This window comes from Pareuzebyella sediminis (assembly GCF_008367235.1).
In the GTDB taxonomy this organism is placed as follows: Bacteria; Bacteroidota; Bacteroidia; order Flavobacteriales; family Flavobacteriaceae; genus Pareuzebyella; species Pareuzebyella sediminis.
On sequence record NZ_VTZS01000001.1, the window covers coordinates 1,499,151 to 1,556,821 of the forward strand.

Here is a 57,671-nt window from a genome sequence, read left to right on the forward strand (position 1 = left end):
CGTTACGGAAGCAGCTCGGGCCATCAACGACGACTGGTCTATCGAAGAGGGACTACCCGCTTTGGCAGAAATACTTACCGTAGATAAATACAATACTTCCGAACCCTTGTTACGTAGGGCCATAAACGCAGCCCTTCGGGTCGGAGGAGATAAAGAACTCGAGAACCTGATCGCCTTTGCCAAAAGAAAAGATGTCTCTAACGTCCTTCGTGGCGAAGCCTTGGCAGCTATCGGAACTTGGGCCGAACCCTCCGTTCTTGATAGGGTCGATGGTCGTTTTCGCGGCGAAATAAAACGTGATCCGCTTAAGGTTAAAGAAAAACTAGAAATGGATATACCCGTCTTTCTCGGGGATTCCAACCCTGAGATTTTGATAGGTATTACAAAAGCTTTGACCAACCTTAACATTGAGAGCCACAATCAGGCACTGTTCAATATCATGCAACGCAGCAAATCACCTGAAGTACGTTCCGAAATTCTGAAAGCGTTGGGCGAATTGCATTATAAAGACATTGAAACGGCCATGCAGCTCGGTATGCAAGACAAAGATCCTGAAGTGCGCACTACCGCAGTGGGGTTGATTCCAAATTTAAATCTATCAAAAGAAAGACTTCCTGCTATTGTCAATCCTATTTTCGATAGGGGTTCGCTCCGTGAACAGCAGGGCTTAATGCACGTACTCGGAGAACTTCCCTTACAGAAGAGCGATGATGTACTTGAGCGGTTGTTGCAGAAGGCAAAGGCAAATCAATTGAACCCGGGAATCATACTCGATCTCACCGAGGCTATAGAGGCCACTGGCTCAGAAACACTCATAGCACAATTGGAGGCGATTAAAGGAAGTGGAGATTCACTTGAAGAGTACCGTGAGACTTTGGTCGGTGGTTCGTTCTGGGCCGGAAGAAACGTCTTTAATAGGAATCCCACAGCGCAGTGCACCCGTTGTCACGCTATTAACGGTGGAGGAGGAACTGTAGGTCCTCCCTTAGAGAATATCGGAAATATACTGACCCGAGAGCAAATTTTAGAATCCCTCATAGAACCTAGTGCAAGGATAGCTCCAGGATACGGAAGCGTTTCGCTTACTGTGAAAGACGGGCAGAAGGTCAATGGTATTCTAGAAGAGGAGACGGAAAACGAATTGACTTTGCGAACTTCGGATGCGGAGCCCTTGGAAATCGCCACCTCACGTATCGCAAGGCGCGAAAACCAACCTTCGGCTATGCCTGCCATGGGCCGTTTGGTTTCAAAAAGAGAATTAAGAGACTTAATAGAGTATTTGGCCTCCTTAAAGAAGGACCCGGATTCATAGCCCGGTCAGTTCCGACTTTAGTTGAGCGAATTCCGACATCATGCTCGCCACAATTTCACTCGCGGGCAAAATGTCGTGTATTAGGGCTGAAACCTGGCCTATTTCTAATTCTCCCTCTTCCATGTCACCTTCGAACATGCCTCTCTTGGCACGCCCCCGACCTAAAAGGGATTGTAGTTGCTCTTTGTTCGTGCCTTTGGCATAGGCTCTTTGTACGTCGTCGTAAAATTTGTTTTTAAGTAGCCGTACTGGTGCTAATTCTTTCAATGTCAAATGGGTATCGCCTTCACTGGCTTCAACGACCTTCTGTTTAAATAAGGGATGGGAAGAAGCCTCATGGCTCGCTACAAAACGGCTACCTACCTGTACCCCATCAGCTCCCAGAACCATAGCGGCCAGCATAGAGCGACCAGAAGCAATGCCCCCAGCAGCAATGATGGGAACTTCGATTGGTTCACGAACCGCCGGAATTAAGGTAAAAGTCGTCGTTTCGTCCCTTCCATTGTGTCCACCGGCCTCAAAACCTTCGACAACTACGGCATCCACACCTGCTTCCTGAGCCTTAAGGGCAAACTTGACACTACTAACTACGTGTACTACCGTAATACCTTTTTCCTTTAAGTAAGATGTCCATGTTTTTGGGTTCCCTGCCGAAGTAAACACGATTTTCACTCCTAGCTTAACGATAATGTCCATCAATTCTTGAATATCCGGATAGAGCATCGGTACATTGACCCCGAAGGGTTTGTCCGTAGCTTGCTGACATTTTTGAATATGCTCTCGCAACACTTCGGGGCGCATACTGCCTGATCCTAGAAGACCCAATGCTCCGGCTTTCGATACGGCGGAGGCCAAACGCCATCCACTGGCCCAGACCATACCGGCTTGAACTATAGGATATTGCACTCCGAATAGTTGGGTGATCTTATTGTTCGTCATCACATAGACACTTATAATTTGAAGGATTATCTTTTGAAAAATCCATTTAGAGGTAGTTAAGAAATTACCCCAGAGCCTATAAGCTCATCGGCGACATACCATGCCACGAACTGGCCTTCGGTAATGGCGGATTGCTTTTCCTCAAAATCAACATATAGTCCACCCTCTATTTTGTAAAGAGTAGCCTGTTGCAATGGCTGTCGGTATCGTATACGGGCCATAACGGACATCTTCCCGTCAGTTTGTAGTGCCAAATCGGTCCGCACCCAATGAAGTTCCTCATCGGTCACGAACAAGGTTCTCCGATAGAGTCCAGGATGGCTCTTGCCTTGCCCTGTGTAAATCACATTTTCGTCGACATCGGTGTCGATTACGAACAAAGGCTCTTTGGTACCGCCGACATGAAGGCCCTTTCTTTGACCCTTCGTAAAATAGTGTGCCCCTTGATGCTCCCCGACAATTTTACCATCATCAATATGGTATATTGGCTTTTTGGAATTATAGTCCAATTCCTCCCGAATCGATTCAAAAGCCGGCTCTACTTCCCGATATTGGGAAATGGTGGAAGGCACCTCAACGATTACCCCTGTTTTCGGTTTTAATTTTTGTTGTAAAAAGTCGGGAAGCCTTACTTTTCCAATAAAACAAAGGCCTTGCGAATCTTTCTTATCGGCAGTAATCAATCCTTTTTCGGCTGCTATTCTGCGCACCTCGGGTTTCGTCAATTCACCAATAGGAAATAAGGTTCTGGATAACTGTGACTGACTTAATTGGCATAAAAAATACGATTGGTCCTTATTGCCATCCATACCTGCCAAAAGACGGTAGGTTTCAGTTCCGTCATTGTTCTTTATAATTCCTTTACGGCAATAATGTCCTGTAGCTACATAATCCGCTCCCAATTGTAAGGCAATATTCAGAAATACATCGAACTTGATCTCCCGGTTGCAGAGTACATCAGGGTTTGGGGTTCTGCCCCGCTCGTATTCAGCGAACATATAATCTACAATACGCTCTTTGTACTGCTCGCTCAAATCGATAGTCTGAAACGGAATCCCCAATTTTTCGGCCACGATAAGGGCATCGTTGCTGTCTTCGAGCCACGGGCATTCTTCTGAAATGGTCACCGAATCATCGTGCCAATTCTTCATGAACAAACCAATCACCTCATAGCCCTGGGCCTTCAACAAATAGGCCGCGACACTAGAGTCGACTCCCCCAGAAAGGCCGACGATTACTTTTTTCATCACGAATCAAATTTGGTACAAAAATACAAAATCTAATCGCTGTATCCGTACTTCAAAAAAATCGTTGAACGGTCAAATTCTAACGATAAACGAAAGATTGGTATTAAATGTCGCAAATACGTTAAACATCCTTTCAAAAATAAGCTATATTGTGAAATAATCTAAAAAAATACACTTATGAAAAAGAAATACGCCTCAAAAAGCAAGGCCTTTGGATTGGGCCTATGTTCCGCCCTGCTGTTTTTCACCTCTTGCGAAAAGAGCGAGGTTAAAGAGACACCGGCACCGATAACAGGAAAGATGGTCGAGGAGGTCGACCAAACCGACCTTTATGGACTGATTTCCCAGAGGGAAGATGCCACCGGATTTAAAACCCTGCTGGACTATGCGAGCCCCGAGGTACAGGCCCTGTTCAGTGGCGATACCGAATATACCGTGTTTGTGCCTACCGATGCGGCCTGGGACACCTTTTTCCTTAATTATTTAAATTACAACTCCATTTCCGATTTGACCATTGACAAGCGAAAAGATTTAGTAGATCTAATTTTATCCTATAGCATGGTCAGTGGCACTATCCCGGCCAGTTCACTCGAAAACGGACAGGTTCTTGAGAGCTTGGCCGAACAGCCCTTCACTATTTATAAATATAATGAAGACCCCATACGGATTGAAGATAATCTTGTAACGGAATTCAATGACGGGGATGAAAGCGCCAAAATAATAGAATCTGATGTAGAGGCTACAAACGGCATCGTGCATATGTTAGATCGTTTGATCCTTCCAAAAGGATTTATTCAGACTTTGGCCAGACTAATTATAGAACGTGATGATACCACAATTTTTGAGGAAGCATTAAGAAAGCTTGATTTACTTGAATTTTATCGCGATGTTACAAGAGCCCATGCTTTCGTACCCAACGATGCAACATGGCATACTTATTTTAATCTTTTAGGAGACGACTATAACAGTATAGATGATTTCGATACAGAAGAAGAGCTTGCTATATTGAGGGAGATCATTGAAGAGCATCTTACGAAAAAAATAGGTTCAGACGGATTCTCAGCCTTTAGCGAACTAGAGGGAGATACACAATTGGTTATGCGGGATTATTTTGAAAATGGCCCCTTTGGTCTCAAAGATGCCACAGGTCTTATAACCCAGTTCACCGAACTAGACATCAGCGCAGAGAATAGATCATATCTTTATATTATTGACCGCGTACTGTTACCTAAAGTAGCAGTAGACTTCTTTTTGGAGCACTATAAGAATTCCGTTCTTGATTTTATCATGAACATTGAAGACCTGGAACATATTTCGGAGGATATCACCTGTGCCCTAACCGACGGACTTCCCTCCTTTCTGACCGATGGTACGCCATTTACCCTATTCCTCCCCAACAAGGAGGCCTTAAAAGAACTATCGGATACCTACGGAGACCTCGACACACAGGAAGACAGGGAAATATTGGCCAATATCATCGCTTACCATCTATTCCTGAACGAAAAATTGGAAATGGCCGATATCGAGTTCGGCAAATCTTACAGGACATTCCAGAACGAGACGATTAGCTTTGAGACAGACGGTAGCGACATCACCATTTTAAACGCAAAAGGGGAAGCCAATGCAAATGTAGTCTCTGAGGACCATAATATCTCCGGGGGAACCATTCACATTATTGACGGATTACTTATCCCCAACGAATTGAGTTTTTATGAGTAAAATTTTCCAAATGTTACGGTAGAAAAGCGAACGTAAAAATTATTAAAGAGCTTTCAAGTAGCGGTCAAACCTACATGAAAGCTTTTTTTGCTTCCAAAGATTTAAGGTTTCCTTGTTTCCTTAACCGGTCTGTTCACTAGGCACTAAAGGGAATCGAAAGCAAAATATAAACCTTCTTCAAAACACCTTCAGTTTTAAAGCGACAACGAAAAAATAGACCTGGTTCTTCTTAAACTTTTCACAAAACTAAAGGCGTTATTTTGTATTTTATTTTTTTTGTTTAATCTTTAATTGAAATAATTAAACAATAAATAAAATAAGCTTATGAAAAGAATTATGAATTTTAAGACTGTCTTTGCTGCAGCATTTACTCTATTTTTACTGGTATCTTGTAGTGACGACGATAACGGACCTGGTGTTATTATTGAGCCAGACCCAACGATTGTAGATCTCGCCATAGCGACACCGGATCTTTCGAACTTAGTAGCCGCACTTCAAGAAGCTGGCTTGGTCTCTACTCTTGAAGGCGCTGGGCCATATACGGTTTTTGCGCCTACCAACGACGCCTTTGCCGCTTTTTTGAACGAAAACGGTTTTGCTTCTGTTGCTGATATACCCGATGATGTGCTTACCCAAGTACTTCTAAATCATGTGGTTTCAGGTACGAATCTATCATCCTCGCTCTCAACGACCTATATTTCTTCATCTTCTACAGCAGGAGTCGATGGAAAACCGTTGAGCCTTTTTGTTGATACCTCTGATGGAGTAAAAATAAATGGTGCCTCCGTTGTCACTCCCGATATCGAGGCGTCCAATGGTGTAGTTCATATTGTAGATCAGGTTATAGGTTTACCAAATATCGTTGATCATGCGCTCAACAATGGTGCACTTACTGAATTGGTAGGGGCACTCACCGCAGATGGCAACACAACTTTTACCGATCTTTTGAGCTCGACCGATGAAGTATTTACGGTTTTTGCACCGGTTAATGATGGCTTTACGGCATTCGATAATCCTGCCGGTAACGATATTAACAATATATTATCCAATCATGTGATTGTTGGCAGTGCCCTTGCGGCAGCTGACCTTTCAAACTCATATGCCAACACGGCCGCCACAAATGAAGATGGTGATTTTTTAAGTATATACGTGAACACAGATGATGGAGTCACCCTAAACGGTACGAGTTCGGTAGCTATCGCAGATATCGTAGCCACCAATGGTATCATACATGCGGTCGATATGGTAATTGATCTACCAACTGTAGTCACTTTTGCCACTGCTGACAGTGAGAATTTTTCCACTTTAGCAGCAGCATTGACCGCTGACGGACAGCCAGATTTTGTAGCTACCTTAAGTACGCCATGGGGTACAGCTCCGGCACCTTTTACCGTTTTTGCACCTGTTGACGGTGCCTTTGCCGAATTAGCTTCAATACCCGAGGGCGATGCCCTAACTGCCGTCTTACAACATCACGTGATCGCTGGGGCGAACATAGTTTCAGGAGATTTAAGCGATGGCTTGACTTCTCCGGCAACTCTAGAAGGAGATGCCCTAACTTTTACGGAAGCCGGTGACAGTTTTACCATTACCGATGGTGCAGGAAACAGTGGAATCAATATTGCTGTTGCTAATGTTCAAGCCATTAATGGTGTAGTTCATGCTATCGACAAAGTTTTAATACCGGACACGAGTAATTAATACTATTTTACTATTCATAATGTGATGTGAAAGAGATCATTGGTAATTCAATGGTCTCTTTTTTTTGCAGAACTTATCAATCTTTCATTTTTGAACAAAACGATAGACCTTTTTGTAAGAGCAAACATCACTTCAGGTGGTATTAGCATCTAAATTTGAGCTCTTGACAACTCTATTTTTTTTTTTAAACGGTAAAGATGCATCTTCACAGTCCCAAATCTTACCAAACCAACCTAACTTAGGCAAGAAACCCTGACAGCGATGTCAGGGTTTCTTAATATTCTAATGATAACCGTCGAATAATCTGATTCTTATTTTCTGCCTACTTTCTTCTGTTGCTCGGCTTGTTCCATCATTTCACGCATCTTACGCTGAAACTTGTTTTCTTTTTTAGGTTTTTTCTTATTTTCCTGAATTTGGGCATGTATCTTGTCATTGTCCAAAATGAAGTTTTTAATAACCAACATAATCCCTATGGTAATCAGATTCGAAATGAAATAGTACAAGCTCAAACCACTGGCGTAATTATTAAAAAAGAACAACATCATCAAGGGCATCAAATACATGATGAACTTCATATTAGGCATACCAGGTTGCTGTGGCATATTCTGGCCTGTAGTCATCATCATGTAAAAGAAAATCGCTACAGAGGCAAGAATGGGAAAGAGGCTTACATGGTCACCATAGAAAGGAATATTAAATGGCAATTCGGCCACCACATCGTAAGAGGAGAGGTCATCGGCCCACAAAAAAGATTTTTGGCGCAATGCGAATGAGGTAGGGAAAAACATAAAGAGCGCATAGAAAATAGGCATCTGCAAGAATGCCGGCACGCAACCGCTCATCGGACTCACGCCCGCTTTACCGTAAAGCTTCATTGTTTCTTGTTGCTTCTTCATGGCGTTGTCTTTATACTTCTCGTTCAACTCGGTAATTTCAGGTTTCAAGACCTTCATTTTAGCCTGTGACAAATACGATTTATAGGTTACCGGCGACATGGCCAAACGTACCAAGATCGTCATTACCACAATGGCAATACCAAAGGGTAAAAATGAACTCAAAAAGGTATAAAACGGTGTAAAGATATAGCGGTTGATCCATCCGAATATACCCCATCCAAAAGGTATCGAATCGGCAAGCCCCAACTCTTTATAAGCACCCAATACTTCTGCATCAGTTGGGCCATAATACCAGTACATGTTTTGTGATAGTTCACCACCTTCCATCGCTAAAGGAATTGTTGAACTATACTCTTTGGTAAACTGTTCGGTTTTGCTTTCTTCTTCGACCAAATTCTTCGAAGTAAGGTCAACCGTTTCAAAGTTATCTTTAGTGCCCAATATGGAACTGAAAAAATGCTGGCGATATGACAACCACTTCACATCTTGCTCGGTCTCTTCATCATCGCCTCCTGCTGAAAGCTTGCTAATTTTTCCATCATCATGGCTGTAGGTAAGCCGAGTATATCGATTTTCATATTCGACACTTTTCGAATGTCGAATACCCTTGAGTTTCCAATCTAATTTTAGAGGCTGAGAGCCGTTGATTACACCGTTCAACCCTTGGGAGCGCACCGTGAAATCTACCAGATAATCATCTTTTTTCATCTCATAGCGATACTCCAAAAACTTGTCCGGCCCGGCCTTGGCTTTCATTGAAAGCACCTTGTTACCATTATTTTCGCTTAATGTGGGCACAAAATAAAGATCTCTCGTATTCAATACACGATTGTCAGTAGTCGTAAAATTAATGCCAAAAGAAGCATTACCCTCATGCACCAAATACACAGGTATCGAATCATAGGTATGGTATTGTTTCATTCTGGCCTCAACAATCTGCCCCCCTTTGTTACTTATTTCAAGAGCGACCAACTCATTTTCGAGTTTGATGGTATCGTCATTAGGTTCGGTAAATCCAAATGCCCCTAAGCTACTTTTATAGGCCGCCACAACGCTTGAATCCTGCATATTTATGGGTAAGGCAGAATCGTTGCTTTGTTCTTCCGATATCGATTGATCTTCAGACCGCTCTACCTGCTCTTGCTCTGCCTTCTGGGCTTCAAGCTCTTGAGGCGTGGGTCTGTTCTGATAAAACATAAAAATGAGGATCACGAAAATCAGTACAAAACCGATTATCGAGTTTATATCTATCTTCTTTTCTTCCATTGAATTTTAATTGCTCAGACTTACAAGGTTTTAAGACCTGACGTATCTATTGTTTGGTATGAGGCTGTCAAGCTGCAAATATAAGCCCAAATACCCGGTTCATGCCATAGTGGCATTCGTTTCTTGCTTTTTTTTGTGAATGAGGGCAGCTTTAACAAAACCGACAAAAAGCGGATGCGGATTGGCCACCGTACTTCGGTATTCCGGATGATATTGTACACCGATAAACCAAGGATGTCCTGGAATCTCTACAACTTCGACCAGCCCGGTTTCCTTATTGACCCCTGCTGTTTTCAGTCCAGCACCTTCAAGACGTTTCTTATAGCGGTTGTTGTACTCATAGCGATGGCGGTGCCGTTCCATAATGTGTCCGGCCCCATTATATACCTTTTTAACCAAACTATCGTCAACAAGCTCACAACCCCAGGCTCCCAATCGCATGGTTCCTCCTTTGTTCGTAATGTTTTTTTGTTCCTCCATCAAATCAATAACGGGATCGGGGGTGTCCGCACACATTTCGGTCGAATTGGCATCTTTTAGGCCTAAAACATTGCGCGAATATTCGATAACTGCCATTTGCATTCCGAGGCAAATGCCTAAAAAGGGAATTTCATTTTCCCGTGCATGGCGAACGGCTTTTATTTTACCTTCTATTCCGCGTTCCCCAAAACCGGGAGCCACCAAAATACCGTCGAGCCCTTGCAATTTTTTTTCCAAGCTTTTTTCCGAAAGATATTCCGAATGTATCGATTGCACATTTACCTGTACTTCATTGGCCGCTCCTGCATGTATAAAAGATTCCAATATTGACTTGTAGGAGTCTTGCAATTCGACATACTTGCCGATCAAACCAACGGTCACTTCGTTTTTCGGATTTTTATGGCGCTCCAAAAATTGATTCCATTGGGTCAAGTCTGGATCTCTCTTCTCTTCAAGATCCAGTTTTTTTAGAACTACGGTATCGAGACCTTCCTGTTGCATAAGCACCGGAACATCGTAAATGGTAGATGCATCTATAGACTGAATGACCGCTTCTCTTCTCACATTGCAGAAAAGGGCGAGCTTCTCCCGAATTTCATCGGAAAGCTGATGTTCTGTTCTGCATACCAGCACATCGGCCTTGATACCGCTTTCCATCAGGGTCTTTACCGAGTGTTGGGTAGGCTTGGTTTTCAGTTCGCCAGCAGCTGATAAAAAAGGGACCAGTGTAAGGTGGATTACGATACCGTTGTGTTCTCCCAGTTCCCATAAGAGCTGACGCACGGCCTCGATATACGGCAAAGATTCGATGTCGCCGACCGTTCCCCCTATTTCAGTAATAACAATATCGTATTCCCCACTGTTGCCCAGTAACTGGACGCGCTCTTTTATTTCGTTCGTAATATGTGGCACCACCTGAACGGTCTTGCCCAAGAATTCACCCCGCCGCTCCTTTTCGATGACACTTTGATAAATGCGCCCTGTAGTTACATTATTCGCCTGTGAGGTTCGCACATTTAAAAACCGCTCATAATGTCCTAAATCCAAATCGGTTTCCGCGCCATCATCGGTAACGTAACATTCTCCGTGCTCGTATGGATTCAGCGTACCTGGATCTACATTGATATAGGGGTCTAATTTTTGAATGGTAGTTTCGTAGCCCCTGGCTTGGAGCAATTTGGCGAGCGATGCGGCTATGATGCCTTTTCCTAGAGAAGAAGTAACACCTCCCGTAACGAAAATATACTTTGTCTGCGACATATGGGTCTTCTTTGTTACGGGGCATAAAGATACAAATTGCCCCAACAAATTAAACCTTATGGTCAGGAAAATCTTTTTGAACCTTCCTGATCAACGGCTCCAGACCATTTTTTTTTATTTCAAGCATAGCGTTCAAAAGACTTCCGAGCTTTCCCTGGGGAAAGCCCTTTCGTTTGAACCAAATGAGATAGGCCTCGGGAAGGTCGACCAAATACCGCCCCTTGAACTTCCCAAAAGGAATACGATAGTGCGCGAGTTCAATCAGTTTTTCTTTGTCGGGATACAACTTCATATTTTAAATCTAAATAAATTATCTTTAATGCTGGCAAAACGAAAACGAAATGAAACGAAGAACTTTTATCGGTACCTCGGCCGCTGCATCAGTGGGCTTGATGGCCTCGCAAACGACCCATGCTATGTCTAATACCCAGTCCTCTGAATTGAAAGGAAATATCAACCATAGCGTATGTAGGTGGTGCTATAACAAAATTCCTATGGAAGACTTTTTGAAAAGTTTGAACGATTTGGGAATCAAGGCCATGGATCTTACAGGACCTGAAGATTGGCCCTTAATGAAGAAATACGGTATACACTCCTCTATGTGTTGGGGAGCAGGTTTTGGTATCGAAAAGGGTTGGAACGACCTTTCGCTGCATGAAGAATTGATTGAAGACTACACTCAAATGATACCCAAAGTCGCAGAAGCCGGTTATACCAATCTTATCTGTTTCAGTGGCAATAGAAATGGTATGGATGATACCGTTGGTTTGAAGAACTGTGCGGAGGGGTTAAAAAAAATCATGCCGGTCGCCGAAAAACATGGAGTCATCGTACAAATGGAACTCTTGAACTCAAAGGTCAACCATCCCGACTATATGTGCGATAAAAGTGCTTGGGGGGTTGAACTCTGCCAACAGATAGATTCGGAGAATTTCAAGCTTTTATATGATATCTACCATATGCAGATCATGGAAGGTGACATCATCAGGAACATTCAAGATTACCACCAGTATTTCGGCCATTATCATACGGGAGGCAATCCGGGAAGACATGAGATCAACGACTCCCAAGAACTCTTTTATCCTGCCATTATGAAGGCCATTTTAGATACTGGGTTTACAGGGTATGTGGCGCAAGAATTCATCCCGACCTGGGAAGATCAAATTGCGGCATTAAAAGAAGGGGTCACTATATGTGATGTGTAACTATCTATTTCAGTTAACATTATAGCCGGAGTCGGTTTCCAAAAGTGCTTTCGCAATTCTTTTGTTCCATTCATTTTGTTTTTCAGCGTTTCTTGAAAAATTGGTCTCGTGGTCATACTTGTTTTGAAAATAGCTAAGTTCTTTCAGCACCTCTTTATAGATGCTCCTCACCTCGGCTTTGACGTTTTTAGTGAATTTACTTTTGGACAATCGTTGACGCATTTTGCGGGCAAAAAATTCGGAAATATCAAAATGCAATTGCTCATGGCCAAGAATTGCCGAGTCGCAAAGTTCGGGTTGATACCATGATTTGTCGGGATAGAACTCGCAAGTAACCAAAAGATCCAGGTACCATTGCCCTTCTTTCTCGTATGAAGAAAACGAATAGCTAATACCACTGGCCGTAGTGGCCGCTGCCCATTCCGTCTTAAAGTGAGTTCCTTTAAAATCAGACCATTGCAATTTTCTATCGGGACTCCATGGAATTGGTTCTTCCTGTGCCACTACACTAGTAACCACACAAAAAGAAAAGACAAGAGACCATAAATTACTTAAAGAACCCAATGAAACACTATTACTTTTTCAATATCAGGGTGAAGACTATAAAGAACGGGGCATGTCTTGGCCGTATGTTCTAATATTTTCCTGTCCTTGTCAGATATTCTAGCCGGCATGTGCAAGGTAGTCTCAATCTTAATTATTCTGCGAGGGTCTGATGCCATATACTTCGTCACCTCTACATCGGAATCTTTAAGGTCGATACCGAGACCATTGGCCTTAATGCCCATAACCGTCAACATACAACTAGCCAAAGCTGTAGCTACCGTATCGGTCGGTGAAAAAGCCTGTCCGAAACCATGGTTATCTATCGGAGCGTCGGTAATGAAGGTATTGCCCGAACTTCTATGCTCACATTCGGTGCGTAAATCTCCGGTATAGGTCACTTTTGATGTTATCATTTCTTTCGGATTAAAAAATGTGTGTAATACTTGGTTAGTTCACCCGCTCGTTGACCAGCGAACTTACTTATTCAAGTTGATTGACTTGTAAATCTTCAAATGATAATATATAAGAAGCCTGATTGAAATAACCCGAATCATCTCTCTCATAATTAAATTTATTTCCGGTGTATTCGGTTTCGCCGATAAACCTAGATACTTCTTGCAGGTCATTCTTATAGGCCAACTTTAATAAAAGGTCGTAAGCAATATCAAAGCCTCTAACGGCGTATCGATCCGGAGCGCTACCGAACCGTTTTTCATAACGACGTGCAAAACCATTATCGCTAGGCATACGGTACACGGACGGATAGGTGAACTGGAGATTCGATAAATGTACATTCGAAACGACGTCTTTTTCGAAAGCCGTATTCTTGTTGGTAGTAATCATTCTTAATTTCACCTTTTCCCGCTCGGGTTTTTCTATATCGAGCAGGGCATTATGAAACGAATTCAGAATAGAACTCACACTAGATACCAACGTGAAATTCTTGGTTTCAACAAAAACCCAGTTCTCTACTTCGTCGGACAACAATGACCTTAATTTCTCTATATCGATACCAATATTTTTCTCTTCCTCTTGTACTTCAGTAATCTTAGCCATAGGGAATTGAGCCAAAATGTCATTACGTACTGAAGCATGTGCAGAGTCGGCAATAATGATTACATTCTGATCCAAGTACTTCTTTTTCATATATTCCAACAAATGCTTGCGAAGCAATCCTTCCGAAGTATAGGTAAAGTAAACATTCGATAGGCTCAAATCACTTTCAACCGGAATCGGCTCTATGATAGGCACCTGGTTTCCCTTGGCACGCAGGGCGGTTTCCTTTAAGGAAGCAAGATCCAACGGCCCGATAATTGCACTATACGTGCCTAAATTCTCACTTTGCAAAATTTCCTTCGTCCTTGACAGGTTCAATTGGTTATCAAAGGTTTTCACGTCAACGGAAACTCCAAGGTCAGCTATGGAATCAAGCGCTATCAATGCTCCGGAATAGAGGCCCAGGCTATATTTCAAATCATTTCTTTTATCAATGATATTGGCTACTTCCGCTTTATCGCTTAGATCAAGTTTATCCAATCGGAAGGGCAGAAGAAACATGAGCTTTGGCCTATTGGAAAAAGTAATACTGTCTTTCAGATTTATCTTATCAAGTACTAAAGCGTTACGGACCTCAAAATCACCATCTTGATCTTTTGGTAATTTCAAGACCATACCTGCTTTCAATCCATCACGCACCTCCGGATTTAGAGCGACCAAATCTTCGTACGAAAGACCCAACTTTCGGGTCAGTGAAAAAATGGTCTGTTTCGGTTTCACCTCATAAAAATTAAAATTGTCGGTATTTACCTCGCCGACATCGAGCTTTGTTTGCGGAATACGAATGACCATGCCCTCTTTCAATCCTCCTCGTTCGGTAATCTCCGGATTTAAACGAACAATTTCATCAGGCTCTACCCCGAACTTTTGTTTCAACTGAAAAAAGTTCATTTTCGGAGGAACGGTATAAGACATGTAAAGCTCGGTTTCTTGATCTTCAACCGTGCTTCCCGGTAATTTGGGCATTTTTAATTCTTCGCCTACGGCCAAATACTCACTCGTCTCCGATAACTTCGGATTCAGGGCCAGCATGCTATCTATAGTGATACCATATTTATGGGCGATACTCCACCTGGTTTCCTTCGGAGCTACGGTGTAGGTTTCGAAATCCTCTTCGTTCAAGGCAGATTCACCACCCCTTGTTCTCCTGTACTGGGGAATTTTCAGAGTCATCCTTCGGTCTAATTGTGAAGAGTAGAGTTCAGGATTATATTTCTTAATGTCATCTTCCGAAATGCCAAACCGCCGCGCAATACCATATAAGGTTTCCTTCTTCCTCACGCGATGCGAGGTAAAACTGATCGGTTCGCCCTCAGTTTGCCCCCTTGTGTTCGAGGTAGGCGCTTTGGTTCCGGTAGTAGATCTGGAAGGGGCCGATGTCTTTGGCAGCACCAAAATAGTATTAGGCCGTAGCGCTACGCCCTTTTTGATCTCCCTATTAAGCTGGTACACGTCATAAGGCGTGGTGTTGTACTTCTTTGCGATACTCTCCACCGTTTCGCCACGTTGTACAGCGTGTGTGGTAAATTTTTGTGCTTTACAACTTGACATGGAAACCAATAACCCAATCAAAGTCAAGGTATATTTTAAAAATCTTCTCATTATTACTCCCATTCTATAGTTGCCGGGGGTTTGGAACTTATGTCATAGACCACCCTGTTGACACCCGGTACTTTATTGATAATGTCGTTCGATGTTTTCTGTAAAAATTCGTAAGGTAAATTCACCCAATCTGCCGTCATACCATCGGTACTTTCCACGGCACGTAAAGCTACACATTTTTCATAAGTACGTTCATCACCCATAACTCCTACGCTATTTACGGGCAAAAGCATCGCTCCGGCCTGCCAAACTTCATCATAAAGCCCCCAATCTTTTAAACCCTTTATGAAAATGTGGTCTACCTCTTGCAAAATAGCCACCTTTTCAGGGGTAATATCGCCCAGTATACGAATGGCCAGGCCAGGGCCCGGAAAGGGGTGTCGCCCCAACCGTTCGTCACCAATAGCCATACTTTTACCTACCCTTCGCACCTCATCTTTAAAAAGCATTTTAAGTGGTTCGACCACTTTAAGTTTCATAAAGTCGGGCAATCCGCCCACATTATGATGGCTTTTAATGGTAGCCGACGGTCCGCCTGTTGCAGAAACGGATTCGATAACATCGGGATAAATCGTACCCTGCGCCAACCACTTGGCATCTTCGACAGTATGTGCCTCATCATCGAACACTTCGATAAATACCCGACCAATTATTTTACGTTTCTTTTCAGGGTCACTTTCTCCTTTTAGAGCATCCAAAAAGCGTGCCGAAGCATCCACGCCTTTCACGTTAAGCCCCATGTGTTCATATTGATCGAGCACGTCCTGAAACTCATTTTTTCTGAGCAGACCGTTATTGACAAAAATACAATGCAGGTGCTTTCCTATAGCTTTATGCAAAAGTACCGCAGCAACCGTTGAATCGACACCGCCAGATAGCCCGAGAATCACCTTATCGTTGCCAATTTTCCTTTTGAGCTCGGCTACGGTTATATCGACGAATGCATCCGGGGTCCATGTTTGTTCGAGACCGGCTATATCTACCAAAAAGTTTTCCAATAACTTTTTACCATCGACCGTATGGTACACCTCAGGATGAAATTGAATGGCATAAGTGTCCTCATTTTCAATTTTATAGGCAGCATGTTGCACATCATGCGTACTCGCCAATACCACCGCATTTTCGGGCAACTTCTGAATGGTATCGCTATGGCTCATCCATACTTGGCTCCCCTCGGCAATGCCCAAGAAAAAAGGTTCCTCTTCCCTAATATAAGAAAGCTTGGCTCGACCATATTCCCTAGTATTCGACGGGGCAACGTTGCCCCCGTTAAAATGGGCAAGATATTGAGCACCGTAACAAACGGCCAACAACGGCTTTTTACCTTTGATCTCAGATAAATCAGGATGTGGGGCGTCGTCCGACCTGACAGAAAAAGGAGACCCCGAAAGAATGACCGCTTTATAACTTGAAAGGTCTTCGGGAAGTTTATTATAAGGTTTAATTTCACAGAAAATATTCAGCTCGCGCACCCGTCTGGCAATAAGTTGTGTGTATTGCGAACCGAAATCTAGAATAAGGACGTTGTTTTGCATGGGCAAAAATAGGAAATTCCCAATTTAAGGAAAGACTCTTATTGGATATTTATAATTGGGTTTTTAACATTTTTTGGAATATGTAATAGAAGACCAAAAAATAGAATAATAACAAGCAACAAAAGCGATCATTCCACCGATTCGATAATTCTACCAAAAAATAAAAATAAAATATTTTCTCCGCTTTACCTCTTGAAATAGCGACCTAAAATTCTTGAAAAACTCCATTACAAACGTTAAAAAGGAAAATATAAAATACTGTAATTAAGACTTTATATAAATTATATTATATGTCTGGAAATTAATTTTTTAAATCAATTCCTACAAATATAAAAATGGATGTAAAAGTGCTTTTGTCCCTAATAAAGTCTCGCAAAATCGCGGTCTATTATAAACATGAAAAATAAGGAGGTTTTGCAGCGCTTACTGCAACAAATAATTACTCTGACGAACATGACCGATATTGTCCAACCCATGCGATTATTCCCTTGTAGTATGGTTTTTGACTACACTTTTTCAGTTTTATCTATACCCCCCAATCAAAACGCATTCCATTTTTATGCTAACTAGCCGGGAGGAAAAAGAGAATGATGGGCTCGATATCTTTGGAGGGTTGCGGTAGTAATAATCGCTCGGTTCGGAACCAGTAACGGGAAGGTTCGGAGTCACTAAAAAATCATAGAAAAATTCGGAATAGTTCAACGTTCCAAAAAAAGAGACATAAAAAAACCCGGGTTACCACACCCGGGCTTCACATCAAAATCAAAAAACCAACCTAAACACATGAACTCTTTAAAAAATTCTTTTCATAGCGATTTTGATATATAACAACAGCCTTTGAAAATACCCTACCCGAAATCCCTATTTTTTTTCTAATTTTAATAAAAAGCAGGAAAGATGACCGAAATATTCTGGGCTGAATTGAAAGAAAAGTTGCAAAGCATGCCCACCGAAAAAGACCATCCTTTTCGGTACGCCACCTTGGGTACCGTTGGCCTAGAAACCATGCCTCGACTTCGAACCATAGTGATACGAGAGGTTTCGAAAGACCTCACGCTGACGTTTTATACCGATAAGCGTTCCAAAAAAATCATGCACATCAAAGAAAACAATAGGGTAAGTTTATTGTTTTACGATCATAAAAACCTACTTCAGCTTAAGGTAGAAGGCATAGCAAATATAGTTAGTGACGAAGCCCTTTTACGGGAGTACTGGAAAAACATACACCCAAAGAGCCAAAAAGACTATACCACCCGCTCCGCTCCGGGAAGCGATATTTCGAATCCGGACAACGTTGAATATTTACAGGAAGGGAACCATTTCTGCATGGTTCGTGTGGTACCTTATAAAATCGAGTACCTCAAACTGAAGCGCCCTAATCATTTGCGCATCAGCTTTTCGAGAGAGGAAGGAGATTGGTACGGGGAATTCCTTGTGCCTTGAGCACCTTACGACATAAAACCTCAAACTATTAAGTAATACGATCAGTATTGTAGAATCAAAAATTCGAGCTGTAAAGGGTTAAGGCTCTCCTTTAAAAAGGGTATCAGCTGGCTGCCGAGCTCTAGGTACAGTTCCGAAAAATTGACGTTACGCTCCTGTAACGAACGGTCGGGGAAAAGTTCTTCCTGAATTTCGGTCATACGGCCTACGTGATCTTCCAATTTTCGCTTTTGAGCTTTAAGCAGTCGTTTTTCGAGCTTGTCAAGGCCTTTTTTTTGCTTAACCTCTTGCGCCTTTACCGCTCCTAAAAATGATTTGTCAGTTTGCTCGGCCAGCTTGTAAAGGGCTTCGAACTGCTCCTCCAACAAACGTTTCTGGGGTGAAAAATCAATATCAATGTTAGAAATTTCTCGTATTTTCTTGTTAATAAAACGACTGCGCTTCATAAAAAGATCGGAAACACCAAGGTCGAGCTTTTTTAACTTTTTCTGCTGTTTTTCGCTGATGACCAATACGGAATTACGTAAAAGCAACACGGGAAATGGCACTTGCATCGCCTCGAACATCGATTTCAGTTCAAGCCAATAGGCCAGCTCTCCTCCTCCCCCTATGTAGCACAAATTAGGAAGAATTACTTCTTGGTAAAGCGGTCGTGCGATAACATTGGGCGAAAAACGTTCTGGAAAATCCTTAAGCTCCTTTAGCAATTCTTCCTTTGAAAATACGATCTGGGTATCCAATACAAAATAAGAGCCCTCTTTCTCTACAATGCGTTCCCGCAAGCCATCCTTCAGATAAAAATAATTGATTTCTCGAGGATTGACTTGTATCCCGTAGTCTTTTGAGAGTCCTTCCATTTCGGTAATGGTTTCCGAAACCTTTTCGAACGCCGTTCCTTCAATAATATCTTTTTCGGCGTACGGGCGCAACAAACTTTTTAATCGTTTGTCATCGCCATCGACGATGACCAGGCCATAGGCTCCGAAAAGGGCATTGGCCAAATAGCGGGTAGCCCCGGCCAATGTTTCATGCTTGAGGTAGGCATCGTGAAACAGTTTTTTCAGTTCCTCGGCATTATTCGAAGTCCCCAACTGATCGGCAAAGGCCTCAAAAACCTCATCGAGACCTTTCGTTTTCAAATGCCCCACCGCCCCACTTGGCCGATTTTCCGGACTCCATTGTATTTTCTTTCCCTTAAAATTGAAATAGTTGATTTCGTCAAAATCATGGTCTTCTGTTGCCATCCAATAGATAGGTACAAAATTGTATTTCGGGTAGGCCGTTTTAAGGGCTTCGGTAAGGTTTATCGTTGAAATAATCTTGTACAAAAAGTACAGAGGCCCCGTAAAAAGATTCAACTGATGACCAGTAACCACCGTGAAGGTAATAGGCTCCTTTAGCTTTTTAAGATGCGTTTTGGTCAAATCGGTAATGGAAAGCTTCGTATATTGATCTTGAAGTGCCTCGTAGAGTACCTCACGATGTTCCTCTGGAAAGTGCTTGGCCTTACGCGCTATCTGCACCCCGAAATTATCAAGGTTCGGAAACTCCCCATAAAATGGCTTTAAGTCCTTGCTTTCCGCGATATAATCACAGATAAGCTTGGAAAAATAGTCGGTTTGGTCAAAAGGTATGCAGTCGGTATCCATAAGGGGAGTAAATATATAACTCTTCGATCTTCCCAATTACTAAAAATACGTTAATTACTTTGACCTATGTTTAGTGCAAGTGGTAGAATATTGAGGTTCGCTGTGGCTAATATTTTTTAGCTTTACGGAAAGGAAGAATTTAGAACACAGATGCGAAACACATCGATCTCCCTTAAATCACTAAAAATCAAAATGTTAAAAACATCCTTGCTTTGTTTGGCTTTTGCTGTTTCGTTCTTTCTGAACGCACAGGACCCGCAATCCCCTACTGAATTTTTGGGCTATGAACTGGGAACACGGTTTACCCCACACCACCGAATGGTCGACTATTTTCAATATTTGAACCAAAAACGGCCACAACTGATCAAATTAGAAGAATATGGGAGAACTTATGAGGAGCGCCCCCTGATCATGGCCTTTGTATCTTCGGAAGAAAACATGGCCGATCTTGAAAAAATTCGTCGTGAACATATTCAAAGTACGGAAGGACTCGGCAACCCGAACAAGGCCATCGTTTGGATGAGCTACAATGCCCATGGCAATGAAAGTGCTAGCACCGAAGCGGCAATGCAGACGGTTTATGAGCTCATGACCGAAAAAAAGGGCTACTTGGAAAATACTGTAGTTCTCATGGATCCCTGTATAAATCCCGATGGGCGCGATCGCTATGTGAACTGGTATAATCAATTCGGCAATAACGAAACTACCATCGACCCCAATAGTAAGGAACACCACGAGCCCTGGCTCAACGGGCGGCCGAACCACTATATGTTCGACCTCAATCGTGATTGGGCCTGGCTCACACAACAAGAAAGCCAACAGCGCATTGTACTTTATAATAAATGGCTGCCCCATGTACACGTAGATTTCCATGAGCAGGGGGTGAACAGTCCATATTACTTCGCACCCGCCGCAGAACCGTTTCATGAGGTTATCACTGATTTTCAACGCGATTTTCAGATGACCGTGGGGAAAAACCACGCCAAATATTTTGATTCAAACGGCTGGTTTTATTTTACCAAAGAGATCTACGACCTACTCTATCCAAGCTATGGGGATACGTTTCCCACCTATAATGGGGCCATCGGCATGACGTATGAACAAGGAGGAAGTGGCCGGGCCGGTCTGGGGATTACGACCAATAATGGCGACACTCTTACCTTAAAAGATCGGGTGACCCACCATATCGCCACCGGCCTATCGACCTTGGAAGTCTGTGCCAATAATGTGGAGCGGTTGAACTCGGAATTCAAGAAATACTACAAAAACAAAGACTACCTCTATAAAAGCTATGTACTGAAAGGTAAGCGGGATTATCTCGAGCGGCTTGCCGAATTACTACAGCAGCATGAAATCGAGTTTGGAATCGGTAAGAATACAACCGTTAAGGGATACGATTATGGTAAAGGAACGAGTGGTAGTATTCGTGCCAACGACAACAGTTTAGTCGTCTCGACCCAGCAAAAAAAAGGCACTTTGGTCAAAGTGCTATTCGAACCCAATGCGAAATTAACCGATTCGTTGACCTATGATATTACGGCCTGGTCGTTGCCTTATGCATATGGTCTAGAGGCCATAGCCTCTGAAACTCCGGTAGCCAATACCCGAACATCGGCACAAGAATTTATTCGTTCCAGACAGGAAAGAATGCCAGAAACTTCTAACGATAATGCTGCCTATGCTTTTCTTTCGGACTGGGACAGTATGAAAGACGCCCAATTTTTGGCCGACCTTTTACAATCGGAAATACAAGTGCGTTTTGCTAAAAAACCCTTTTCGATGGACGGGAAGCAATATAACCGGGGTAGCCTTATCATCGCCCGTGCCGACAATAAGAACAATGTAGAATTCATAAAGCAACTACGGGCAGTGGCCAAGAAGCACGGTAAGCATATTACGCCCACCGCTACGGGCTTCGTCGAGGGCGGTAAGGACTTCGGTTCTGCTTCGGTACAGTTTATCAATAAGGTAAAGGTGGCCGTTTTATCGGGTGTCCCTACCTCTACCCTACACTTCGGGGAAATTTGGCATTTTTTCGAGCAGCAGCTACATTATCCACTGACCATCATCGATTCGGACTATTGGGAGGAGATCGACCTTTCAGACTACGATGTGTTGATCTTGCCCGACGGCGACAAGTACACCCAATTTTTGGATGAAACTGCTTTAAGAGCACTAAAAACCTGGGTCGAAGATGGCGGTAAACTAATCGCTATGGGCGGGGCTCTAAAAGGACTCATACAAGAGGAAGGCTTTGGGTTGACCGCTAAAATTTCGGAGACAGATAGTTCTACAATGGTCCCCGTTTATGATGAAACGGTACGTCAACAGATCAATAAGGCGATTACCGGAGCTATCTTTCGAACAAAGGTTGATACTACGCACCCCTTGGCTTTTGGCTATAAGGACACCTATTACAGTTTAAAATTGGGACATACAGCCTACAATTATCTCGATGAGGGTACGGTAGTATACTTGGAAAAGGAAAATACCAAGCCTGTGGCTGGTTTTGCAGGCACTACGGCCCGAAAACGTATCGCAGACACCCTGATATTCGGGGTAGAAGCCCACGGCAAGGGTCATGTAGTCTATATGGTCGACAACCCCTTGTTCAGGGGTTTTTGGGAAAATGGAAAGCTCTTCTTTGCCAACGCTCTTTTTCTAGTGGATTGAAAATGCCTATCGAAAGCGCTATTGTAAACCTTGTTTACAAGTTCAAAAAAGCAAGAATATTATATTTAAAGTGACGTAAAAAGTTGTCATCAAACGCCCATGAAAACTATAACGAAAAGGGGAAAGCTGAAATTCGAACAAACTAAGTTGCATCATGAACATGATTATGGAAAAATAACCCATCGACCGACTTTTATCGCGGTACTTCTTGCGATAACCTTTACTCTTCAAAGTTGTAATCAAAAGGTAAAGGAATCAACCAAAGAAATTGAAGAAGAAGTAGTTTTTCAATTAGAAAAAAGTGAGTTGGAAGAACAGGTAATGGCGTATTACAACGGCTTTAAAAATTCCGATTACCGTCAGATTAGGAAACAGGTCTCCGACAGTCTCACCATTACCGAGGGTGACTACACCATGACCTTCAACCCCGAGCTTTTCCAAGAACATTTTAAATGGGATTCCATTTTTCAACCTGTTTACGAAGTGGTTGAATTAGAAAATAAGGACGAACAAGTGGTGGCCACAGTTGCGGTAAAATCGTTGCGATTTGAGTTTTTGAAAAATAATCCTTTGACATGCAGACACCAATTCCACTTTAAGGCAGGAAAAATAGCCAAGATTGAAAATTTGGAATGTCCCGATGCTAATTGGGAACTATGGCAAATAGAAAGAGACGCTCTAGTGAATTGGGTTAAGATAAACCATCCAGAACTCGACGGGTTTATTAACGACTTAAGTAGGCAAGGTGCCCTTGATTATGTCAAGGCCATTGACCTCTATCAAAAACGTCAGGTCAATTGATTGGGTAAACCAGTGAACAAGTCCCGTTAATTCACTATTTTTCATCACTAATACGATTCAAAAAACCCTAAAACCTTAAAATGAAAATTGATGTCCTGAAAGGCGATATCACCACACTTGAAGTCGACGCCATTGTCAATGCGGCGAACTCTTCGCTCTTAGGAGGGGGAGGTGTCGATGGGGCAATCCATAAGGCCGGGGGAAAACAAATTCTTGAGGAATGCATGCACATCCGTAACCAACAGGGAGGATGTAAGGTCGGTGAAGCTGTAATAACCAATGCAGGGAAGCTTAAGGCCAAAAAGGTAATCCATACTGTCGGGCCAAAATGGAGTGGGGGAAACGCCGGAGAGTCTGAAAAGCTACGTACATGCTATCAAAACTCGCTGCGGCTTGCCGAACAGGCCGATTTGCAATCCATCGCCTTTCCGAACATTAGCACCGGTGTCTACGGGTACCCCAAAACGGGAGCGGCCGAAGTAGCTCTCAAAGCCGTTAAAGACTATCCATACGAAAAGGTGCAACACGTCATTTTTGTCTGTTTTGACGACGAAAATTACCGGTTGTATTCTAACCGATTAAACGACCCACAATGATTCAGACCATGCACTGTTTCATCGACCAACCAGCACGATAGGTAGATCGCAGCATTTCGTTGATACTTAAGAATATGCCCTACAAAACTTTTGAAACGGAAAGACTAATCATCCGGCCCACGACGGAAGACGATGCAGACCTGCTTTTTGAGCTTCTTAACAGCCCAAAGTGGCTTCAATATATCGGGGACCGAAAAGTAAAAAGCTTGGCAAGTGCAAAAGAGTACGTAAAGACGAGAATTTATCCACAATTAGAAAGACTGGGATACTCTGGCTACACATTAATCAGCAAAATGGATCATCAAAAAATAGGAAGTTGTGGCCTTTATGACCGAGAGGGGTTGGACGGCATCGATATCGGCTTTGCCCTGCTGCCGAAGTACGAACAACAAGGCTTTGCCTTTGAAGCCTCACATAGACTGTTACATGCCGCATTCCATGAATTTGGGATTCACTCCATCAGTGCTATAACCAAAAGAGAAAATATCGCTTCCCGAAAACTTTTAGAAAAATTGGGGCTTCAGCTTTCTGGAACGATATCTTTACCGAATGACGTTGATGAATTATTGGTATACAAAATAGAAAGGTAAAAGGGTAAGCAAATGTTTCGCCAAGGTTCATCGCTATGGACCATACCAGACGAAAAATTATTCCGAACCAAAGCCAACCTTCACCGTCATACCTTAAATTTGTTTTATGAAAGCGGCCACCCGAACAGCGTATGGTTCTCCCAAGGTATTAAAGCTCCGTACCATCGATAGGCCTCAACCCGATGACAACGAGCTATTGATCAGGGTATACGCCACTACCGTAAACCGTACGGATTGTGGAATATTAACAGGCAAACCCTATGCTATACGTTTGTTTACCGGGCTTTTCAAACCTAGTTCTGAAGTGCCGGGTACGGACTTTGCCGGTCAAGTAGAGGCCATCGGTGCCAAAGTTACTTCCTTTCAAGTCGGGGACCGTGTGTGGGGCCTTCACGATGAAGGGCTGGCCTCACAAGCGGAATATATGGTCGTTCGTGCGGACAACGGGGTCGTTCCCATACCCGAAAACATCACCTATCAAGAAGCTGCAGCATCTGCCGAAGGGGCGCATTACGCGTATAATTTTATAAACAAGGTGACCCTAAGCAAAGGCGATAAAGTATTGGTCAACGGCGCTACCGGAGCCATTGGTTCCGCAGCCGTTCAACTGCTCAAGTACTTCGGCGCTGTCGTTACCGCCGTAGGAAACACCCCAAATATGGCCCTACTCGATTCCCTTGGGGCTTTCAAGACCTTCGATTACCTTAAAGAAGACTTCACAAAAGACACCGACAATTACAAGTTTATTTTTGATACGGTAGGAAAAAGCAGTTTTCATAAATGCAAACATTTATTGGTACCGGGGGGAGTCTACATTTCCTCTGAGCTGGGGCCTATGGCAGAAAACCTTTATTTGCCAATTTTGACCAGATTCAAGAACAAAAGGGTCATCTTTCCCGTGCCCATGAACTGCAAACGTACTTTAGTGTTCATGAACGAGCTTCTTGCAAAAGGAGAGTTCAAACCGGTCATCGACCGAATTTACCGATTGGAAGAAATAGAGGAAGCTTATAGCTACGTAATGCGCGGTGAGAAAACCGGTAATGTGCTGATCTCGTATTACAACGAGCCCTCTTAGAACAGATGTACAGGCAACGTGTGCATTTCTCTTGTCTTATTTCAAGGGAAGTTTTAGCACATAATCATCGGCAGTCATGAACAGGTTTTTTTCTTTGGTATCAAATGCACAATTTGCCGTAGCTTGACCCGTTCGGATCCGTGCTAAAGGACGCGCCTCCAAATTGAATACCCAAACGCCACCGGGTCCCGTAGCAAAGAGATATCCCTTGCTATGCATTTTCATTCCGTCGGGCAGGCCTTGTTGGCCTTCTTGACCGATCAATTGGGTTACATCATAAAAAGACTGCTTATTTTCCACTTTTCCCGGGGCTACAATGTTATACCGATACCAAACGGCATGCTCCGGGTCTGAAACCGCGACATACAAAGTAGTGTTATCAGGGGACAATGCAATACCGTTAGGGCGTGATAAGGTATCTACCAAAATCAACTCTCCCGAAGGGGTCAAACAATAGACTCCTTGAAAATCAAGTTCTTTATTCGGATCGTCCATCTTTTTTGGCAAACCATAAGGCGGATCCGTAAAATAGAGATTGCCTTTCCGGTCGAAAACTCCGTCATTAGGGCTATTGAAACGTTTCCCATCATACGTACTCACCAAGGCTTCATATTTAGGCTTCGGTTTTTTTAAAGTACCCTGCATTTTGGCCACCCGTCGTTCGCCGTGCTGCATCAATACCAATGCACCATCCGGACTAAGGAGCAGTCCGTTCGAACCAGGTTCGTCGCCATAAGTACCCTCCCCTAAATAGCCCGATGGTTTTAAATATTCCGTTAGTTTTCCCTTTTTATCAATCTTATAGACCGTATTGTTGGGAATGTCGGAGAATAGCAAATATTTTCCTTTTGAAACATACAAAGGGCCTTCCGTCCACTGAAAACCACTGCCTATGACCTCGATTTTCGCTTCGGGATCAAGAAGGTTCAAGGCTTCATCATGTAGAATTTCAATGGAAAATTCATGTTCCTTTTCCTGACTGTTGATAGTGAAAGCCACAAGGACTAACATAATAAGAAAATAAGCTTTTTTCATAAATACGAAGGTTGATTGCCAAAACCTAAAAAGACCCTGAAGCTTATGAAGATATGAAAAAAAAATTTCCTTAAGACAAAATTTTATGTTCAGGCGAAGTGTTCTAAAAAAGTTAAGCCGGTTCGCCGTATAAGTCAAAATCGGCCGCATCGGTAATACGTAAGGTGACGAATTCGCCCTGTTTTAAATAGTGTTTAGAAGCATCGACCAAAACTTCATTATCGACATCGGGTGAGTCGAACTCGGTACGGCCTACAAAATAGTTGCCTTCTTTTCTGTCAATGATACAGCGATACGACTTTCCGATCTTGTCTTGGTTCAGTTCCCAAGAAATCTGAGCTTGGATTTCCATAATCTCATTGGCCCTTTCCTGTTTAATCGTTTCAGGCACATCATCATTCAAGCTATAGGCATGGGTATCCTCTTCGTGACTATAGGTAAAACATCCTAAGCGTTCGAAGCGCATGTCTTTCACCCAGTTCTTTAGCGTTTCAAAATCTGCCTCTGTCTCACCAGGATACCCGACAATCAAGGTAGTACGAATAGCCATTTCAGGAACGGCCTTTCTAAATTCCCGTAACAATTGTGTCGTTTTGGCCTGGGTGGTACCTCTCCGCATGCTTTTTAAGATATCATCTGAAATATGTTGTAAGGGAATATCGATATAGTTACAAACCTTAGGTTCGGTAAGCATGACCTCCAAAACATCCATTGGGAAACCGGTCGGAAAAGCATAATGCAAACGGATCCATTCTATGCCGGTTACCGTGACCAAACGCCTCAAGAGCTCGGCCAGATTACGCTTCTTATAAAGGTCTAGGCCATAGTAGGTAAGATCTTGGGCAATCAATATGAGTTCTTTTACCCCTGTAGCGGCCAATTTTTCGGCTTCTGCCACCAACGTTTCAATAGGTGTACTACGATGTTTTCCGCGCATGATAGGAATGGCACAGAAAGAGCAAGGGCGATCACAACCTTCGGCAATCTTGAGATACGCGTAGTTTTTTGGAGTAGTTGTAAGGCGCTCCCCTATAAGTTCGTGCTTATAATCAGCTCCCAAGGCCTTTAATAAGCTGGGTAGCTCACTAGTACCGAAATATTGATCAACATTTGGTATTTCCTTTTGTAAATCGGGTTTATAGCGCTCACTGAGGCAACCCGTAACAAAAACCTTATCGACCTGGCCTGCTTCCTTTTTCTGAACGTATTCCAAGATCGTATTTACACTTTCTTCCTTCGCATTGGCAATAAACCCACACGTATTGATCACCACCACATTGCCTTCCTCTTCATGCACTACGTCTTTCGAACTGGCCCGCAATTGGCCCATGAGTACCTCGGAATCGTAGACGTTTTTGGAGCAGCCCAAGGTGACTACATTGATTCTATTCTTTTTCAGGGTTTTTGTACGCATATTTTTTTAATGGGATGCAAAAGTACGACAAGTAATGTAACAAAACCCATATTACACGAATTCTTGCTTTTTTACGTTAAGACCCTACAGCATTCCAACTTACTATGAAAACAATGTCGGCACATAAACTTATTTGGGCCTTACCGCTAGTGGCAGCTATTTTTATAGGGTGTTCCAAGGATTCTGGGGCATCCGATGAAATAGAAATGCCCACCGAAAATGATGCACTCTATTTTCCGCCCATAAGTACGGATATTTGGGAGAAAATCGCTCTTCAGGACTTGAACTGGGACGAAACGGCCGAAAAGCCACTTTACGACTTTTTAGAAGCACATGATACCGATGCTTTTATCATCTTAAAAAATGGAAAAATCGTAATTGAAAAATATTTTGGAGGGTTCACCAAAGACCAAAATCATGCTTGGAACTCAGCCGGCAAAACACTAACGGCCTTTACATTGGGCATTGCCCAAGAAGAGGGACACTTGTCCATCGAAGATAGTTCGCAAGAATATCTAGGGGAAGGCTGGTCAAGCCTCACTAGCCAGCAAGAAGAACAAATTTCCATATGGAACCATTTGACAATGACAACTGGTGTTGATTACGGCGTAGACAATAATTTCTGTACAGACCCGGAATGTCTTTTGTACAAGAACGATGCTGGTACATTTTGGTTCTATCACAATGCTACATACACTCTTTTGGACGAAATTTTGACTAACGCGCTAAACCAAGATTTCAGGGACTACTTTAACGCAAAGATCAGGGACAAAATTGGCATGCAGGGCCTTTGGGTCTCGTTATCATATAATAATGTCTACTTCAGCACAGCTCGAAGCATGGCACGCTTCGGTCTCTTGAACCTGAACAATGGAATTTGGGAGTCGGAGGCCCTTCTTTCCGATACCGTCTACTTAGACGCCATGCTGAATACTTCACAACAGCTAAATCCCGCGTACGGATATCTATGGTGGCTCAACGGAAAAAGTTCGTTCAGGATGCCCGGATCTGAAGAGAGCTATCCAGGGACCCTCATGGCCAACGCACCAGAAGATTTGGTCGCTGGGTTGGGCAAAAATGACCAAAAACTATATATCGTACCCAGTCAAAAACTGGTTATCGTTCGTATGGGCGGTGATGCCGGACAGTTACAACTTGGACCATCGAGCTTTGATAATGAACTTTGGTCAAAAATCAACGCACTCATCAAATGAAATATTTAAACGATGCTCTATCGCCAAAAAAGGTTGTCTAAAAGTGCGAAAAAAGCATAGAGCAAAAAAATATTGCGATACCCTAGTTTCAAATTACGATAGGTAATCGGACACAAAACGAACCCCATATACAATAGCGTGGCTGCAAATTCATATTCCGATACGACGAGTCCGATAGAGGCTACGAAAAGCAATAAAAAACCAAGAACAATCTTCGAACGGTCTAAAAAAACGAACCCCAAGGCCAATAAGAGTTCCATACCAATGATCGAATAGACAAAAGGTTGTCGTAATCCTTCATAGGGCAAAGTGCCAATATTCAAAATAATGGTTTTCCCTAAAACTGGATCGGTGCGAACGAACGTACGGATATTCTCAACATTCTGTGCAATTACTTCCTTTATTTCAGGCATTAGTCCACTGTTTATAAGCGGCCTGAAGAAGTCACCGGAGGCCATTCTAAATGCAATGAAATCACCACTCATAAAATTGGGATTGAAAACCTTGTGCATCGTTGCAAATCCCATCACCACAATAAGTATCCAGCGTAGGTTATCTGTGAAGTATTCCTCATCCTCAGCGTAAAAAAGCAAAAGAGATAAAAAAAATAGGGTAAACAAATGGTTCGGTGCATTGTACCACCTGTAAACAATTCCCAAGAGAAGACTCAAAGAGAATACTACCTTGATAACGCGGTCGTACCGTCGGATTGCCGGTAAGTCGAAAACGTTTAGTAGCTTTGGGAGACAGACCCCCAACCCTAGAAGTAGTTGAACGACCCCAAGAAGAATACCCGAGCGCAATTCGATTACGTTAATAATCAATAGCAGCAAGTAGCCCCCAAAAATGCTTTTTTTAAAACTAGCCCTCATAACTGTTCACCAATACCCGTTTTAATATCCGAGAATCGGCCTTAAAATCAAAACGCCATACCTCGACCTTAAAACTATCGCTGCGATTCTGTCTTAAAAACTCATAAACCTTTCGAAGATGGTCTGAACTAGGGTAGGTTCTACATTCGAGAATCAGTTTTTGAAAGGTCGCATTTGAAGTAAAAAGTTTACTTCTACGCGCCATAGTCCGTTGGCCTTCACTTTCAATCCAAACAAAGTAGGAAAGGTTCGGGTGATACTCGGAATACATCCCATAGCCACCCATTTTCCAGGGATTTAAGGAACTGTACTTCGTTAGCCCCATTTGAAAAAAGGCCCACAATATGATACTTATAGGTATCCAATACCTTTGAAGCAACTTCCACAAATTCATCCGTTCTGTTTTAGCCAACAACTATAAAATTGTAGGCTAATATAATCAAACCTGTAAGATTTTTATATAAAAACAGGAAACCCCAAAAGATATTCAGTTTTCGCCCGATGGCACACATCTTATTTTAGAGAAAAACGAATGTTCCACTTCGCCAAATGCAAAAAAGTAATGGTCGGTAAGAAGTACTTAGTTTTTGCTCCCGAAAAATGAATCGACGAATTCGTGTTTATTGAAAACTTGTAGGTCTTCTAGGCCTTCGCCCACTCCAATGTATTTAACTGGAATTTGAAATTGGTCGGAAATACCGATGACTACACCACCTTTTGCCGTGCCATCTAGTTTGGTAACAGCCAATGACGAGACTTCGGTGGCCTTTGTAAACTGTTTTGCCTGTTCAAAAGCATTTTGACCAGTTGATCCGTCCAATACTAAAAGAACTTCATGTGGGGTTTCAGGTACTACTTTTTGCATCACCCGCTTTACTTTGGTCAGTTCGTTCATAAGATTAACCTTATTATGAAGTCTGCCTGCGGTATCTATAATGACTACATCGGCGGACTGTTTTACGGCCGAACTAAGGGTATCGAACGCCACGGAAGCAGGATCACTTCCCATTTTTTGTTTGACAATCGGAACCTCCACACGATCGGCCCAAACCTGTAACTGGTCAATAGCGGCAGCTCTAAATGTGTCGGCTGCCCCCAAAACGACTTTCAGGCCCTGCTTTTTGAATTGGAAGGCCAATTTACCAATAGTGGTGGTCTTGCCCACTCCATTGACTCCGACGACCATGATTACATAGGGCCTTTTTTCCTTTGGAATAACGAATTCGGTCAGATTTTCGGCATGGGTCTCTGATAATAGCCCTGCAATCTCTTCACGTAGAATGGTATTGAGTTCATCGGTGCCGACATATTTGTCCCTAGCGACCCGAGCTTCGATTCTTTCGATAATCTTAAGGGTGGTGTTCACACCAACATCGGAGGTAACAAGAACTTCCTCTAAATCATCTAATACATCATCATCAACTTTTGATTTGCCAGCAACGGCCTTACCTAGCTTGGAAAAAAACGATGTTTTTGACTTCTCCAAGCCCTTGTCCAGGGTTTCTTTTTTCTTTGAGGAAAATATATTTTTAAAAAGACTCATAAGATTGAATGTATTGATGGCTTCAAAGATAAGAAAGTAAGTTTCAAACCATGAAAAAGAGTATCTTATGTCGATTCAAATTTCCATTTCTTTACGTTTGGACCAAAAAAAAAAGCCTCTTTAAAAAGAGGCTCACTTTCGTTTCTTATAACGCAATTATTTTTTTAACCAGTCATTCACCATTTCTGGAGGCATAACCGATTCGACAAAAGTATACGACCCACTTTTCGGGGACTTTACCATTTTAATGGCTTTTGTCAATCTTTTTGAACTTGTTTGTAAACTCGCAACCGTTTTCTTTGCCATGACTATTTACTTTTAAAGGATTTTATAGACAAAAATCCGATCTACTTGATTTCTTTATGAACCGTCATCCTTTTTAAGATAGGATTGAATTTTTTGATTTCCATCCGTTCCGGCGTGTTCTTTTTATTTTTAGTGGTAATGTACCTTGAAGTTCCTGGCATTCCAGAATCTTTATGCTCGGTACACTCTAAAATAACCTGTATTCTATTTCCTTTCTTTGCCATCGTAAACTAGCTTATTTGACCAATCCTTGTGCTCTTGCTTCCTTAAGAACCGCAGAAATACCTCTCTTATTGATGATTTTCAACGCTTTTGCCGAGACCTTCAGCGTAATCCAACGATCCTCTTCAGGAAGATAAAAACGCTTTTTGGAAAGGTTAACATCAAACCTTCTTTTGGTCTTGTTTATAGAGAACGAAACGTTGTTTCCCGTCATTGCTCTCTTTCCCGTAATTTCACAAACTTTTGACATTGCGCTGATTTTTCTTTAAACAGGGTGCAAATTTATATCATTTTTATGGGACGGACAAAAGAATATTCAGATTTTTAAAATTTCTTTTTGAAGCAGTTCAAATGCCTTGTTTACCGTTTTTTGCACAATGCGTTCCCTGTGGTTTCCCATATTGAATTTTTCTGCAAAAACGCCTCTTGGAGAGGCAATCGCTATAAATACCGTACCTACCTCTGCATCGGAGTCTCCTTTACTAGGACCTGCGTTTCCAGTGGTAGCTATTGCGAAATCGCTTTTCATCATTTTTTTGACGTTTTGGGCCATTTGAACAGCCACTTCCCCACTTACAACCGAATGGGCGTCGATGCTATCTTTTCGAACGTTCAAAACTTCGATCTTAACTTCGGTGGCATAACTTACCACCGTTCCCTTAAAATATGCCGAAGCCCCTGCCATTGCCGTCAGTTGCTCGGCAATTCGTCCCCCGGTACAACTTTCGGCCGTTGCAAGCGTCATCTTTTTCTTGGTCAACAACTTCGCCACCACCTGCTCCAAAACCTCATCGTCTTCGAGGCCATAAATAATATCCCCAATCAAGGGGTAAACTTCCCTCACGGCCTTTCCGATACCATCTTGAAGTTCTTTTTCCTCGGCGCCTTTGGCCGTCAAACGCAATCTCACCCTACCTAAGCTCGGTAAATAAGCCAGTTTTATAAATGGGGGCAACCGATTCTCCCAATCTTCAATTTTATCGGCGATAGCACTTTCACCCAACCCATACGTAATAATTGTCTTATGCAGAATATAGGGTCTCCGATATTCTTTACTGATTTTTGGGATGACCACATCGACCATCAGATGCTTCATCTCGAAGGGTACCCCGGGCATTGAAACAAAGGTGACATTATTTGATTGCATCCATAAACCCGGTGCGGTACCATACGCGTTGTGTAAAACCGTAGCCCTTGAGGGCACCAGGGCCTGTTTTCTATTAATATCGGATATCGGGGTGGAGGTAATGTATTTTTTAAAGAGTTCTTCAACATGGTCTAGCACACTTTTATCTTCAACCAACCTATCGTCTAAAAACTCACATAGCGTATGTTTGGTAATATCGTCTTTGGTAGGCCCTAACCCACCGGTGATCAGCACTAGCTGCACCCGGTTACGAGCCTCCTCCAAGGCTGAAAGAATGTGCTCCCTTTCATCTTGCACCGATGTGATTTGATAGACGGAAACGCCTATTTTATTAAGTTCCTTAGCTATAAAAGCGGAATTGGTATCTACAATCTGACCTATGAGAATCTCATCGCCAATCGTAATAATTTCTGCGAGCATTACAGTTGAAAATCTTTTTTTAGCTCTGCCACGACTTGATTGATATCTTTTTTGAGGGTCGGAAAAATCTCTTGAATTTCCGCCATGTTCGCCTCGTTCTTACCCAAAGTTTCTATCTGAAGTGCTCTTTCCCGAGTTTGTTCCATGCCCAATAGATCGACATTAGGCTTTATCTTATGGGCAAGTTTATATACTTGTTCATGATTTTTTTGCGCCAGGGCCTGTTCAAGTTCTTTGAGATCCTCCGGTACTTCATCTAAGAAAACTGAAATTACAGAATTGATGAAATCTTCATCTCCATCAGCCATCTCATTGATTTTATCAAGATTGTATATCATTATTTTACTTTTAAAGTGAAAATTGTTTTACCCTCCAATATACCCGAAAGATAGTCATTTGCGGCTATTCTTCCAACCCCGGAAGGTGTACCTGTAAAAATAATATCCCCCTTCTTCAGTGTAAAGAATCGTGACACATACGACACAAGTTCATCTATCTTCCACAGCATCAGTCGCGTGTTCCCGACCTGTACCGTTTCGTTATTCTTCAAAAGCGAAAAATCGAGGTCGTTTACATCCTTAAAATCAGTTTTAAGATACCATGCCCCGATTACCGCCGCACCATCAAAACCCTTAGCTTTTTCCCAAGGAAGACCCTTTTCTTTTAGCTTAGATTGTACATCTCGGGCCGTAAAATCTATACCAAGACCTATCTCGTCGTAGTAGGTGTGCGCAAATTTTTCGGCAATATGCTTCCCCACCTTTTTAATCTTCACCAATACTTCGACCTCGTAGTGAACATTATCGGAGAAATCGGGGATGTAAAAATCCTGTCCCTTGGGTAAAATGGCTGAATCAGGTTTGATAAAAACCACAGGTTCTTCTGGGCGTTCATTGGCCAACTCTGTAATATGGTCGGCATAATTTCGGCCTATGCAAATAAGTTTCATCTAGTATAGATTATGGAATTCTTTTGAATAATGGAATTTCATCGTAAGAGCAATCCTATTAGCGGTTCCAAAAAAACTGAGTAAGTTTTAAAATCCGTTTAGCACCTAAAAACGTATCCGCTCTTTGAACAAAGATACAACCACGTATATACTTACGCTTTTTTGCATCGAAACAACCCTTCAAATTGCTATCCGAGTTTGCTGTTCAACTGATTTAATTTGATTTTTGTAAGTACTTTCTTCGTATATAATGGAAAATCGGCATTTAAAATCCAACCAAAATAGCCAGGTTCCTTCTCTAGCACCTCCAATACTCGTTTTCCCTTATGTTTTCCAAAGGCAAAAATTTCCACTCCCTCTTCATCATAGCCCAAGAAGCCAGCAAAATCAGCAAATGGCCGATGGGTTGAAAATTCAGCGAGTTTTTTAATATCGTTCTCAAGGTCAGGATAGCGATCCAACTGGGATAACAACACCTCGTACGTGGCCAAGGTATCAGCCTCGGCACTATGTGCATCGGTCAAATCTTTATCGCAGTAGAATTTGTAAGCGGCTTCCAAAGTTCGCTTTTCCATTTTATGAAAAATGGTCTGTACGTCTACAGATACCATGTTCTTCATATCAAAATCGACATCGGCACGGAGCATTTCCTCAGCCAATAATGGAATATCGAACCGGTCAGAATTAAATCCGCCCAAATCACTATCCTTTATCATTTGATATATTTCTTTGGACAGTTGTTTGAAGGTCGGTTCCGAAGCTACCTTTTCATCGGTAATACCATGAATGGCAGCCGTCTCATCAGGAATGGGAATTTCCGGATTTACAAGCCAGGTTCTACTTTGTTTATTTCCGTTGGGAAATATCTTAAGAATAGAAATTTCGACGATGCGATCTTTGGCAATATTGGTTCCGGTAGTTTCAAGATCAAAAAAACATATGGGTTTCGTGAGGTTAAGCTGCATCTTCCTATAATTTATTACAAAGATAGTTTTTATGAAAGTTATGAAAAATGAATGATAACCTTTAACAGATTTCTGCTGTGGCAATACCAGACCGCATCCGATAATTTATCGGTCGAAGTAGGCATCAAATCCGGTTTGGGATTGGTTTTCTACTTGATCGTTAACCCCGGGTCACTGATTTATTAATTCTTAAAGTGAAATTATGGCCTTATATCGCAATAATTCAAGTTAAAGCCTTGTGTTGATAATATTATTGTAGGCAGAACCGAAAGTGTAACTAAGCCCTATACTAAAGCCGGTCTCGAAATCAGTAGCAATCTGTTTTTGTTGTAGCAGCACATCTTCGATAGAGGCATCGCCCGCCGGCAAGTTTATCTGATCACGTATAAGTTCAAACCTACCCGAAAACCTCACTGACAGGCCTTTTATCAAGCGTACCGATAAATTCCCGTTCAATTGCACCCTGTTCTTACTGAAATCGTTCAAAAATGTGGAACCCAGCAAACGTGCATAAACGTTACCCCATTGCTGCCTATACCGTACTTGTACGTCTAAGGAATGATTGAATATGCCCTCGCTGATTTGATCAAAAATGGTCGGTTCGATATAATCGTTATGGAAGAAACCAATTTTATAGGCGAAGGTAATTTCACGTCGCAATACTTCTCGATAGGGAAAAATGTTATATTCCAAAGCTGGTGTGAAGTAATACCGGAAGTCTAGATTCGTAAAAGTATCGTGCCTGGCACCTGCAAAAACTCCTGTTGACCAATGGTCAGAAAGACTTCGAACAATGCTTCCATCTACCGAATATCGGAATCGCTCGCTGGTATATGTTTCATCATTTTGTATGTATTCGCTATTGGCTTGATATAATCGGAGATCGGTACGAATCCTCCAATTCTCAGTTACATGGTCACTCTCGAAGCCCACCGTATAATTAAAGCTTTTTCGGCTGGACTCTTTATTCAATCGAGCTTCGCCGAAGACCTCAAAAATCCAATTGTTCCATGGATCCGTAAAATCTACTTCTTGAACTTCACCCGTGCCATCGTTATTGACAGTATAAGTAATACTATCTGCCAGACCTGATTGCAAGACGTATTGTAAAAGACCCGACTGTACCTTCTTCAACAGTCCTTGACGTACCTCGTCATTGGTCATGTTCGCTGTAGTATCATAACTTAACTTCCCAAAGATATCCTTATAATCGCCTTTGCCCTCAAAGTCCAACGTATACGTTCGTCCACCGCTACCGTTGGCAATGTCATAAATAAAGAGTTTAATATTAGCTTGAGCCTGATCGCGCACATGGCCGACATATTTTATTTCCTGTCGCAAATAATTTTTGTCGCAGTTGCAATCGATAAACAAGCGCATCGGAGCCTTTTCTTCTTGCTCTTCCTGGGAAAAAGCCATCAAGGGGATAATCAGAAGAAAAAAGAATACTAATTTACCAACGATCACATTGGAAAATTCGGTTACTATTTTTAACATTTTTTGGTTTGGAAAGCCCTAAAGTTAGAATCAAAAACAAAAAAAAACTAACATTACTTCGTTAATCGTAAATCAAGCACCAAAATTAGCCGTACACTGCAAATTTTAAAAGAGATTCGTGATTTTTTTGCTGATTTCTTAATCTAAGAAGTTTGGCCCATTTTTGTTTTCTTAAATTTCTCGATTTACGTCCCAAGCTTCCAAATAATCACAGACCGCTTTTGCGAACATGCTTCCCAGCGCACCATTAACTACTCTATGGTCGTAACTATGGGACAGATACATCTTACTTCTGACTCCGATAAAGTCTCCCGCATCGGTCTCGATTACCGCTGGTATCTTTCGAATTGCTCCCAACGCCAAAATGCCCACCTGTGGCTGATTAATGATAGGGGTGCCAAAGACACTACCAAAAGTACCGACATTGGTTACGGTATAAGTACCATCTTGAACCTCATCGGGCTTGAGCCGATTTTCCCTTGCACGGAGTGCCAAATCGTTGACCACTTTGGCCATACCTACCAAATTCAATTGATCGGCATTTTTAATGACCGGAACAATCAAATTACCATCGGGCAGGGCGGCTGCCATACCGATATTGATGTTCCTCCTTTTAATAATACTGTCACCGTTGACCGAAATATTCATCATCGGATACTTCTTTAACGCCTTCGCAACAGCTTCCATGAAAATCGGGGTAAAGGTCAATTTTTCACCCTCTCGTTTCTCAAAGTCGTCTTTTACACGATTCCTCCAGTTGACAATGGCGGTAACATCAACTTCTATAAAACTCTGTACATGCGCAGAAGTCGACACACTTTCGGACATGTGCTTTGCGATCAGTTTACCCATACGGGTCATCTCAATTTCTTCGTCTCCATTCGTAGAACGAACCGCAGACGTCTGACTTTTTTCTTCTTCGACTATCTTTTCGTCAGCGGGAACCGTAGACCTAGGTTTCGATACCTTTTCAGGTACTTCTTGTGATTCCTGCCCATTTTCCAAATAAGCCAAAATATCGTTCTTGGTAACACGGCCCTCTTTTCCCGTACCCTCGATATCATCAAGTTCGGCCATAGATATGCCTTCTTGCTTTGCAATATTTTTTACAAGAGGCGAATAGAATCGCTCGGAAGTCGCCGTAGTCGACGCCGGCATGCTAGTAGTTTCTTTGGCAACCCTTACCTTTTCTTCCGCCAAGACTGCTGCAGCAGCCTCCGATTCGTTCGACGCTGCTTCATCGGATATCGATTCTTCTTGCTCTTCTTCTGCCTCATCATCGCCTTTCACCTCTATTATGGCGACGGTCTGCCCCACTCCAACTACATCATCGACCTCGAAAAGTTTCTCTAACAGAATCCCCGCTACTTCACTGGGTACTTCAGAATCTACCTTATCCGTCGCTATTTCAAAAACAGGCTCATCCAATTCAATAGTATCACCGATATCCTTTAACCAAGCGGTCAAGGTCGCCTCGGCAACACTTTCGCCCATACGCGGCAATTTCAGTTCAAATTTTGACATACTCCGATTTTATCTACTGCGCAAAAATAACAAAAAACACGCCGAATCATTATAATTTACCTACCTCCTATATCGAAGATTTTCTTTTAGTTGGCCTTTAAAGAGCCTTCAAAGGGTATGCGGTTCAATATGCTTCTGCCCAAGGTTACCTCATCGGCATATTCCAATTCGTCCCCAACGGAAATACCCCTGGCGATAGTAGAGGTTCTAATATCGAGTCCACTTAATTGTTTATAGATGTAAAAATTCGTTGTATCACCCTCCATAGTAGAGCTGAGGGCGAAAATAAGTTCATTGACGTTTCCCTTTTTTACTTTAGCTATTAAAGAAGTTATGGTAAGGTCTTGCGGGCCTACTCCTTCCATGGGTGAAATTTTCCCCCCAAGCACATGATACAGGCCCTTGTATTGGCTCGTATTCTCAATTGCCATAACGTCACGAATATCTTCGACCACACAAATCAATGATCGATCTCTTTTTGGGCTTGCACAGATATCACAAATTATATGGTCTGAAATATTATGACAATTCGAACACAATTTTATATCGCTTTTGAGTTTTTCCAAAGCTTTTGTTAGGCGAATCGTCTGCTCTTCGGGTTGTTTAAGAAGATGAAGCACCAAACGCAAGGCCGTACGCTTTCCAATTCCCGGTAACTGGGACATTTCATCGACGGCATTTTCCAATAATTTAGAAGAAAAGTCCATTATTCCAATTTTCAAGGCAAAAGTACAATTTTTACTGGAGGGCTATTGAATTTTGGGCATGGCCTCAAGACACCCTTTAAAATTGAAAAAGTGGGGCGCTAACCCCACTTTTCAACCAACATAAAAAACTAACTCAAACAAATTCATTAAATCTCCACTTAATGAATATTAGATTAACTTAATCACAACATCCTAATATCCAGGGTTCTGAGTTTCTAAATTGGGGCTATTAATCAGCTCTTGTTCCGGAATCGGAAATAACAGATGTTTTTCTTGCAGTGCCTGATCCGAATTTAGGTTAATATGGCCGACAAAGTCATCAAAACCACCGGTCGTACTATTATATACTTTTCTAAGGCGTACCATATCGAACCAGACTTTCATTTCGAAACAAAGTTCGTACCATCTTTCTGCCCAAATAGCCTCTCGAAAGGATCCCGTATCGAAAGTACCGAGTGCTGGCGTAGCTAATTGCGCTCGGTCTCTTATCGCCTTTAAGGCGTCCCAAGCATCTTGGGTAGGGCCGCTTACCTCGTTCGAGGCTTCTGCATAAATCAATAAAACCTCAGCATAGCGAAATATCGGTAAATTCAGGTTGTCCCTAGCCGTACCGGGAACACCAAACGTACCGTTCGCTATTACATTAAAATGCTTGAAAATATAAGGTTTACCCAAATCAAAAAGTTCTTCGTTACCATTGCGATAATAACTAGTATAGAACCATCCTTCTCGATCTACGGTTCTTAGGTCACCCGCCTCAAAGGAATTATAAAAATCGATATCGGGTATTGTACTACCAGTTCCGGAAGGCCCGCGATAAGTAACCGGCTGAAAATTGGGAAACATATTTCCCATCGGATTTGAAGCTATTTCCGCATTGTATTGCAAACTAAAAATATGCTCGCCAGTATTGTTCAGGGTTTCGTTATGAATCTCGCCATAGGTATCGAAAAGTCGCAAAGGACCGGCATTGTCGATAACCTCTTTTGCCTTGTTTGCCGCATCGGCATAGCGCGCCGTTTCATTGAGCGGTTGCCCGGCCATAGTCAGGTATACTTTAGAGAGTAAGGTTTTAACTGCCGATTGTGACACACGACCACTCTCGTCTACCCAAGGTAAACCCGCATTTTCCGCTTCGGTCAAATCGGCAACTATCTGGGCATATACTTCTTGTTGTGGTGCCCGTACTGGAAAAAAGTCTTCCGCGGTAGCACTTTGAGGCAATAAGATCAACGGTACATCGCCCCAAAGCCGAACTGCATAGAAATAGGCCCAAGCACGAAAAAACTTGGCCTCGCCCAAGACTTTATTTTTCTCGGTTTCATTCATCTCGATACCCGGAACATTTTCGAGTACGAGATTAGCATTTGCTATGACCTTATAGAGACCGCGCCACCAAACCCTCACATGTAAGGTGTTGGGATCGTACGATAGTGAATAAAGATTGTTAAGGTCCGAATTTTGGGCAGTTTCGGTGGTGGTAGTGCCGGTCGGAGCTATTAACAACTGCCAGGTCGACGAAAAAATACCAGCTCCATCGCCAATAAAACGGGCATCAGCATATACTGCGGCTATTGCTGATTCTGCATGTTTGGCAGTAGTATAAAAACTTTCGGGCGTTAAATTTGAAGGATCTTCCTCGTCCAGAAAATCGGAACAGCCAACTGTAAACAACAGCAAGACCGAACAGCCTAAAATCTTATTTATATTTTGTCTTATATTAATTTTCATGATGTTTGTCTTTAAAGTTAACGGATTATATACCTACTTGCAGCCCCAATACAAAAGTGGTGGATCTAGGATATTCGTGCCACTTTATCCCTTGGGAGAAAACATTACTGCCTGGACCGCCACGAACGGGCGATATCTCTGGATCGCCAAGAAGCTCATCTTTAGTGAGCAAAAAGAAATTTTGGGTCGAGGCATATATACGTAGTTTGCTCAAATAGAGGTTTTCGAGAATCTGAGAGCCGAAAGAATAACCGAGCATCAAGTTACGGCCCCGTACGAAAGAACCATCTTTAACCCAATGGCTATCAACGTTCGTCACATATCCAGCACGGGTATCGCGCACCTGTGCGATCATTGTATCTTGATTATCGGGCGTCCAGGCATCCAATACAGTTCGGTAACTGTTCGCCAAAGCTTGCCGGTCTTCGCTGGGGTGAAGGTTCAAATCAAGTACATCGTTACCCCACGAATATTGAAGGTCTAACGTAAGGTCTAGACCTTTATAGGTAACAGAGTTGATCAAAGACCCCCAAGCCGTGGGATACCCATTTCCGATGATGCTCCTATCCTCATCATTGATAATTTTATCGCCATTGAAATCTTTGTATTTAACGTCACCGGGCAAAAGAGTCAATCCGTTTCGATAACTCACGAAACTTGCAGCTTCGTCTGCCTCATCCGTTCCCCAAGTTCCCAATCGGGTAAGCCCCCAAAAAGAGCCGACGGGTTCGCCTACCCTAATAATACTTGTTTGGTTGGTAAAACCCGGCCCACCTACACCGAAAATATCGGAGGGTGTGGCCAAAGACAGTACTTTGTTCTTATTGGTAGAAATATTAAAAGTCGTATTCCAAGTCAGATCGGCAGTAGCGATATTCATTGTAGTAAGTGCAAACTCGAACCCTTGGTTCTCCATCGTACCAACATTTCTTCTAATAATCGTATATCCACTAGATTGAGGTACAGGTGCATCTAACAGCATATCGGTCGTTTTTCTGTAATAATAATCGGCCTCTAGACTAATACGGTTATTGAACAGCCCCAATTCTAAGCCCACATCATACTGAGCCGTCTTTTCCCATTTAAGGTCGGGGTTTGCCAAACGGTTCAACCCTGTGCCGCCCACACGGTTGTTGTTCCAAACCGTGGTATAGTTTGAACTTAATAGCGACAGCGAAGAATATGGAGGTATCTCGGAGTTACCGGTGACCCCATAACTTGTTCTCAACTTTAAGTTGGAGATCGTTTCATTTTCGGCAAGAAAATCTTCGTCGGAAATTCTCCAGGCTACAGCAGCAGATGGAAAAAAGGAAAACTTGTTGTTGTCACCGAACTTTGAAGAACCATCAGCCCTACCCGTCACGGTGAAGAGGTACTTGCCGAGCAAATTGTAGTTGATCCGGCCAAAGTAAGAGTTCAATGCCTCTCTTCTTGCATTAGAGCCGACCCCTATGTTTTCGGTACCCGCCCCAAGATTATTGTACTCAAAAAAATCAGTAGGAAAATTCCGTGACTGCGCGACAACAAAAAAGTTATTGGTCTGCTGCCAGGAGACCCCTAAAAGAGCAGTCAAAGAATTGTTCTCGTTGATTTGCTTCGTATAGGTCAAATAGTTTTCTATCGACCAAAAGGTTTCCTTCGAATTGCTTGAAGAAGCCCTAGCTACCGCATTATTGTCGAGCGTACTATCACGAAATTCGTTGTTCTCTTGCGTAATGACATTGCTTGCTACAACGGTACGCATTTCTAGATCTTTTGTAAAACTGATATTCGAAAAAACACTGCCGGATAGTGTCTGTGTATTTAGAATGTACTGATTGCTGTTTAGCCAATGTACCGAACTACGGGTACCCTCGGCAAACGGATAATCACGGTTATCCGCGAAGAGCCCTTCTTTCTCGCCGCTTTCATAACGAACTGGCAAGAACGGAAAATCCTCTACCATTCTACGGGGTACCTGATCGTTAGTATCTACTAGGTTTTCCGTCTGAAAGTTATAGCTCAATGACCCCCCTATCTTTAAATAATCTTTTATCTGATCATCGATGGAGAATCTTCCTGAATAGCGCTTTTGATAAGAGTTCTTTAGAAGGCCTTGTTCATCATTTATGCCCAATGAAAGCGAATAGGTGGTCCTGTCATTACCACCGGAAAAGCCCAATTGATGGTTTTGTGAGAGTCTGTGTTGCTGTACCTCTTTGGACCAATCGGTATCATATATCGCGTTGCCTTCGCTATCGAACAAGGGTGCCATTAGCGGGTCGGCCCTTTTAAGCCGAGGTTCGTACTGGGCATAATTACCTGCGGCCCAGCCTTCTGGATCGAATTTTTCTGTATTCTCCCAAGAAAGTTGTTCTACCTGAGCGTATTCAGCCGAATTGAGCGTCTGCGCAAGGTTCGGACCGAATTCTTTGACATTGTATTCTACGTTGTAAGTAATTCTACCTTGTCCTGCCCGGCCTCTTTTTGTGGTAACTAAAATAACACCGTTCGCACCTCGAGCACCGTATATAGCTGTAGAAGAGGCATCCTTTAACACTTCAATCGACACCACGTCGTTGGGATTCAAATAATCGATTGCCGAAGTGAACTGGTCCAGGTTGCCCTGAGGCAATTGTACCCCATCGACGACATATAAAGGGTTATTAGAAGAGTTGATCGAACTGAAACCCCTAATTCTAACATTGGTTCTACCTCCCGGACGACCCGAAGTGGTATTGACCTGAACCCCTGAGACCCTACCTGCCAAGCCTTGGTTAAGCGATTGAACGGGGCGTTCTTGAAGCTCATCGGCACTTACCTGCCCGACGGCCCCTGTAAGATCTGATTTTCTTAGGCTACCATAGCCGATCAATACTACTTCTTCCAATTGGGCAGCATCTTCTTCTAGTACTACGTCAATTTGCGACTTTGCCCCCACAGGTATTTCCATTGTCTTAAAACCGATGTAACTAAAGACTAGGGTGGCATTAGCTCCCACATTGTCTAATGTGTAGTTACCATCGAAATCAGTTTGGGTACCGTTCGTTGTACCTTTAACTAGCACGTTTGCACCGGCCAAAGGGCCTGATGCGTCCGAAACGGTTCCGTTTACCGTCTGTGCCCTTGCTAGTCCGATACATAACAATGCACCAGCAAGCAAGAAGCTTTTCAAACATGTGTTCTTCATAATTGATAAATTTTGGGTTGTTTTTATTAGGATGAATGAAATGAAAGTAATATTTAAAATTCTACAACGATACAGTTGTATTGTTAAATAAATGTTAACGAAATAATATTTTACATAAATTATTTAAAGAATATTACTATAAATGGATTTATTTTACTCCTTTTAAACTAATGTTACAATAAAATTGCTAGGGTCTCTACCACTGATTTTTATTACAAGTTTTCGTAATTTGCTTGGAAATACACTTTAAATGACCTCAACCCACATCCTAATACTTATAGGAGCCTATTTTCTACTACTAGTATTGATTTCTTATTTCACGGGAAAAAACGATTCGAACATCGACTTCTTTAGAGCGGGAAAATCTTCACCTTGGTATCTGGTAGCCTTCGGTATGATCGGCGCATCACTCTCTGGAGTAACCTTTATTTCCGTTCCGGGATGGGTAGAAGCTTCAGAATTCAGCTATATGCAAGTAGTCTTCGGCTATTTGGCCGGATATTTGGTCATCGCTTTCGTTCTATTGCCCATCTACTACCAACTAAACGTCACCTCAATCTATGAATATCTAGAACGTCGATTTGGGGTGGTGAGTTATAAGGTAGGTGCAGTTTCATTTTTTGTTTCGAGGGTACTCGGGGCCTCCTTTCGCCTATTCTTGGTGGCCATTGTGCTACAACAGTTCGTTTTTGACGATTTAGGGGTTCGCTTCGAAATCACTGTGGTACTTTCCATTTTACTGATTTGGATCTACACCTTTAAAGGAGGTATTAAAACTATCGTATGGACGGATACTTTACAAACGGCCTTCATGCTCTTGTCGGTTGGACTTTCCATTTATTTCATCAATCAAAAGTTAGATTGGAGTTTTACTGAATTTCTTGCCTCTGAGGAGCTCAAAGCATATAATAAAATTTTGTTCACCGATAACTTTTTTGATAAAAACCACTTTATCAAATCATTCTTGGGAGGAATGTTCATTACCATTTGTATGACGGGTCTAGATCAAGATATGATGCAAAAAAATCTTACCTGTAAATCTTTGAAAGATGCTCAGAAGAATATGGTGTCCTTTAGTTTGGTATTGATTTTTGTCAACTTCTTTTTTTTACTGCTCGGGGCTCTTCTTTTTATTTATGCAGATAGATTTGATATTGCGACCCCTATGATGGACGGCCAAGCAAAATCAGATTTGCTTTTCCCCGAAATTGCACTTCACAGCAATCTTGGAATGGTCGTAGCAATAACCTTCATGTTGGGGCTTATAGCAGCCGCCTACAGTAGCGCCGATAGTGCCCTGACCTCTTTGACCACCTCTTTCTGTGTCGATTTTTTAGGTATCGAGAAAAAGCCGGAAAAAGACCAGAATCGTATACGGAAAGTAACACATATTGGTATGAGCCTACTATTAATCTTGGTCGTTATCCTTTTCAAACACATTCTCGATACCAATGTAATTGATGGCTTGTTGCAGGTAGCCACGTATACCTACGGACCGCTACTTGGTCTTTTTACCTTTGGAATATTTACCAAATTTAAGATCAAGGACAAATTTGTTTGGGTAGTAGCCCTATTGGTAGTAGCCTTGATTGCAGGATTGGCCAATATGCCGGCGAACATGTTGGGAGGATACGAAATCGGTTATGAATTATTGCCGATTAACGGATTGCTAACCTTTATAGGGCTCTGGTTTATCAGAGACACCCCTGCAAAAATATAGGTAGGATGCAAATTATTATTACAATGAGGGAAATGATCAATTAAAAAAGTGTTAAAATAATAGTGTAGAAACGACATATGCGTTCGATTCGAAAATCAGTACTGATTTGTTGCTAGGAGAACAAGGGTGCAGGCAACTACTGCTTCAATGCCTTTATCTTCAAGTACTTTGTAAAAATCTTTATTTTCCGTTCCCGGGTTAAAGATGACCCGTTTAGGTTTCAATTCCAAAATTTTCTCGATATATTCAGGCTGACGCCTTGCCCCTATATACAAAGTTATGGTATGAATGTTTTGAAAATCGTTTAAATTGGTCTTTATTTGCACCTCCCCTACGTTACCTTTTTTTAGTCCGAATGCTTCAGTTTTGATGTTATGGTTCTTTAGGCGGTGTATTACCAAATTACTATATCGATTTGTTTTAAGGGAAGCACCGAAAACAAGGGTTTTTTTCATAAAGTGAACATCGAAAAGTTAAAGTTTCATAAAAAACGCAACAAAACTCAATCGTTTGCGTCTACTAGAATCAAAGTATGTGAAAATCGCTTTTTATCAAAATATTGGTCGTTGATAAAGCTATATGTTTATAGTTAATGGTTAGTGTTTAGTATAGCGGCATCAGCGACAGAAACCCTGACGGAAACGTCAGGGTTTTGTGTTTTTAATTTTTTTCTTGAGTTACGTACCTCCTAGATTTTATCGTTATGTTCAAAATACAATTGCAATGGTTAAAATCGCTTACCCGGATATTAAAAAACCTAAGGATAACATTCAAGGTTTAGAAGCTACAAAGCAGCCTTTAAAAACATCAATATGAAAAGTAGAAAACTGGCTTTTCAGGTATTTCGGATTAATGGGCTTTGGTCAATTCAAATTATGAAACTATAATTACCATCTAATAATTGCACTACCCCATGTAAAACCACTACCGAAAGCTGCTAAGACTACCAGGTCTCCTTCGTTTACTTTTGCTTCTTCCCAGGCCTCGGTTAGAGCGATAGGTATAGAGGCCGCCGTAGTATTCCCATATTTCATAATGTTATTATACACTTGATCATCGCTTAGATCAAACTTCTTCTGAATAAATTGTGAGATACGTAGATTGGCCTGATGGGGCACTAAAAGATTAATGTCTTTCGGGGATAGGTTATTTGCCGCCAATCCCTCCAAAATTACTTCGCTAAACCGAACAACGGCATTTTTAAAAACGAATTGACCGTTCATATACGGATAATACGATTCATCATTAGGGTCATCGTCATTAATAATATCGGTCACCCATCGCTTTCCCATTCCCGGTGCGATGAGGGAAAGCTCTTCGGCATGTTGCCCTTCGGAGTGTAAATGGGTCGAGAGTATACCCTTATCAGTATCTTCTTCCCGAGTCAAAATTGCCGCTCCGGCACCGTCACCAAAAATTACGGAAACCGCTCTTCCCCTAGTGGTCATATCCAAACCATGTGAATGCAATTCCGAACCGATAACCAGCACATTTCGGTACATCCCACTTTTAATATATTGATCGGCTACCGAAAGGGCGTAAATAAACCCTGAACACTGATTTCGCACGTCTAGTGCCCCTACGGTCTTGATTCCTAAGTCCCTTTGCACCAAAACGCCAGGGCCCGGGAAATAATAATCGGGACTCAGAGTGGCGAAGACTATAAAATCAATATCATCTTTAGCGATGCCAGCGCGATCAATTGCTATCTGCGCGGCTTTCACACCCATGGTAGTGGTTGTGTCTTCTCCTCTGATAACATGCCTTCTTTCCTTGATTCCGGTCCGTTCTTGAATCCACGCATCATTGGTATCCATCACCTGTGCCAAATCATCATTGGTTACTACATTTTCAGGTACGTAGTATCCCAATCCAATAATCTTTGAATTGTACATTTATTGCGGTTTTAATTAAGTATACATATCACCTTTAGGGAAATGTTTGCAATAGGCTAAATTAAGTAAAATATTCAAGGTGCCTCGGTTCAAAAAAAATGGCGCTATTGAATATACTTCTTAAAGTGGCTTACATCCACGGTGGCCTTTAGGTCGTGAAGAAGGTTATAAAGTCCAAAAAATGTACGATTCATATAGAGGAAGTGTTTAGACCCACGATTACCGTTCATCTTTCTGATTTGGCTATCCTTGGAATAACGTTCGCTCAAATCTGCTATTTTCATCCAAAAATCGTCCGCACCAAAATCAAACTCTTCCGTATTAAAAGGCGATGTAAAGAGCGTAAGCATTTCTTTGAAGAGTGCCTTAAAAAATTCTAGTTCTTGAGGCGAATCTGTCTCGGTCAAAATTTCGAGCTCGTACAATTTTTCGGTGAAAATCTTGTCATTTTCCAAATTTTCAGATTTGGCCAATTCAAAATAAGGTATATAGAATTCGTCAGGTACTTCTTTAATACAGCCAAAATCAATGGCTATCAAGGTTTCCTTTTCACTGACTAGAAAATTACCCGGATGTGGGTCGGCATGCACTTTTCGCAACCCATGGATCTGAAACATATAAAAATCCCATAATGTCTGTCCTAGCTTATTTCCTAGGGACTTAGGAAAATCACGCTTCGTGAAATCACTTAAATGTTGTCCGTGCATCCAGTCCATTGTAATGATACGCTCATTGGACAATTTTTTGTAATATTTAGGAAATTCAAGGCATTCAATAATCGAACATTTCTCGGTAATCTCTTGGCTCTGTTCAAGCTCAAGTACGTAATTTGTTTCTTCCAACAGCTTGTGCTCTACTTCTTTGAAGTATTTATCCGAATCTTTACCTTGCAGATTGAACATTCTTATGGCCAGTGGTTTTACCAGGGCCAGGTCACTACTTATACTCTCCGCCACACCCGGATATTGGATCTTTACCGCCAATTCCTTTCCATTTTTCGTGGCTTTATGCACTTGGCCGATACTCGCGGCATTTATAGAATCTTTACTAAAACTATCGAACAGTTCCTCTGGATATTTATTCAAATACTTTTTAAAGGTCTTTCTAACCAATGGAGCAGAGAGCGGCGGTACGGAGAACTGTGAAAGTGAAAACTTTTCTACATAGGCTCTTGGAAGTATGTTCTTTTCCATACTTAACATTTGTGCCACTTTAAGAGCGCTGCCTTTTAAACTCTTAAGACCATTATAAATATCATCGGCATTTTCTTCATTGAGTTGATCTTTTGAAAAATCGGGATTAACCAATTTTTTCCCAAAATACTTTACATAGTTGCCACCGACTTTCACCCCGGTACTTACCAATTTGCTGGCACGGCCTATCTTTCCGGTGGGTATACTATCAAGTGTTTTCATATGTAAATTGTTTCAATAAGAAATCATGACAATTTCTCTTTATATAGAAATTTGCCGAAATCGATAATGTTTTCCAAAGGGGTATTGTCAAAGAGATCAAAAATGGTATTAATTGATTTTTCAATGGCCATATCGGTCTTTTCAAAGCCGGCAGAATCATCATCCATCCAGAATTTAAGTACAAAAAGGAATTCTAACCAAGTACCCTCTGAAAAAATAGCAGGATTATGCTTAGTGATTTTTAGGCTCTTTGTGGCGTTACCCTCATTGATTAAGTCTGAGGCGAATGATTTGATGTGTTTACGAAGTCCTCTTAATTGCTCGAGATTCTTCAACATGGCCCTATGCTCTTGTAAGGTAAATAGAACGTAGCTTCTGTTCAGAGCCATCATTTCAAAAAAAGTAAAAAAGAAAATCAACATTTTTTCACGATTCGTAAAACGCTCGTACTCCTTATTTTTATGAAGAAGTTTTAAAGTCTCTCGAAAAAACTCGTTCCAAATTTCCTTTCTAAGTCCTTCTACAGAACCAAAAAAACTATAAAATTCAGATTCTTTGAACTCGTTCAACTTGCAGAATTTGTATACGGATCTTGGCACTACCTCATGTTCAAGAACGTACTGCATATAGGCGTCAATTATAGTCTTCTTGGTAGTTTTAGATTTCGTAGCCATATTGTATCTTTTTGTAAAATTAAAGCTTCTCTTAAGCAATATGTGTTAAGGGAATACCAAAAGAAGTGATGCTTGGGTACAAAAACGTGCCCTTTAAAAAAGGACACGTTTTCAAACAACCAACCAATAAATAATCGAAACATGATTATTTAAAATTCTCTTTCTCATAGAATTTATACTGTAAATATACTTAATGTTTAACTATTTATAAAATATATTAAACAAAAATGTTTGTTAAATTTCTGAAAGTCATCATGATGAAATTAAAGTGTCAGTTTGTCACTATGGGAAACTCTGGTACTTTTTTTGGAAGAAGGTACTCGAATTCATAAGGTTCAATTTACTGAGAACCTTTCCTATTATTTAATCAAAAATCCGTTCATGCGGAATAAAATAAAAACGATATATGGCTACAGGTAAAATCAATGTTTCGGTAGAAAACATTTTTCCCTTGATTAAAAAGTTCTTGTACAGCGATCATGAGATCTTTTTAAGGGAACTCATTTCAAACGCAACGGACGCAACCCTAAAACTTAAGCATTTGACCTCCATCGGGGAGGCTAAAGTAGAATATGGACATCCACAAATCGAGGTCATCATCGATAAAGAAGCAAAGAAACTTCATGTAATCGATCAAGGTATAGGCATGACCGAAGAAGAGGTAAAAAAATATATTAACGAGGTTGCCTTTTCCGGAGCGGAGGAATTTCTGAACAAATATGATGATGACGCCAAAGATTCTGGCATTATCGGTCATTTTGGACTCGGGTTCTATTCTTCCTTCATGGTTGCCGAAAGGGTCGAGATCATCACTAAAAGTTTTAAGGATGAACCTGCCGTACATTGGTCTTGTGACGGCTCCCCAGAATTTGATATCAAAAAAGCCGAGAAGAAAGAGCGAGGTACAGAAATCATCCTTCATATCGCTGAAGATTCCACTGAATTTTTAGAGGAAAGCAAAATTGGTGAATTGTTACGCAAGTACAACAAATTCATGCCTATACCGATCAAATTCGGCACGAAAACAGAAACCTTGCCTAAACCCGAGGGGGCCAAAGAAGACGATCCGGCGCCGACCAAAGAGGTAGATAATATCATCAACAACCCAAACCCCGCTTGGACAAAGCAGCCTACCGATCTGGAAGAAGCCGATTACAAAAGTTTTTATCGCGAGCTCTATCCGATGCAGTTCGAAGAGCCTTTGTTTCATATCCACCTCAATGTAGATTACCCGTTTCACTTGACCGGTATTCTCTATTTTCCGAAGTTGACCAATGATTTGAACATTCAAAAAGATAGAATACAGCTCTATCAAAATCAAGTTTTTGTCACCGATAACGTAGAGGGTATCGTTCCTGAGTTTCTCACCATGTTGCGAGGGGTCATCGACTCACCTGACATTCCCCTCAACGTATCAAGATCATATTTGCAGGCAGATGGTGCTGTCAAAAAAATAGCTTCCTATATCACCAGAAAGGTAGCGGACAAATTGAATTCGCTTTTCAAAAATGATCGCCAAGATTTTGAGAAAAAATGGAACGATATTAAGATCGTTATCGAATATGGAATGCTTTCGGAAGATAAGTTTTTCGAAAAAGCTGACAAATTTGCACTTTATCCCACGGTAGATGGCAACTACTACACCTTTGACGAGTTAAAAGATAAAATCAAGGACAATCAGACCGACAAAGATGATAAAATGGTCATATTGTACACCTCGGACAAAGAGGCACAACACAGTTATATCGAAGCTGCCAAAGAAAAAGGATACGAAGTGCTTCTTATGGATTCTCCGATTATTGGTCATTTGATGCAAAAACTGGAGACTTCCAAAGAAAAAATATCTTTCGCCCGTGTGGATGCAGACCATTTAGACAATCTTATAAAAAAAGAAGATACGCAGATTTCAAAACTCTCTGACGAAGAAAAAGAGCGCTTGAAAGGTGATTTGGAGAAAGTCTTCGGGGAAAAAAGCAATTATACCGTACAGCTAGAGGCCATGGATAGCAATGCCTCACCCTTCATAATCACTGAACCGGAATTTATGCGACGGATGAAAGAAATGCAACAGACCGGTGGTGGAGGAATGTTCGGCATGGGCAACATGCCCGAAATGTATAATCTGATCGTCAACACGAACCATGAGCTGGTCAGTGAAATTTTGCATACAAAAACGGCCAAAAAGAAAACGCGCCTTATCAACCAATCCTTAGATTTGGCTAAACTATCAAAAGGCCTTCTCAAAGGAAAAGACCTGACCGCCTTCATCAAAAGAAGTTATGAAATGGTAAAATAAACAGCTCTTAACACTAGAAAACCGCCCTTGGTAATTGTACCATGGGCGGTTTTTTATTATTTAAAAAGGGGGTGCGTCTTAAATCTTCAGGTTCAACATTATTTCATGGGTACCATTATTTATATTATGTACGGCACTTTTTAGGGCCATCTCGTAAGCATAGCCCACATTCATCCATTCGGTCTTAAAAATAAAAATGCCGCTCATACTTTCGTCTAAACGTACAATAAAGCTATGCGGTTCATTTTAATTAGTATTTAAACCGAGTGGTGTGAGACATTATCCCAGCATGTGGAACTACATCCGTTAACGATACCTTATAAAGAAGATATATTATCAAGACGGTTAGCATATTGAAAAAGAATCTACTTACTTTACGCTTAATTTTTTTAATATCAAGAACCACTTGATTTGAAAGTGAAAAAAACGTTATACAAGATGTTTATCAGTATCATAGGCCTCGTAGTAATAGTGGCCGTTGCCTATATTTTATTTGTAAATTTCTATCCTAGCTTTGGAGGAGATATCTCGAAAGAACGCCAGGATGAACTCTCAGAATCCATAAATTATAAGGATGGTCAGTTTGTAAACAAGAAAGATGTTCCTGAGGAGTTGAGCTTCATGGAAACCTTAAAATTGGCCCGGCATTTTTTCTTTACCGAGGTACCCGATGGAAGACCCAAAGAAAATATTGAAGTTCACAAAATCGATTCAATCAATGTGGCGCAATATTTGGGACATTCACGCCTCATCTGGTTTGGCCATTCTGCTTTTCTGCTGCAACTCGCAGGAAAAAACCTCTTGATCGACCCTATGTTCGGTCAGGTAGCCGCACCTCACGATTGGTTGGGTTCTGATAGGTTTAATGAAGATATGCCGATACCAATTGAGCAATTGCCAAAAATTGATGCCGTGTTAATCTCCCATGATCATTACGACCATTTGGACTATGGTTCCATTAAAAAGCTGAAAGATAAAGTCGACCGTTTTTATGTGCCCCTCGGTGTAGGCGTACATTTAGAGGCATGGGGTATAGAGAGCGAAAGAATAAAAGAACTCGATTGGTGGCAAGATACCTCGTTAGATGGGCTGACATTCGTTTGTACACCTGCACAACACTTTTCTGGAAGAAAGTTCAATAATAGGCAAAGCACCCTTTGGGCCTCTTGGGTGATTATTTCAGAAACTGAGCGTATTTTCTTTAGTGGAGATAGTGGTTATGCACCCCATTTTGAAGAAATAGGTACTAAATATGGACCTTTTGACCTCGCCATGATGGAATGTGGCCAATATAATGAGCGTTGGGCCGACATTCATATGATGCCCGAAGAAACGGCACAGGCCGGTATCGATGTTAGGGCCAAAGCCTTAATGCCCATACATTGGGGAGCATTTAAACTGGCACTCCATAGCTGGACAGACCCGATTCAACGTGTTATGAAAAAAGGTAAGACCCTTGATATTACCATTGTAACACCTAGAATCGGGCAACCCGTGGTTTTAAAAGATACGCTAGACGTTTATGATAATTGGTGGAACGAAGAGAAATAAGACCTCAATAGTCGAATCCCGATACGGGATATCTACCAATAAATAGGTCCTTTTCCTAGATATTTTTCAGCAATAGGCTTATAATAATCCATTACCTCATCCAATTCATAAATCTTTTGACTTTTGGTATACAAATCATATTTATTGAAGTCCCGGATAATTTCCAAATATTCTGCATCCTTGTCGTTTAAGAGTTGCTTATAGCTACCGCCCGTATGCCAAGGGTAGAATGAATGGTAACGAATCATCACCATGGCCTCCTCAGGCAATTTATTGCCCTCATGGTTTTTCAGTACCTGATAGAGATACTCATCGTGCCCCCAGGCCAAATCAACATTATCGATACCACATCCTTCTTCATAGATTCCGGTGGGCGTATTATAGGCCTCATTGTGCATATCTGGGTTCAACTTGTTAAATTCAGGATACACACAGGTTTCAGGCAGTTTACAACCTACCACAAAGACATCGCCTACCATTCCCCATTGCTCTGCTTGACTGGTACCATCTTCATCACTGCCCCATAGAAACATTATCTTACCGAGATCATGAATCAAGCCGGTCAGTTGCATCCAATCGGGGCGACCTTCTTCACGGATCGCTTCGGCACTTTGAATCAGGTGTTGAACATTGGGTAGATCCAAGTCCGGATCACTCACATCTACAAGGCTATTAAGGTGACGCATGGCCTCCCACAAATCCATAGGTTTATCGAACTTCAGGTATTTCTTGTGCATATGCTGCACATACTCCAAAGTTTGATTCTTCCGCATTTTACGATAATGCTCCTTGACGGCAACGGAGACATCCGGTGCTTCGTAATTTCTGAACGTTTTTTCTTCCATAATAACTTTTAAAGGCTCATGCCTAATTTTTACACATTTCCTAATACAAGGTACAAAATTATTGCCAATGAAATAAGCAATACACTAAAGTGGCGCGCATACTTCCAAGGCTTCAAATCAAGAATACCGGAGTCTTCCATGACATATACCTCATCTTTTTTCATCAGGGCAGAGGCAATATGCATTACCGCAATATTCAATACAAATTCAATTCCCCAGATATGAATAAAATGAAGATTGACCTGTATAACATGGTCCATGACCACATAAAAGACCAAACCGAATAAAAGTCCCGTTTTGGCTCCTGCGGCCGTAACCCTTGGGAACAAAAAACCGGCTATGATCACACTGGCGATAGGAATGAAAAAAATACCATTTAACTGTTGCAGTAATTGATATAGACCTTCGGGAGCATTTGCAACAAAGGGTGCAATGCCAATGGCAAAAACGGCCAAGAGTGCCGATGTCCATTTTCCAATGGCTACCAGTCTTTTTTCTCCAGAATCTTTATTGATATATCTCTTGTAGATACCCAGGCTAAACAAGGTTGCGGCACTGTTTAGAGCGCTATTGAACGTACTTAAAATAGCCCCCATCATGACCGCTACAAAGAAACCGGTCAACCAAAGCGGCAAAACTTTCTTAACCAAAAGTGGATAAACGCTATCGGGATTATCATAAAGGCTCTCCCCAAAGTAGTAGAAACCGATCAGCCCGGGCAAAACCACGATCATGGGTATCAAAATCTTCAAAAGTCCCGTAAACAATAATCCCTTTTGAGCTTCCTTTAGGTTCACGGCCCCTAGCACCCGCTGGATAATGGATTGGTGCATCGTCCAGAAATAAATCTGATTCAGCATAAACCCCGTAAATAGCACCTCAAATGGCAGAATAGCCGTTCTGGCCCCCTCTCCGATACCCGACTCTTCGCTAATGACATTGAATTTTTCCGGACTATTATCAAAGACTTTACCAAAACCTTCAAATAGGTTACCATCTCCAATACTGAGCAAAGCCAAAATAGGTACTAATAAACCTGCCACAAGTAATCCGAATCCGTTAATGGTATCGGTATAGGCCACCATTTTCAGTCCTCCAAAAATGGCATATATCGCACCGATAGTACCTACGACCAATATAGTGACCCAAATACCCTGTTCTTGACTTACTTCCAGAAGGTCTGAAATTTCAAAAATTGCCTCTATATTCAATGCCCCGGTATAAAGAACAATGGGCAATAAGGTCGCTACAAAGGAAAATATCAAAAGAACGGCAACTAGCGTGCGCGTCAATGGATCAAAACGCTTCTCTAAAAATTGCGGTATAGTCGTCAAGCCCATCTTTAGGTAGCGCGGTGCAAAATAGAGTGCTGCAACCACCAAGGCAATCGAAGAAGTTACTTCCCAAGCGATAATAATCGCACCATTGCGATAGGCCGAACCATTGAGGCCCACCAAATGTTCGGTAGAAATATTGGTCAACAACAACGAACCGGCAATAACGATTCCTGTCAGAGAACGCCCCCCTAAAAAGTATCCATCGCTGGTATCCAATTTATCACGCCGCAATTGCCAGGTAGCATAAAATGCTACGAAACCAGTAAATAAAATAAAAGTCAATAAAGCCATAGCGGCTAAAATAGCAATAAAAATGATTTGACGACAAATAGAAAAGCGAAATAGCTACTTACGTTCAAGAGTACATCTGAAAGGCGCGTTATCTTCCTGCTTAGGAACAATTAAAATTCCCAACTTATACAATTCATTAACTTCCTCAAAATAGGTACCTTGGAAAGAGTGCATATCAATATGGTTTTCTATCTTTAGAAAATGCGAATTATTTCCACCAACATCGGAACCGCTACCACTATTGAATGGAACGGCAAGAAAGAACAAACAGGTATCTTTAAAAGACCTGTTGAAAAACCACTAATTCTGACAAAAGGTGACGTATACGACGACACTATCATAGATCGCGTACATCATGGGGGCACCCATAAAGCCTGCTATCTATTTTCTTCCGATACCTACCCGTATTGGAAAAGATTATACCCACAACTGGCTTGGAACTGGGGAATGTTCGGGGAGAACCTTACCGTTGAACATCTTGATGAGACTACCATTCGAATCGGCAATATATACCAGATTGGTACAGCATTGGTACAGGTTTCCCAACCGAGAGAACCTTGTTATAAACTGGGAATTAGGTTCGGTAATCAATCTGTTCTCAAAGAATTCATAGCATATGGCAGGCCAGGTACTTATGTGCGTGTTTTGGAAGAGGGAGAGGTGAAGAAAGGAGACCACATAAATCTCATCGAAGAATCGCAGAACCCCTTGACCGTACAACAGTTTTATAGTTTGATTTTTCAAAAGGAAAAATCTAAAGTGCTACTTGGCATTTTTATGCAAAACACTGCCGTACCTCAGTACAAAAAAGACCGCATGCAAAAATATCTGCAGTAAACACCGCCCCGATTCTTGAACCTTAGTGAGTTCGATTAAAACAAAAAAATAAGATGTTATTATATTATATGAACCTACCTTGGCATTTCTATCTCATGGCCTCGATATATGTGATTGCCGGTCTAATGCATTTCATTAGGCCCAAACTGTATATGCGAATTCTACCTGGCTATTTACCCGGACACAAACTCTTGGTTATACTCAGTGGTTTGGTAGAGATTATCTTGGGTACCGCCCTATGCTTTTCGGGGACAAAGAATGCGGCGATATACGGAATTATCATTATGCTCACATTCTTTCTACCGGTACATGTCCATATGCTTTTCGATAAAAAAGCAGCAATGGGCCTTCCAAAATGGGTGCTCATCGCGCGGATTCCCTTGCAATTCATATTAATGTATTGGGCCTATCTCTATCTCTGATTTCAGTATAAAAATAGGTCCCGAGGTACACAAGGTGCCCCGGGACCGAACTCAACTCAACTTAAATCAACTAGTT

At 41.9% G+C, this 57,671-nt stretch carries 51 protein-coding genes (2 of these 51 cut by a window edge); 16 read left to right on the top strand and 35 right to left on the bottom strand.

Annotation, left to right across the window (positions count from 1 at the left end):
- Window positions 1-1,312: the end of a HEAT repeat domain-containing protein gene (locus F2B13_RS06325; protein WP_149303648.1), read on the top strand. Its footprint begins 2,108 nt before the window's first position; only the last 1,312 of its 3,420 coding nucleotides appear in the window; its start codon lies off the left edge, out of view; the stop codon is at window positions 1,310-1,312.
- Here F2B13_RS06325 and F2B13_RS06330 read toward each other — a convergent pair.
- Window positions 1,307-2,251 carry an NAD(P)H-dependent flavin oxidoreductase gene (locus tag F2B13_RS06330; protein WP_149303649.1) on the bottom strand — a complete coding sequence of 315 codons (945 nt, stop codon included), beginning with the start codon at window positions 2,249-2,251 and terminating at the stop codon, window positions 1,307-1,309. The genes F2B13_RS06325 and F2B13_RS06330 overlap by 6 nt on opposite strands.
- Window positions 2,252-2,307: 56 nt before the next feature.
- A complete protein-coding gene (mnmA, locus tag F2B13_RS06335; RefSeq protein WP_149277540.1) occupies window positions 2,308-3,498 on the bottom strand; it encodes a tRNA 2-thiouridine(34) synthase MnmA in 1,191 nt (396 codons plus the stop codon).
- Between the two features lie 177 nt (window positions 3,499-3,675).
- Here mnmA and F2B13_RS06340 point away from each other — a divergent pair, with 177 nt between their 5' ends.
- A complete protein-coding gene (locus F2B13_RS06340; protein WP_149277541.1) occupies window positions 3,676-5,217 on the top strand; it encodes a fasciclin domain-containing protein in 1,542 nt (513 codons plus the stop codon).
- A 324-nt stretch (window positions 5,218-5,541) separates the two neighbouring features.
- Entirely contained in the window at window positions 5,542-6,918 is a 1,377-nt protein-coding gene (locus F2B13_RS06345; RefSeq protein ID WP_149277542.1) for a fasciclin domain-containing protein, read from the top strand.
- Between the two features lie 311 nt (window positions 6,919-7,229).
- On the opposite strand, the gene yidC is transcribed toward F2B13_RS06345, so the two are convergent.
- The 3 genes from yidC to F2B13_RS06360 form a co-directional block, all read right to left on the bottom strand.
- Window positions 7,230-9,083, bottom strand: a complete 1,854-nt coding sequence (gene yidC, locus F2B13_RS06350) for a membrane protein insertase YidC (RefSeq protein WP_149277543.1) — start codon at window positions 9,081-9,083, stop codon at window positions 7,230-7,232.
- A 99-nt stretch (window positions 9,084-9,182) separates the two neighbouring features.
- A complete protein-coding gene (locus F2B13_RS06355) occupies window positions 9,183-10,823 on the bottom strand; it encodes a CTP synthase (RefSeq protein ID WP_149277544.1) in 1,641 nt (546 codons plus the stop codon).
- Between the two features lie 49 nt (window positions 10,824-10,872).
- On the bottom strand, window positions 10,873-11,115 hold the full coding sequence (locus F2B13_RS06360) for a DUF3820 family protein (RefSeq protein ID WP_149277545.1): 243 nt from the start codon (window positions 11,113-11,115) through the stop codon (window positions 10,873-10,875).
- A gap of 49 nt (window positions 11,116-11,164) precedes the next feature.
- Here F2B13_RS06360 and F2B13_RS06365 point away from each other — a divergent pair, with 49 nt between their 5' ends.
- Window positions 11,165-12,028, top strand: a complete 864-nt coding sequence (locus tag F2B13_RS06365; RefSeq protein WP_149277546.1) for a hydroxypyruvate isomerase family protein — start codon at window positions 11,165-11,167, stop codon at window positions 12,026-12,028.
- A gap of 9 nt (window positions 12,029-12,037) precedes the next feature.
- On the opposite strand, the gene F2B13_RS06370 is transcribed toward F2B13_RS06365, so the two are convergent.
- The 4 genes from F2B13_RS06370 to guaA all read right to left on the bottom strand — a co-directional run bounded on the left by F2B13_RS06370 (window position 12,038) and on the right by guaA (window position 16,767).
- Window positions 12,038-12,547: a DUF922 domain-containing protein gene (locus tag F2B13_RS06370; RefSeq protein WP_149303651.1), complete on the bottom strand. Its 510-nt coding sequence runs from the start codon at window positions 12,545-12,547 to the stop codon at window positions 12,038-12,040.
- 32 nt (window positions 12,548-12,579) lie between these two features.
- Window positions 12,580-12,984, bottom strand: a complete 405-nt coding sequence (locus F2B13_RS06375) for an OsmC family protein (RefSeq protein ID WP_149277601.1) — start codon at window positions 12,982-12,984, stop codon at window positions 12,580-12,582.
- Between the two features lie 70 nt (window positions 12,985-13,054).
- Entirely contained in the window at window positions 13,055-15,232 is a 2,178-nt protein-coding gene (locus tag F2B13_RS06380) for a LysM peptidoglycan-binding domain-containing protein (RefSeq protein ID WP_232623080.1), read from the bottom strand.
- Between the two features lie 2 nt (window positions 15,233-15,234).
- Window positions 15,235-16,767: a glutamine-hydrolyzing GMP synthase gene (gene guaA, locus F2B13_RS06385; RefSeq protein WP_149277549.1), complete on the bottom strand. Its 1,533-nt coding sequence runs from the start codon at window positions 16,765-16,767 to the stop codon at window positions 15,235-15,237.
- An 897-nt stretch (window positions 16,768-17,664) separates the two neighbouring features.
- On the opposite strand from guaA, the gene F2B13_RS06390 reads away from it, so the two are divergent.
- The gene (locus F2B13_RS06390) at window positions 17,665-18,210 is read left to right on the top strand and encodes a pyridoxamine 5'-phosphate oxidase family protein (protein ID WP_149277550.1); all 546 of its coding nucleotides are present in this window, start codon (window positions 17,665-17,667) and stop codon (window positions 18,208-18,210) included.
- A gap of 41 nt (window positions 18,211-18,251) precedes the next feature.
- On the opposite strand, the gene bshC is transcribed toward F2B13_RS06390, so the two are convergent.
- On the bottom strand, window positions 18,252-19,859 hold the full coding sequence (bshC, locus tag F2B13_RS06395; protein ID WP_149277551.1) for a bacillithiol biosynthesis cysteine-adding enzyme BshC: 1,608 nt from the start codon (window positions 19,857-19,859) through the stop codon (window positions 18,252-18,254).
- Between the two features lie 192 nt (window positions 19,860-20,051).
- On the opposite strand from bshC, the gene F2B13_RS06400 reads away from it, so the two are divergent.
- From F2B13_RS06400 to F2B13_RS06420, 5 genes are all read left to right on the top strand, one after another.
- Window positions 20,052-22,532, top strand: a complete 2,481-nt coding sequence (locus F2B13_RS06400; RefSeq protein WP_149303653.1) for a M14 family metallopeptidase — start codon at window positions 20,052-20,054, stop codon at window positions 22,530-22,532.
- A gap of 99 nt (window positions 22,533-22,631) precedes the next feature.
- Window positions 22,632-23,333 (top strand): hypothetical protein, encoded by a 702-nt coding sequence (locus F2B13_RS06405; protein WP_149277553.1) that lies wholly within the window; start codon window positions 22,632-22,634, stop codon window positions 23,331-23,333.
- An 80-nt stretch (window positions 23,334-23,413) separates the two neighbouring features.
- Complete coding sequence (locus F2B13_RS06410) at window positions 23,414-23,929, top strand: O-acetyl-ADP-ribose deacetylase (protein ID WP_149277554.1); 516 nt, start codon at window positions 23,414-23,416, stop codon at window positions 23,927-23,929.
- 74 nt (window positions 23,930-24,003) lie between these two features.
- Window positions 24,004-24,519 (top strand): GNAT family N-acetyltransferase, encoded by a 516-nt coding sequence (locus tag F2B13_RS06415; RefSeq protein ID WP_149303655.1) that lies wholly within the window; start codon window positions 24,004-24,006, stop codon window positions 24,517-24,519.
- 106 nt (window positions 24,520-24,625) lie between these two features.
- Window positions 24,626-25,597 carry an NAD(P)-dependent alcohol dehydrogenase gene (locus F2B13_RS06420; protein WP_149277556.1) on the top strand — a complete coding sequence of 324 codons (972 nt, stop codon included), beginning with the start codon at window positions 24,626-24,628 and terminating at the stop codon, window positions 25,595-25,597.
- Between the two features lie 36 nt (window positions 25,598-25,633).
- Here the strand turns inward: F2B13_RS06420 and F2B13_RS06425 are convergent, their stop codons facing one another.
- The gene (locus tag F2B13_RS06425) at window positions 25,634-26,632 is read right to left on the bottom strand and encodes an SMP-30/gluconolactonase/LRE family protein (protein ID WP_149277557.1); all 999 of its coding nucleotides are present in this window, start codon (window positions 26,630-26,632) and stop codon (window positions 25,634-25,636) included.
- A gap of 112 nt (window positions 26,633-26,744) precedes the next feature.
- Window positions 26,745-28,046 carry a 30S ribosomal protein S12 methylthiotransferase RimO gene (gene rimO, locus F2B13_RS06430; RefSeq protein ID WP_149277558.1) on the bottom strand — a complete coding sequence of 434 codons (1,302 nt, stop codon included), beginning with the start codon at window positions 28,044-28,046 and terminating at the stop codon, window positions 26,745-26,747.
- Window positions 28,047-28,159: 113 nt separating this feature from the next.
- On the opposite strand from rimO, the gene F2B13_RS06435 reads away from it, so the two are divergent.
- A complete protein-coding gene (locus tag F2B13_RS06435; RefSeq protein WP_149303657.1) occupies window positions 28,160-29,260 on the top strand; it encodes a serine hydrolase domain-containing protein in 1,101 nt (366 codons plus the stop codon).
- A 17-nt stretch (window positions 29,261-29,277) separates the two neighbouring features.
- On the opposite strand, the gene F2B13_RS06440 is transcribed toward F2B13_RS06435, so the two are convergent.
- The 15 genes from F2B13_RS06440 to F2B13_RS06510 form a co-directional block, all read right to left on the bottom strand.
- Window positions 29,278-30,132 (bottom strand): hypothetical protein, encoded by an 855-nt coding sequence (locus tag F2B13_RS06440; protein WP_149303659.1) that lies wholly within the window; start codon window positions 30,130-30,132, stop codon window positions 29,278-29,280.
- Window positions 30,122-30,526: a hypothetical protein gene (locus F2B13_RS06445; RefSeq protein WP_149303661.1), complete on the bottom strand. Its 405-nt coding sequence runs from the start codon at window positions 30,524-30,526 to the stop codon at window positions 30,122-30,124. The genes F2B13_RS06440 and F2B13_RS06445 overlap by 11 nt, the downstream gene beginning before the upstream one ends.
- A gap of 186 nt (window positions 30,527-30,712) precedes the next feature.
- Window positions 30,713-31,675 (bottom strand): signal recognition particle-docking protein FtsY, encoded by a 963-nt coding sequence (gene ftsY / locus F2B13_RS06450; RefSeq protein ID WP_149277562.1) that lies wholly within the window; start codon window positions 31,673-31,675, stop codon window positions 30,713-30,715.
- 156 nt (window positions 31,676-31,831) lie between these two features.
- Window positions 31,832-31,981, bottom strand: coding sequence for a DUF4295 domain-containing protein (locus F2B13_RS06455; protein WP_149277563.1), 150 nt, complete (start codon window positions 31,979-31,981; stop codon window positions 31,832-31,834).
- A 41-nt stretch (window positions 31,982-32,022) separates the two neighbouring features.
- Entirely contained in the window at window positions 32,023-32,205 is a 183-nt protein-coding gene (rpmG, locus tag F2B13_RS06460) for a 50S ribosomal protein L33 (protein WP_072995257.1), read from the bottom strand.
- Between the two features lie 11 nt (window positions 32,206-32,216).
- Window positions 32,217-32,453, bottom strand: a complete 237-nt coding sequence (gene rpmB, locus F2B13_RS06465; protein ID WP_149277564.1) for a 50S ribosomal protein L28 — start codon at window positions 32,451-32,453, stop codon at window positions 32,217-32,219.
- Between the two features lie 66 nt (window positions 32,454-32,519).
- Window positions 32,520-33,770 (bottom strand): competence/damage-inducible protein A, encoded by a 1,251-nt coding sequence (locus F2B13_RS06470; RefSeq protein ID WP_149277565.1) that lies wholly within the window; start codon window positions 33,768-33,770, stop codon window positions 32,520-32,522.
- Window positions 33,770-34,108, bottom strand: a complete 339-nt coding sequence (locus F2B13_RS06475; protein ID WP_149277566.1) for an Hpt domain-containing protein — start codon at window positions 34,106-34,108, stop codon at window positions 33,770-33,772. The genes F2B13_RS06470 and F2B13_RS06475 overlap by 1 nt, the downstream gene beginning before the upstream one ends.
- The gene (locus F2B13_RS06480; RefSeq protein WP_149277567.1) at window positions 34,108-34,719 is read right to left on the bottom strand and encodes a fumarylacetoacetate hydrolase family protein; all 612 of its coding nucleotides are present in this window, start codon (window positions 34,717-34,719) and stop codon (window positions 34,108-34,110) included. Before F2B13_RS06480 ends, F2B13_RS06475 begins: the two co-directional genes overlap by 1 nt.
- A 188-nt stretch (window positions 34,720-34,907) precedes the next feature.
- Window positions 34,908-35,684 (bottom strand): 3'-5' exonuclease, encoded by a 777-nt coding sequence (locus F2B13_RS06485; RefSeq protein WP_149277568.1) that lies wholly within the window; start codon window positions 35,682-35,684, stop codon window positions 34,908-34,910.
- Window positions 35,685-35,912: 228 nt separating this feature from the next.
- A complete protein-coding gene (locus F2B13_RS06490; protein ID WP_149303663.1) occupies window positions 35,913-37,181 on the bottom strand; it encodes a DUF481 domain-containing protein in 1,269 nt (422 codons plus the stop codon).
- 171 nt (window positions 37,182-37,352) lie between these two features.
- Window positions 37,353-38,705 (bottom strand): dihydrolipoamide acetyltransferase family protein, encoded by a 1,353-nt coding sequence (locus F2B13_RS06495; protein ID WP_149303665.1) that lies wholly within the window; start codon window positions 38,703-38,705, stop codon window positions 37,353-37,355.
- A gap of 86 nt (window positions 38,706-38,791) precedes the next feature.
- A complete protein-coding gene (gene recR / locus F2B13_RS06500) occupies window positions 38,792-39,412 on the bottom strand; it encodes a recombination mediator RecR (RefSeq protein ID WP_149303667.1) in 621 nt (206 codons plus the stop codon).
- Between the two features lie 192 nt (window positions 39,413-39,604).
- On the bottom strand, window positions 39,605-41,143 hold the full coding sequence (locus tag F2B13_RS06505) for a RagB/SusD family nutrient uptake outer membrane protein (RefSeq protein ID WP_149277572.1): 1,539 nt from the start codon (window positions 41,141-41,143) through the stop codon (window positions 39,605-39,607).
- A 25-nt stretch (window positions 41,144-41,168) separates the two neighbouring features.
- On the bottom strand, window positions 41,169-44,312 hold the full coding sequence (locus F2B13_RS06510) for a SusC/RagA family TonB-linked outer membrane protein (RefSeq protein WP_149303669.1): 3,144 nt from the start codon (window positions 44,310-44,312) through the stop codon (window positions 41,169-41,171).
- 250 nt (window positions 44,313-44,562) lie between these two features.
- Between F2B13_RS06510 and F2B13_RS06515 the strand changes: the two genes are divergently transcribed.
- The gene (locus tag F2B13_RS06515) at window positions 44,563-46,032 is read left to right on the top strand and encodes a sodium:solute symporter (protein WP_149303671.1); all 1,470 of its coding nucleotides are present in this window, start codon (window positions 44,563-44,565) and stop codon (window positions 46,030-46,032) included.
- Window positions 46,033-46,127: 95 nt separating this feature from the next.
- Here F2B13_RS06515 and F2B13_RS06520 read toward each other — a convergent pair whose 3' ends face one another.
- The 4 genes from F2B13_RS06520 to F2B13_RS06535 all read right to left on the bottom strand — a co-directional run bounded on the left by F2B13_RS06520 (window position 46,128) and on the right by F2B13_RS06535 (window position 50,016).
- The gene (locus F2B13_RS06520; protein ID WP_149303673.1) at window positions 46,128-46,487 is read right to left on the bottom strand and encodes a CoA-binding protein; all 360 of its coding nucleotides are present in this window, start codon (window positions 46,485-46,487) and stop codon (window positions 46,128-46,130) included.
- A 432-nt stretch (window positions 46,488-46,919) separates the two neighbouring features.
- Window positions 46,920-47,927 (bottom strand): 3-oxoacyl-ACP synthase III family protein, encoded by a 1,008-nt coding sequence (locus F2B13_RS06525; RefSeq protein ID WP_149277576.1) that lies wholly within the window; start codon window positions 47,925-47,927, stop codon window positions 46,920-46,922.
- A 104-nt stretch (window positions 47,928-48,031) separates the two neighbouring features.
- Complete coding sequence (locus F2B13_RS06530; RefSeq protein WP_149303675.1) at window positions 48,032-49,342, bottom strand: ABC1 kinase family protein; 1,311 nt, start codon at window positions 49,340-49,342, stop codon at window positions 48,032-48,034.
- Window positions 49,343-49,365: 23 nt separating this feature from the next.
- Complete coding sequence (locus tag F2B13_RS06535; protein ID WP_149303677.1) at window positions 49,366-50,016, bottom strand: TetR family transcriptional regulator C-terminal domain-containing protein; 651 nt, start codon at window positions 50,014-50,016, stop codon at window positions 49,366-49,368.
- Between the two features lie 406 nt (window positions 50,017-50,422).
- Here F2B13_RS06535 and htpG point away from each other — a divergent pair, with 406 nt between their 5' ends.
- Complete coding sequence (htpG, locus tag F2B13_RS06540; RefSeq protein ID WP_149303679.1) at window positions 50,423-52,312, top strand: molecular chaperone HtpG; 1,890 nt, start codon at window positions 50,423-50,425, stop codon at window positions 52,310-52,312.
- A gap of 78 nt (window positions 52,313-52,390) precedes the next feature.
- Here the strand turns inward: htpG and F2B13_RS06545 are convergent, their stop codons facing one another.
- Complete coding sequence (locus F2B13_RS06545; protein WP_262713970.1) at window positions 52,391-52,540, bottom strand: type IX secretion system membrane protein PorP/SprF; 150 nt, start codon at window positions 52,538-52,540, stop codon at window positions 52,391-52,393.
- A 210-nt stretch (window positions 52,541-52,750) separates the two neighbouring features.
- On the opposite strand from F2B13_RS06545, the gene F2B13_RS06550 reads away from it, so the two are divergent.
- The gene (locus F2B13_RS06550) at window positions 52,751-53,863 is read left to right on the top strand and encodes an MBL fold metallo-hydrolase (RefSeq protein WP_149303684.1); all 1,113 of its coding nucleotides are present in this window, start codon (window positions 52,751-52,753) and stop codon (window positions 53,861-53,863) included.
- A gap of 32 nt (window positions 53,864-53,895) precedes the next feature.
- Here F2B13_RS06550 and F2B13_RS06555 read toward each other — a convergent pair whose 3' ends face one another.
- A complete protein-coding gene (locus F2B13_RS06555; protein WP_149303686.1) occupies window positions 53,896-54,708 on the bottom strand; it encodes an inositol oxygenase family protein in 813 nt (270 codons plus the stop codon).
- A gap of 29 nt (window positions 54,709-54,737) precedes the next feature.
- A complete protein-coding gene (locus F2B13_RS06560) occupies window positions 54,738-56,336 on the bottom strand; it encodes a solute:sodium symporter family transporter (protein WP_149303688.1) in 1,599 nt (532 codons plus the stop codon).
- Window positions 56,337-56,537: 201 nt separating this feature from the next.
- On the opposite strand from F2B13_RS06560, the gene F2B13_RS06565 reads away from it, so the two are divergent.
- Together F2B13_RS06565 and F2B13_RS06570 are read left to right on the top strand one after the other, a co-directional pair.
- The gene (locus tag F2B13_RS06565) at window positions 56,538-57,173 is read left to right on the top strand and encodes an MOSC domain-containing protein (protein ID WP_149303690.1); all 636 of its coding nucleotides are present in this window, start codon (window positions 56,538-56,540) and stop codon (window positions 57,171-57,173) included.
- Window positions 57,174-57,241: 68 nt separating this feature from the next.
- Window positions 57,242-57,595 carry a DoxX family protein gene (locus F2B13_RS06570; RefSeq protein WP_149277602.1) on the top strand — a complete coding sequence of 118 codons (354 nt, stop codon included), beginning with the start codon at window positions 57,242-57,244 and terminating at the stop codon, window positions 57,593-57,595.
- Window positions 57,596-57,665: 70 nt separating this feature from the next.
- Here the strand turns inward: F2B13_RS06570 and F2B13_RS06575 are convergent, their stop codons facing one another.
- Window positions 57,666-57,671, bottom strand: partial view of a hypothetical protein gene (locus tag F2B13_RS06575; RefSeq protein WP_149277585.1) — the 3' end only. It continues 579 nt past the right edge of the window; 6 of the gene's 585 nt are visible here — the last part of the coding sequence; the start codon falls outside the window, past its right edge; it ends in the stop codon at window positions 57,666-57,668.

Bases quoted from the DNA above. Each gene is read 5' to 3' on its own strand.
- F2B13_RS06330 (WP_149303649.1), bottom strand. From the start codon at position 2,251: ATGACGAACAATAAGATCACCCAACTATTCGGAGTGCAATATCCTATA.
- mnmA (WP_149277540.1), bottom strand. From the start codon at position 3,498: ATGAAAAAAGTAATCGTCGGCCTTTCTGGGGGAGTCGACTCTAGTGTC.
- F2B13_RS06340 (WP_149277541.1), top strand. From the start codon at position 3,676: ATGAAAAAGAAATACGCCTCAAAAAGCAAGGCCTTTGGATTGGGCCTA.
- F2B13_RS06345 (WP_149277542.1), top strand. From the start codon at position 5,542: ATGAAAAGAATTATGAATTTTAAGACTGTCTTTGCTGCAGCATTTACT.
- yidC (WP_149277543.1), bottom strand. From the start codon at position 9,083: ATGGAAGAAAAGAAGATAGATATAAACTCGATAATCGGTTTTGTACTG.
- F2B13_RS06355 (WP_149277544.1), bottom strand. From the start codon at position 10,823: ATGTCGCAGACAAAGTATATTTTCGTTACGGGAGGTGTTACTTCTTCT.
- F2B13_RS06360 (WP_149277545.1), bottom strand. From the start codon at position 11,115: ATGAAGTTGTATCCCGACAAAGAAAAACTGATTGAACTCGCGCACTAT.
- F2B13_RS06365 (WP_149277546.1), top strand. From the start codon at position 11,165: ATGAAACGAAGAACTTTTATCGGTACCTCGGCCGCTGCATCAGTGGGC.
- F2B13_RS06380 (WP_232623080.1), bottom strand. From the start codon at position 15,232: ATGAGAAGATTTTTAAAATATACCTTGACTTTGATTGGGTTATTGGTT.
- guaA (WP_149277549.1), bottom strand. From the start codon at position 16,767: ATGCAAAACAACGTCCTTATTCTAGATTTCGGTTCGCAATACACACAA.
- F2B13_RS06390 (WP_149277550.1), top strand. From the start codon at position 17,665: ATGACCGAAATATTCTGGGCTGAATTGAAAGAAAAGTTGCAAAGCATG.
- bshC (WP_149277551.1), bottom strand. From the start codon at position 19,859: ATGGATACCGACTGCATACCTTTTGACCAAACCGACTATTTTTCCAAG.
- F2B13_RS06400 (WP_149303653.1), top strand. From the start codon at position 20,052: ATGTTAAAAACATCCTTGCTTTGTTTGGCTTTTGCTGTTTCGTTCTTT.
- F2B13_RS06405 (WP_149277553.1), top strand. From the start codon at position 22,632: ATGAAAACTATAACGAAAAGGGGAAAGCTGAAATTCGAACAAACTAAG.
- F2B13_RS06410 (WP_149277554.1), top strand. From the start codon at position 23,414: ATGAAAATTGATGTCCTGAAAGGCGATATCACCACACTTGAAGTCGAC.
- F2B13_RS06415 (WP_149303655.1), top strand. From the start codon at position 24,004: ATGCCCTACAAAACTTTTGAAACGGAAAGACTAATCATCCGGCCCACG.
- F2B13_RS06420 (WP_149277556.1), top strand. From the start codon at position 24,626: ATGAAAGCGGCCACCCGAACAGCGTATGGTTCTCCCAAGGTATTAAAG.
- F2B13_RS06425 (WP_149277557.1), bottom strand. From the start codon at position 26,632: ATGAAAAAAGCTTATTTTCTTATTATGTTAGTCCTTGTGGCTTTCACT.
- rimO (WP_149277558.1), bottom strand. From the start codon at position 28,046: ATGCGTACAAAAACCCTGAAAAAGAATAGAATCAATGTAGTCACCTTG.
- F2B13_RS06435 (WP_149303657.1), top strand. From the start codon at position 28,160: ATGTCGGCACATAAACTTATTTGGGCCTTACCGCTAGTGGCAGCTATT.
- F2B13_RS06440 (WP_149303659.1), bottom strand. From the start codon at position 30,132: ATGAGGGCTAGTTTTAAAAAAAGCATTTTTGGGGGCTACTTGCTGCTA.
- F2B13_RS06445 (WP_149303661.1), bottom strand. From the start codon at position 30,526: ATGAATTTGTGGAAGTTGCTTCAAAGGTATTGGATACCTATAAGTATC.
- ftsY (WP_149277562.1), bottom strand. From the start codon at position 31,675: ATGAGTCTTTTTAAAAATATATTTTCCTCAAAGAAAAAAGAAACCCTG.
- F2B13_RS06455 (WP_149277563.1), bottom strand. From the start codon at position 31,981: ATGGCAAAGAAAACGGTTGCGAGTTTACAAACAAGTTCAAAAAGATTG.
- rpmG (WP_072995257.1), bottom strand. From the start codon at position 32,205: ATGGCAAAGAAAGGAAATAGAATACAGGTTATTTTAGAGTGTACCGAG.
- rpmB (WP_149277564.1), bottom strand. From the start codon at position 32,453: ATGTCAAAAGTTTGTGAAATTACGGGAAAGAGAGCAATGACGGGAAAC.
- F2B13_RS06470 (WP_149277565.1), bottom strand. From the start codon at position 33,770: ATGCTCGCAGAAATTATTACGATTGGCGATGAGATTCTCATAGGTCAG.
- F2B13_RS06475 (WP_149277566.1), bottom strand. From the start codon at position 34,108: ATGATATACAATCTTGATAAAATCAATGAGATGGCTGATGGAGATGAA.
- F2B13_RS06480 (WP_149277567.1), bottom strand. From the start codon at position 34,719: ATGAAACTTATTTGCATAGGCCGAAATTATGCCGACCATATTACAGAG.
- F2B13_RS06485 (WP_149277568.1), bottom strand. From the start codon at position 35,684: ATGCAGCTTAACCTCACGAAACCCATATGTTTTTTTGATCTTGAAACT.
- F2B13_RS06490 (WP_149303663.1), bottom strand. From the start codon at position 37,181: ATGTTAAAAATAGTAACCGAATTTTCCAATGTGATCGTTGGTAAATTA.
- F2B13_RS06495 (WP_149303665.1), bottom strand. From the start codon at position 38,705: ATGTCAAAATTTGAACTGAAATTGCCGCGTATGGGCGAAAGTGTTGCC.
- recR (WP_149303667.1), bottom strand. From the start codon at position 39,412: ATGGACTTTTCTTCTAAATTATTGGAAAATGCCGTCGATGAAATGTCC.
- F2B13_RS06505 (WP_149277572.1), bottom strand. From the start codon at position 41,143: ATGAAAATTAATATAAGACAAAATATAAATAAGATTTTAGGCTGTTCG.
- F2B13_RS06510 (WP_149303669.1), bottom strand. From the start codon at position 44,312: ATGAAGAACACATGTTTGAAAAGCTTCTTGCTTGCTGGTGCATTGTTA.
- F2B13_RS06515 (WP_149303671.1), top strand. From the start codon at position 44,563: ATGACCTCAACCCACATCCTAATACTTATAGGAGCCTATTTTCTACTA.
- F2B13_RS06520 (WP_149303673.1), bottom strand. From the start codon at position 46,487: ATGAAAAAAACCCTTGTTTTCGGTGCTTCCCTTAAAACAAATCGATAT.
- F2B13_RS06525 (WP_149277576.1), bottom strand. From the start codon at position 47,927: ATGTACAATTCAAAGATTATTGGATTGGGATACTACGTACCTGAAAAT.
- F2B13_RS06530 (WP_149303675.1), bottom strand. From the start codon at position 49,342: ATGAAAACACTTGATAGTATACCCACCGGAAAGATAGGCCGTGCCAGC.
- F2B13_RS06535 (WP_149303677.1), bottom strand. From the start codon at position 50,016: ATGGCTACGAAATCTAAAACTACCAAGAAGACTATAATTGACGCCTAT.
- htpG (WP_149303679.1), top strand. From the start codon at position 50,423: ATGGCTACAGGTAAAATCAATGTTTCGGTAGAAAACATTTTTCCCTTG.
- F2B13_RS06550 (WP_149303684.1), top strand. From the start codon at position 52,751: ATGTTTATCAGTATCATAGGCCTCGTAGTAATAGTGGCCGTTGCCTAT.
- F2B13_RS06555 (WP_149303686.1), bottom strand. From the start codon at position 54,708: ATGGAAGAAAAAACGTTCAGAAATTACGAAGCACCGGATGTCTCCGTT.
- F2B13_RS06560 (WP_149303688.1), bottom strand. From the start codon at position 56,336: ATGGCTTTATTGACTTTTATTTTATTTACTGGTTTCGTAGCATTTTAT.
- F2B13_RS06565 (WP_149303690.1), top strand. From the start codon at position 56,538: ATGCGAATTATTTCCACCAACATCGGAACCGCTACCACTATTGAATGG.
- F2B13_RS06570 (WP_149277602.1), top strand. From the start codon at position 57,242: ATGAACCTACCTTGGCATTTCTATCTCATGGCCTCGATATATGTGATT.